This window comes from Pseudomonas sp. NY11955 (assembly GCF_048068035.1).
Taxonomy (GTDB): domain Bacteria; phylum Pseudomonadota; class Gammaproteobacteria; order Pseudomonadales; family Pseudomonadaceae; genus Aquipseudomonas.
This window is the reverse complement of record NZ_JBLUPS010000023.1, coordinates 1-57,671: the sequence shown is the minus strand read 5'-3', so window position 1 is coordinate 57,671 and position 57,671 is coordinate 1. Positions and strand designations below refer to the sequence as shown.

Sequence of the window (57,671 nt, the reverse complement as noted above, 5' to 3'; positions counted from 1 at the left end):
GCGCCAGAACCAGGAGGCGGTGGAGGAAGCATCCGGGATGGGGACGCCAGCGTGCTTCAGCCGCTCGTATTCTTCTTCGCTCAGCTTGGTGCGCTGCCAGGTGCTTTCGCCCTTGATCACCTGCAACACGTGGTTGACGTTCTCTTCCCAGCCGCGGCCAAACAGCTGGCCCGTCCAGTTGAAGTAGCCGCCGGGCTCGACGAACAGGTTGTCATCCTGCAGGTTGCCGCTGCCAGGGCCGTCTACGGCGATCCAGTGGGCAAACTCGCGGCCCTGATCGTTGCTGGCTAGGGTGGAGACCAGCTCGCCATTCCAGAAGTTGGGGTTTGCGTCGTCGAAGCGGTGGGAGCCGGTGCCGCAGAAGTAGGCGGTGAAGACACTCATTTGTTGATCTCTGTAGTGAGAAATGAGTGCTGAAGATAGGGAGGCAGATCGATGGAATGCAGGCGGAAAGCTCTCACCTGAACAAATGGGGCCGCAAAGCGGCCCGCTATTAACTACTTGCTGATCAGCCCATCAGCCCGGAACATCTGCCGGATCCCGCGAATCGCCTGGCGAATACGGTCCTGGTTCTCGATCAGGGCGAAGCGCACATGGTCATCGCCATAGTCACCGAAGCCGATCCCCGGCGAGACACAGACCTTGGCCTCGGCCAGCAGCTTCTTGGAAAACTCCAGCGAACCCAGATGCGCATATTGCTCCGGGATCTTCGCCCACACATACATCGACGCCTTGGGGTTCTCGACCATCCAGCCCAGTTCGTGCAGCCCTTTCACCAGCAGGTTGCGGCGCTGACGGTACTGTTCGGCAATGTCGCGCACGCACTGTTGGTCGCCTTCCAGCGCGGCGATAGCCGCGACCTGCAGCGGGGTGAAGGTGCCGTAGTCGTGGTAGCTCTTGATCCGCGCCAGGGCGCTGACCAGCTCGGGGTTGCCGACCATGAAGCCGATCCGCCAGCCCGCCATGTTGTAGCTCTTGGACAGGGTGAAGAACTCCACTGCAATGTCCTTGGCGCCAGGCACCTGCATGATCGACGGGGCCTTCCAACCGTCGTAGACGATGTCGGCGTAGGCCAGGTCGTGTACCACCAGCACGTTGTACTGCTTGGCCAGGGCCACCACGCGCTCGAAGAAGTCCAACTCCACGCACTGGGCGGTGGGGTTGGACGGGAAGCCGAGGATCATCATCTTCGGCTTGGGGATCGACTCGCGGATCGCCCGCTCCAATTCGTTGAAGAAGTCCACGCCTGGCACCAGTGGCACCGAACGCACCTGAGCACCGGCGATCACCGCACCGTAGATGTGGATCGGGTAGCTGGGGTTGGGCACGAGTACCGTGTCGCCCTGGTCGAGGGTAGCCAGCATCAGGTGGGCCAGGCCTTCTTTGGAACCGATAGTGACAATGGCCTCGCTTTCCGGGTCGATGTCGACCTCGTAGCGTTCCTTGTACCAGTTGGAAATGGCCCGGCGCAGGCGCGGGATGCCGCGAGAGGTGGAATAGCCGTGGGTGTCTTCACGCTGGGCAACCTGCACCAGCTTCTCGACGATGTGCGGCGGGGTGGCGCCATCGGGGTTGCCCATGCTCAGGTCGATGATGTCCTCGCCACGGCGGCGGGCAGCCATCTTGAGTTCGGCAGTGATGTTGAAGACGTAAGGGGGGAGACGATCGATGCGCGCAAAGCGGCGCGGCGAACCTGGGTTGGCCATGGCTTCCTCTGAGTACGTAAGCGCCCGGAACCGTCCGAGCGACGTTGGCCGATGTGGCGGCCTGGATCAGAAGATAGTGCCGAAACAGGATTCATGTAAAGGACAATTTCCTGTTTTGTTATATTTTTTCAGATGTATTTTTTGAAAAACTGAGATTTATGTTTTCATGGCCGGTCTCTTCGCGGGCAAGCCCGCTCCCACAGGCATATCACAACCCTCAAGCTTGTGATGAACCTGTGGGAGCGGGCTTGCCCGCGAAGAGACCAGCCCAGGAAAAACACCCAAAAAAAACCCCGGCACATGGCCGGGGTTTTCGTGTAACAGGCAGCAGTATCAGCGTGCGTAGGTCATCAGCACGTCCGCAGCGGTCTGGCTGTCCACACCCATCATCACGCTCAGGGCAGTGACGGTGAGGATGGAGAAGCCGAACACCTTGCGGGCCCACTTGCTGTCGTCCTCGGCCTTGTAACCACCCCAGGCCATGTACAGCCAGTACAGGCCCATGGCGGCTGCCACGGCCAGGTAGCCGAGGCCGGCGTAACCGCCGAGGGTAAGCATCAAGGTGGCGAGCACGAAGGCCAGCACGTACAGCACGATCTGCTTCTTCGCCGCGAGAACACCGCGCGCCACCGGCAGGACCGGAATGTTGGCAGCGCTGTAATCCTTGAAGCGGAAGATCGCGATGGCAAAGCTGTGCGGCATCTGCCACAGGCTGAACATCACCAGCAGGGTTACCGCAGCCAGGTCGAAGCTGTTGCTAACGGCGCAGTAGCCGATCACCGGAGGCATGGCACCCGACAGGCTGCCGACCAAGGTGCCGTGCACCGATTTACGCTTCAGCCACAGGCTGTAGAAACCGACGTAGACGATGAAGCCAATCAGCGCGCAGAACGCCGACAGCGGGTTGGCCTGAACATACAGCAGGCTGAAACCCGCCACCCCGAGCAGGGTGGCGTAGATCAGCGCGAGGGGCAGCGACATGCCGCCCTGAACCATGACGCGGTTCTTGGTGCGCTCCATCTTGTGGTCGATGTCACGGTCGATGCAGTTGTTGAACACGCATCCGGACGCCACCACCAACGAAGTACCGATCACCACCGCCAGGAACAGGGCGAAATCCACATGGCCCTTCGAGGCAAGGAAGAAACCGCCTGCCACGGAAAGCACGTTACCGAAAATGATCCCCGGTTTGGTGATTTGGATAAAGTGCTTAACGGACATGCAGTCTTACCTCACTTGGCCAACATTTCGAAGTGGATGCTGAACATGATCCACAGCGACAGGCCGACAAGCAGAGCGATCACCATAGTGGTGAACAGGAACGTCGATACGTTGTTGCGTTGCTCTTTCGAGCGGTCCATGTGCAGGAAGTAAACCAGGTGGACAACTACCTGGATCACGGCCATGGCAACAATGATCAGAACGGTCAGGTTCTTCGGCAGGCTGGCGGTCATGGCCAGGCCGAACGGGATCGCAGTCAGGATGATCGACAGTACGAAGCCGATCATGTACGACTTGACGCTGCCGTGGTTACCTTCGTGATGAGTGTCGTGTGCGTTAGCCATTACAGAACTCCCAGCAGGTAAACGACGGTGAATACGCAGATCCAGACCACGTCCAGGAAGTGCCAGAACAGGCTCAGGCAGCTCATGCGGGTCTTGGCGGTCGGCGTGATGCCGTGCTTGTTGATCTGGTACATCATGATTGCCATCCAGATCAGACCAGCAGTCACGTGCAGACCGTGGGTACCTACCAGGGCAAAGAAGCCCGACAGGAAGCCACTGCGCTGCGGGCCGAAGCCTTCGCTGATCAGGTGATGGAATTCATAGATTTCCATCGCGATGAAGCCTGCACCAAACAGGAAGGTCACGGCCAACCAGCCCAGTACACCCGCTTTCTTGCCATCGAACATCTTCAGCATAGCGAAGCCGAAGGTGATCGAGGACAGCAGCAGGAACAGCGTTTCAACAGCTACGAAATCGAGCTGGAAGATGTCATGACCCGACGGGCCGCCGGCAAAACTGCCGGACAGCACCGCGTAGGTGGCGAAGAGCGACGCAAACAGGATGCAGTCGGTCATCAGGTACAGCCAGAAGCCCAGTACGGTCATCTGGCCCGAGTCGTGGTGGTGGTCGTCATGCCCATGGTCGTGACCATGAGCAGCGCCGCCGTGCATTACTTGACTGGACATTGATTACACCCGCTCAAACGATTCGACACGTGCGCCGGCAGGCAGAGCACCTGCTTTGGCCAGCGCTTTCATACGCTCGCCTTCGATGCGCGCCACTTCTTCGGCCGGAACCATGTAGCCCTGGTCGTCACGTGCAGCGTGGCGAACGAAGACAGCGATGGTTGCAACCAGGCTTGCACCAACCAGCCACCAGATGTGCCAGATGAAGGCAAAGCCGAAGACGGTCAGGAACAGGCCCATGAACAGACCAGTCGAGGTGTTGCTTGGCATATGGATGGCGTCGAACTTGGTCGCCGGCTTGTAAGCCTTACCGGTTTCCTTGGTTTCGTGCCATGCATCCAGGCCAACCTGCTCAGGCATGTGGGCGAAGTTGTAGAACGGTGGTGGCGACGAAGTCGACCATTCCAGGGTACGGCCGCCCCATGGGTCGCCGGTCACGTCCAGGTTCTGGTTGCGGTCGCGAACCGATACGTACAGCTGGATCAGCTGGCAAGCGATACCGAACAGGATCAGCACGGCGCCGACAACGGCTACGTACAGGTAGGGTTCCCACAGTGGGTTGTCGGAGTGGTTCAGACGACGGGTCATGCCCATGAAGCCCAGGGCGTACAGCGGCATGAACGCAACGTAGAAGCCCGACAGCCAGAACCAGAAGGCAGCTTTGCCCCACTTCTCGTTCAGGGTGAAGCCGAAGGCTTTCGGGAACCAGAAGGCGAAACCGGCGATGTAGCCGAATACCGCGCCACCGATGATCACGTTGTGGAAGTGCGCAATAACGAACAGGCTGTTGTGCAGAACGAAGTCAGCACCCGGAACGGCCAGCAGTACGCCGGTCATGCCACCGATGGAGAAGGTGACCATGAAGCCCAGGGTCCAGAGCATCGGTGCGGTGAAGCGCACACGGCCTTGGTACATGGTGAACAGCCAGTTGAACAGCTTCACACCGGTCGGGATGGAGATCAGCATCGTCGCCAGGCCGAAGAAGGTGTTGACGCTGGCGCCGGCACCCATGGTGAAGAAGTGGTGCAGCCATACCGCAAAGCCCAGGATGGCGATCGCGCCCGATGCGTAGATCATCGAGTGGTGGCCGAACAGGCGTTTGCCAGAGAACGTCGAAGTCACTTCCGAGAACACGCCGAAGGCCGGCAGGATCAGGATGTAAACCTCAGGGTGACCCCACGCCCAGAACAGGTTGACGTACATCATCGGGTTCCCACCAAGCTCGTTGGTGAAAATGTGGAAGTCCAGATAACGGTCAACAGTCAGCAGTGCGAGTGCAGCGGTCAGAATCGGGAACGAAGCGACGATCAGTACGTTGGCCCAGGTGCAGGTCCAGGTGAAGATCGGCATGTCCATCAGCTTCATGCCAGGTGCGCGCATCTTCATCACGGTGACGAGGAAGTTCACGCCGGTAAGCGTCGTACCCAATCCGGATAGCTGTAGCGCCCAGATGTAGTAGTCGACACCCACCCCAGGGCTGTACTGAATGCCCGCGAGAGGCGGATAGGCAACCCAGCCGGTCTTGGCGAATTCACCAACGCCCAGCGAGATGTTGACCAGCAGCACGCCTGCCAGCAGCAGGTAGAAGCTCAGGGAGTTCAGGAACGGGAAGGCAACGTCACGTGCACCGATCTGCAGAGGAACCGCCAGGTTCATCAGGCCGGTGAAGAACGGCATCGCCATGAAGATGATCATGATCACACCGTGAGCGGTGAAGATCTGGTCATAGTGTTCAGGCGGCAGGTAGCCTTCGGAGCCACCAGTTGCGGCAGCCAGCTGGGTACGCATCATGATGGCGTCGGCAAAGCCGCGCAGCAGCATGATCATCGCGACGATGATGTACATCACGCCGATCTTTTTGTGGTCGACAGTAGTCAGCCACTCGCTCCACAAGTAGGTCCACTTGCGGAAATAGGTGATAAGACCGACGACAGCGATACCGCCGAGCGCGATCATGGCAAGCGTCACCATGACTATCGGCTCGTGATAGGGTATCGCCTCCAGGCTTAGTTTACCGAACATCTCTTACTCCTCTGCACCGGCAGCTGGTTGCATACTCGATTCCACACCCTTGGTTGTGGCCAGATCTTTGCTGCCTGCTTCTTCGTGGCTACGGCCGCGGTTCATGCCTTCGTACTTGTCGACGATCAGCTGGAACTGCTCAGGCGAAGCCTCGCTATACAGCGCGACTGGGTTGTTTTCGCTTGGTTTGGCCAAGGCGTCGTATTCGGCCTTGTCCAGCTTCTTCGGCGACTGCTTGACCTCGGCGACCCACTTGTCGAAGTCTTCCTGAGTGGTGGCAGTAGCCTTGAATTTCATGCCGGTGAAGCCAGCACCGCTGTAGTTGGCGCTGATACCGTCGAACTCGCCGTTTTCGTTGGCGATCAGGTGCAGCTTGGTGGTCATGCCGGCCATGGCGTAGATCTGGCCGCCCAGGCCCGGGATGAAGAACGAGTTCATCACGGCGTCGGAAGTGACGCGGAAGTTGACCGGGGTGTTAGCCGGGAAGACGATCTTGTTGACCGTGGCAATGCCCTGCTCCGGGTAGATGAACAGCCACTTCCAGTCCAGCGCGACCACGTCGATCTGCACCGGCTTCACATCGGAATCCAGTGGACGGTATGGGTCCAGCTTGTGGGTGGAGTGGTAGGTGACGTAACCCAGGGCGATGATGATCAGGATCGGGATGATCCACACCGCGGCCTCGATCTTGGTCGAGTGCGACCAGTCAGGGGTGTAGGTGGCTGCCTTGTTGGAAGCACGGTACTTCCAGGCGAACGCCAAGGTCATGATGATGACGGGGATTACCACCAGCAGCATCAGGCCGGTAGCGATCAGGATCAGGTTCTTTTGCTCAATGCCGACCTGGCCCTTCGGGTCGAGCAGGGTCCAGTTGCACCCACTGAGTAAAAGCATGCCTAAAAAGGGCAATATGCCAAACAGTCTGGGGTAACGCTTTTTACTCATCTCACGACCTCTAGATCAGCTTGCTTCAATGCAATTTGTGTTTTGGTAGCCAACACTTCGTCCTGCCAAGTGAGGCATTTCGCGCCCGTACTCGCTCCTGCCTGGGGTCCGACTGCAGGACCTTGGCTTCAAGCGGGTTAACGGTGCTTATGGTTTCGTAGGCAACAGGCCTGTACTTCAGACCAAGTCCATTTGGTGCGGGAAAACGCGGAGGGGTATCCGCCCGGTATCGCCGTTGGGCGAAACTTGACGAAGTCAGCAAAAAGGAGCGCTGGGGCTTCCTTCAATCCTGCGACTCGCAAGCAGTGCCGAACGGAAATTGGGGGCGATTGTAGATAGGTCGCCAACCCTTGACTATGACTTATTGAGCAACAGTCTTTTACAGAATACGTAACAATGCTGCTCAATAATTCAACTTCGCGACAGTTTGTCGCACCCCGCTTGCTAGGTCTCAAAGCCGCATTCTGCAAGGCCTAGAGGTTGATCTGGATCAAGCGGTGCGCAACTTTTCCCTCTTCTCACGGGGTGTAAAAGACCCCATGCAATTCGGGACTTTTGTCTAAGCCTGGCGTCGGTTGCGGTAGATCCCGAACGGAACCAGGACAGCGGTCAGCACAAACGCCACAAGTGCCCATTGCGCCAGCGACAGGCCGAGGATCGGCGGGTACGGCGTGCTGCAGAAGCCGTCGACCTGGAACGCCAGCGGCCACAGCTTGGCCAGCGGCAGGTCATCCACGATTGGCTGCAGGGTATCGATACCGCAACTGACCATGGGGTTGGCGAGTATATACACATGGTTGCCAGCCGCAACGATTCCGCCAATGGCACTGAGCACCACCAGCGCTTCGAAGAAGGTCAGGCTGCGACGCCCAGGCATCGCCGCTGCGATGAAGGCAAACAAGGCAATGAACAGCAGCGCATAGCGCTGCAGGATGCACAACGGGCAGGGTGCCTCGCCCAGCACCACTTGCATGTAGAGGGCGCCACCGATCAGCGCAAGGCAGATCAGGCCCAACAGCACCAGAAAGCGCCGTTCCCGATTCAGGCGCGATGTTTGTTCGTTCATTGCCGGTTCCTTCGATGGATAGTGGCAGCGTGGTCCGCCTGCCTGGGCGCAAGTCTACACGCTGGGCAGGGCCTGTGAGCATGCCGAGGAGGCGGTGTGATGACACTGCGCAGGGCTATCCGGTGAGGCTGAGACCGGCCGCAACGACGTCGGTTCAACGCCGGGCAGCAAAAAAGCGGCTGCCCGAGTGCCGCGCAGGGGCAAGCCCCTCGACACCCGGGAGTGAAGGATACCGTGATTAAAGGGGGATTAAGTCGGTATGGCTCAAGCCATGTGTCGCGCGTGAGATCGAGCGCCGCCCGCGCGGCGCTTCGCAGCACAAGGCTGCTCCTACAGTTTGTTTCGGGCCAATTATTCCTGGGGCACCAGCGCGCGCCCCCTTGGTGTCCACCGCGATACCGTGCCGGATGAACAAGGCGGTCGCGCGCGTTGGCGCAGGCGTTACTGGCCCGAAACAGATGTGGGAGCAGCCTTGTGCTGCGAAGCGCCGCGCGGGCGGCGCTCGATCTCACAGGCCCTTGAAAACTCAAGGCCTACACCTCCAAGCCCCACCACACTCCCCTTCCTTTATATATAGGCATCAAGAAAGTGCGGTACAGCCAGGCCATCACTCCAAGGCAGCCGCCGGCCCGAAGAACTCATAACGGCTCTGCTGCTCCGGCACACCCAAGCCCTTCAACTGGCGCTTGACCGCTGCCATGAACGCCTTGGGGCCAAGGAAGTAGGCATCCACATCACGCTCTGGCGGCAACCACTCGGCCAGCAGGTCTTCGCTCAGCAAGCCCACGGCATCAGCTGCAGCGCCACCTTGCGGCTCGGCATAGCAGTAGAAGCGCTTGAGTTGCGGATGACGCGCCGCCAGGCCATCGATCCAGTCCCGGAAGGCATGCACTGCGCCGTTACGCGCACAGTGAATGAAATGCACCTCGCGCTGGGTTTGCAACGCGGCTTGCAGCATTGCCAAGGTCGGGGTAATGCCTACACCACCGCTGATCAGCACCAGCGGCTTGTCGCTGGCTGCCAAGGTAAAGTCACCCGCCGGCGGGAACAGTTGCAGGGTATCGCCCACCACCAGTTCGTCGTGCAGGTAGTTGGAGACCTTGCCGCCGGCCTCGCGCTTGACGCTGATCCGGTATTGCTTGCCATCGCACAGCGCCGACAGGGAATAGTTGCGGCGCTGCTCGGCACCGTCGATGTCCAGCTTGAGGCCAATGTACTGGCCAGGCTCGGCCTTGAGCACCGGCTTGCCATCCACCGGGGCGAAATAGAACGAGACGATCTCGCTGCTTTCCTGTTCGCGGCGTGCCAGGCGGAATTCACGGGTACCGCGCCAGCCCCCTTCGGCCTCTTCCTTCTCTTTATAGAGGTTTTCTTCAGCACCAATCAAAATGTCGGCCAGCTGGCCATAGGCCGCGCCCCATGCGTCGATCACTGCAGGGGTGGCGATTTCCTTGCCCAACACTTCCTCGATGGCGCGCAGCAGGCAGCTACCGACGATCGGGTAGTGCTCCGGCAGAATCTGCAGGGCAACATGCTTGTTGATGATCTGCCCGACCAGGCCGCCCAGTTGCTCCAGTTGGTCGATGTGGCGGGCATACATCAGCACGCCATTGGCCAGGGCGCGCGGCTGGTCGCCGCTGGCCTGGTGCGCTTGGTTGAACAGCGGCCGCACTTCGGGGTACTCGCTGAGCATCATCTTGTAGAAGTGAGTGGTCAGCGCTTCGCCGCCGCTTTCCAGCAGGGGTACAGTGGCTTTGATGATTGCACGTTGTTCGGCATTGAGCATTGCAACAACTCCTGAGCCTGTGGCTTCGAATGACTGCCCCTGCTATTACAGCAATCGTGCCAACTTTTATCGCCAGCAAAATCAGGGGGTTGACCCAGGTCATGTCAAAACGACCTACCCCAGCGTATAGTCATATCGACCCATAGGAGTCCATATGACCACAAAGCCGCTGCTCACTACCCTGCTCCCCCTGGTCAGCGACCTGTCCCGCGATTTGCCCGACCAGGAACGCTATCGCCGCCTGCTGCAGGCCATGCGCGGCCTGCTGCCGTGCGATGCCGCCGCGCTGCTGCGCCTGGACGGTGAATGGCTGGTGCCACTGGCGGTGGACGGCCTGAGCCCGGACACCTTGGGCCGGCGCTTCCGGGTCAGCGAGCACCCGCGCTTCCAGATACTGCTCAGCCGCCCGGAACCCACCCGCTTCGCCAGCGACTCCGAGCTGCCCGACCCCTACGATGGCCTGGTCAACGCCCCCGATGCCGACCTTGAGGTGCATGACTGCATGGGCTGCCCGTTGATGGTCGATGAGCGCCCTTGGGGCCTGGTCACCCTCGACGCCCTCACCCCCGGGCAATTCCAGAGCCTGGAGCTGGATGCCCTGCAGGCGTTCGCCAGCCTGGCTGCCGCAACCGTTACCGTAGCCGAGCGCATCGAGCACCTGGCCCTGCGCGCCGAAGACGAACACCACCGCGCCGAGATCTACCGCCAGGCCAGCGGCCAGGATAAAGAGCTGATTGGCCAAAGCCCCGCGCACAAACGCCTGGTAGAAGAAATCCGCCTGGTCGGTGGCAGCGACCTGACCGTGCTGATCACGGGCGAAACCGGCGTCGGCAAGGAACTGGTGGCCCAGGCGCTGCACCAGGCCAGCAGCCGCGCCGACAAGCCGCTGATCAGCCTCAACTGTGCCGCTCTGCCCGATACCTTGGTGGAAAGCGAACTGTTCGGCCATGTGCGCGGTGCCTTCACTGGCGCGCATGGCGAACGCCGTGGCAAGTTCGAGTTGGCCAACGGCGGCACGCTGTTCCTCGACGAAGTGGGCGAACTGCCACTGACGGTGCAAGCCAAGCTGTTGCGCGTACTGCAGAGCGGCCAACTGCAGCGCCTGGGCTCGGACCGCGAGCACCGGGTGGACGTGCGCCTGATTGCCGCGACCAACCGCGACCTGGCGGCAGAAGTGCGTCACGGCAACTTCCGCGCCGACTTCTATCACCGCCTTAGCGTGTACCCGCTGCACGTGCCGCCGTTGCGCGAACGTGGGCGGGACGTGCTGCTATTGGCTGGCTACTTCCTCGAACAGAACCGTTCGCGGCTAGGCCTGAACAGCCTGCGTTTGAGCCCCGAAGCGCAAGCCGCGCTGATCGCCTACGACTGGCCGGGCAACGTGCGCGAACTGGAACACCTGATCGGCCGCTCGGCACTCAAGGCGCTGGGCCAGCACCCTGACCGGCCACGCATCCTCACCCTCGAAGCCATCGACCTGGACCTGCGCCTATCCTCGACCACGCCCGGCACGCTGCCCTCCCCCACCACCCCGTCCCCTGTGGCCACGCTGCCTGAAGGTGGCCTGCGCGAAGCCGTCGATATCTACCAGCGCCAGGTAATCGAAGCCTGCTTGCACAAGCACCAGGACAACTGGGCGGCAGCGGCCCGCGAACTTGGCTTGGACCGCGCAAACCTGAGCCGTCTGGCCCGCCGGCTGGGGCTTCGCTGAGGCCTCTCTACCAAAGGATTAACCCAGAAAGCCATCTGGTTGCTTCCACCCCGGCTGCTATATCTCCCTAACCACCCATTTCTCGACTGCCTGGTCGAGGCTGAGCGCAACAACCCGGAAAGGGCTCTGTTACGCCGGTTGTGGCCCACACCGTCGGGCCGGGGGACACGGATACCAGCAGGGAGCATCCATGGACAACATCGTCGTCGCCGATAAGCAATCCGAAGTCGCCACTCAGAGCGCCTGGGGCAATATCAATCTCAAAGCACCAGGCGTCGTGCAGATGCCGGTAGCCCCCGACAAGGTGGCCACGGTTACCCAACGCGGTCAGGACCTGATCATCACGCTGAAGTCGGGTGAAAAAGTCACCATCGGTAACTTCTTCGCCGTGGACCAGGCGGGGGTCGGTAGCGACATCGTCTTCGTTGGTGAAGACGGCACCCTGTGGCATGCCCAGTACGACGCGGCAGCGTTCACCGGCTTCACTTTCGAAGATGTGGCCTCGCTGGACGAACTGGTCGCGGGCATCGGCACCGCCGGCAGCGCCATGCCCACCTGGGCGATTGCCGGGCTCAGCCTGCTTGGCGTCGGCGGTGCGGCAGCAGCGGCAGACAACAGCGGTGGTGGCAGCAGCGGTGGTTCCGCCCCGGACACCACCGCACCGGCCACGCCAATCGACCTGCTGGTTTCGCCAGATGGCCTGCGCCTGACCGGCCGCGGCGAAGCAGGCGCCACGGTGAACATCCGCGACGCCGCCGGCAACCTGATCGGCAGCGGCACCGTGGCGGCCGACGGCAGCTTCAACGTGACGTTGAGCCCGCCACAGGTCAACAGCGAAAACCTCGAAGTCACCCTGACCGATGGCGCGGGCAATGTCTCGGCGCCCGGCACTGTCACCGCCCCGGATGTGACCGCGCCGCTGGCACCGACCGACCTGGTCATCGACGCACAGGGCACCACCCTTACAGGGCGTGCCGAACCGGGTTCGACGGTTTCGGTACGCGGCGCTGGCGGCGTGGTGCTGGGCACTGCGGTGGCCGGTGCGGACGGCCAGTTCAGCATCACCCTGCAACCACCACAGACCGACGGCCGAGCCCTTGAAGTCAGCGCGGCAGACGCTGCCGGCAATACGTCGCCTGCGGCCAGCGTTACCGCACCGGACGTCGACAACCCTGACACCACCGCCCCCGACCAGCCGACCGACCTGGCCCTGGCCAATGGCGTAACCCTCACCGGGCGTGGCGAGCCCGGCGCCACCGTGCAGGTGCGTGATGCTGCCGGCAACCTCATCGGCAGCGGCCTGGTGAACGCCGACGGTAGCTTCAGCCTTACGCTTTCGCCTGCCCAGGCCAACGGTGAAACCCTGGATATCCGCCAGGTCGATGCCGCCGGCAACAGCTCGATACCGCTGGAATTCTCCGCCCCCGATATCACTGCGCCTGCGGCCCCGGCCGAGCTGGCCGTCAGCGCTGACGGTACTGTGCTCACCGGCCGTGCCGAACCGGGCAGCACCGTACGTATCCTGGCGGCCGATGGCACTGAACTGGGCACTGCCGTGGTCGGCCCGACCGGCGTATTCAGCATCAACCTCGCGCCACCGCAAGTCGATGGCGAAGTGCTGCAAGCGACTGCCACCGATGCCGCTGGTAACACCTCTGTGACCAGTTCGGTCACTGCGCCGGATATCGACGACGGTGATGTAACCCCGCCAGAAGCCCCAACCAACCTGATCATCGGCCTTGCCGGCCACCAGTTGAGCGGCCGTGGCGAAGTGGGTAGCACCGTGCAGGTGCGAGACGCCGCAGGCAACATCATCGCGACGGGTATCGTGGGTGCTGATGGTACCTTCGCCATCGCTTTGGACCCCGCGGTCATCGACGGCAGCACATTACAGGTCACCCTGACCGATGCCGCCGGCAACGTTTCGCAGCCAGGTTCGGTCACCTCAGCCGACCTGCTGCCGCCTGCTCAACCGACTGACCTGGCCCTGGCCGACGGCGTGACCTTCACCGGTCGCGGCGAGCCGGGCGCTACCGTGCAAGTGCGCGATGCCGCCGGCACTGTCATTGGCACAGGTATCGTCGGTGCCGACGGCCTGTTCAGCATCACCCTCTCGCCTGCTCAAGCCAATGGCGAAGCCCTGGACGTCCGCCTGCTGGATGCTGCCGGCAACACCTCGGCGCCGCTGCAATTCGATGCCCCGGACATCACCCCGCCGGACGCGGTGAGCAACGTCGTGGTCGGCGCCGGTGGCCTGGCCTTGAGCGGCCGTGGCGAACCGGGTGCCACAGTCGAAGTGCGTGATGCCAACGGCAACGTGATAGGCACGGGTGTGGTGAGTGCCAACGGCACCTTCCTGATCGACCTCAACCCTGCCGCGCAGCCGGGTGAACACCTGATCCTGGTACAGACCGATCCGAGCGGCAACGCCTCGGTGGCCCTGGAGTACGACGTACCCCTGACCAACGCCCCAGCCAGCCCGAGCAACCTCGCCATCGATGCCGACGGCACTACCCTCACCGGTACTGCACCCGCCGGGACCCGCGTCGAAGTACACGATGCCAACGGCACCCTGATCGGCAGTGCCATCGCCAATGCTGATGGTTCTTTCAGCATCGAACTGAATCCTGCACAAGCCAACGGTGAACTGCTGGATGTAGTCGCCATCGATGGCAGTGGCCTTTCTTCGCTTCCGGCGCAGGTTACCGCACCGGATATTACCGCCCCTGGCGCACCAACCGAACTGGCGGTCAATGCCAACGGTACCGTGGTTACCGGCCGCGCCGAACCGGGCAGCACCGTGCGCATCCTTGCGCCAGACGGCAGCGAGCTGGGCAGCGCCGTGGTCGGCCCGACCGGCGCGTTCAGCATCAACCTGACCCCGCCGCAAGTCGACGGCGAGGTGCTGCAAGCCACCGCCACCGATGCGGCAGGCAATACCTCGCTTGCAAGCAATGTCACCGCGCCGGACATCGACGGCGGCGACATCACCCCGCCTGAAGCGCCAACCAATCTGGTCATTGGCCTGGCCGGCGGCCAACTGAGCGGTCGCGGCGAAGCCGGCACCACCGTGCAGGTGCGCGATGCCGCAGGTAACCTCCTGGCCACCGGCACTGTCGGCCCGGATGGCACGTTCGTGTTGACCCTGAGCCCCGTGGTGAACGACGGCAGTACCCTGCAAGTCACCTTGACCGATGCCGCCGGCAACGTGTCGCAGCCAGGTTCGGTCACCTCAGCCGACCTGCTGCCGCCTGCGCAACCGACTGACCTGGCCCTGGCCGATGGCGTGACCTTTACCGGTCGCGGCGAGCCGGGCGCCACGGTGCAAGTGCGCGATGCCGCAGGCACGGTTATCGGCACAGGTATCGTGGGTGCCGACGGCCTGTTCAGCATCACCCTGTCGCCTGCCCAGGCCAATGGCGAAGCGCTGGACGTGCGCCTGGTGGATGCTGCCGGCAACACCTCGGCACCACTACAGTTCGATGCACCGGACATCACCCCACCCGATGCCGTCAGCAATATCGTGGTCGGTGCCGGTGGTCTGGCCCTGAGCGGCCGTGGCGAGCCGGGGGCTACCGTCGAAGTGCGCGATGCCAACGGCACCGTGATCGGCACCGGCGTAGTCGGCACCAACGGCACCTTCCTGATCGACCTCAACCCAGCCGCGCAGCCAGGTGAACACCTGAGCCTGGTGCAGACCGACCCAAGCGGTAATGCCTCGCTGGCCCTGGAGTACGACGTACCGCTGACCACCGCCCCAGCCAGCCCAAGCAACCTGGCTATCGACGCCGACGGCACTACTCTGACGGGTACCGCACCCGCCGGCACCCGCGTCGAAGCACACGATGCCAACGGCACGCTGATCGGCAGTGCCATCGCCAATGCCGATGGCAGCTTCAGCATCGAACTGAACCCAGCCCAAGCCAACGGCGAACTGCTGGACGTGGTTGCCATCGATGGCAGTGGCGTTTCCTCGCTGCCGGCGCAGGTCACCGCACCGGATACCACGGCGCCAGCTGCACCGACCGAGCTGGCAGTCAGTGCCAACGGTACTGTAGTTACCGGCCGTGCCGAACCGGGCAGCACCGTGCGCATTCTGGCGGCCGATGGCACTGAACTGGGCACCGCCGTGGTCGGCCCGACCGGCGTATTCAGCATCAACCTCGCGCCACCGCAAGTCGATGGCGAAGTGCTGCAAGCGACTGCCACCGATGCCGCTGGTAACACCTCTGTCGCCAGCTCGGTCACAGCGCCGGACATCGACGGCGGTGATACCACGCCACCGGATGCCCCGACCAACCTGGTCATCGGCCTGGCCGGCAGCCAACTCAGTGGTCGCGGCGAAGCCGGCACCACCGTACAGGTGCGCGATGCCGCAGGTAATCTCCTGGTCACTGGCACTGTCGGCCCGGATGGCACGTTCGTGGTGACCCTGAACCCGGTGGTGAACGACGGCAGTACCCTGCAAGTCACCTTGACCGATGCCGCCGGCAATGTGTCGCAGCCAGGTTCGGTTACCTCAGCCGACCTGCTGCCGCCTGCGCAACCGACTGACCTGGCCCTGGCCGACGGCGTGACCTTCACCGGTCGTGGCGAGCCGGGCACTACCGTGCAAGTGCGCGATGCCGCCGGCACTGTCATTGGCACAGGTATCGTCGGTGCCGACGGCCTGTTCAGCATCACCCTCTCGCCTGTCCAAGCCAATGGCGAAGCCCTGGATGTGCGTCTGGTGGATGCCGCCGGCAACACCTCGGCGCCGCTGCAATTCGATGCCCCGGACATCACCCCGCCGGACGCAGTGAGCAACGTCGTGGTCGGCGCCGGTGGTCTGGCCCTGAGCGGCCGTGGCGAACCGGGGGCGACCGTCGAAGTACGCGATGCCAACGGCACCGTGATCGGCACTGGCGTGGTCGGTGCCAATGGCACCTTCCTGATCGACCTCAACCCTGCCGCACAGCCTGGCGAACACCTGAGCCTGGTGCAAACCGACCCAAGCGGCAATGCCTCCGTGGCCTTGGAGTACGACGTACCGCTGACCACCGCCCCGGACAGCCCGAGCAACCTGGCCATCGATGCCGACGGCACCACCCTCACTGGTACCGCGCCGGCCGGCAGCCGCGTGGAAGTGCACGATGCCAACGGCACGCTGATCGGCAGTGCCATCGCCAATGCCGATGGCACCTTCAGCATCGAGCTCACTCCCGCACAGGCCAACGGCGAACTGCTGGATGTGGTCGCCATCGATAGCAGCGACGTTTCCTCGCTGCCTGCGCAAGTTACCGCACCCGACATCACCGCCCCTGCCGCACCGAGTGAACTGGCGGTCAGTGCCAACGGTACCGTGGTCACCGGCCGCGCCGAACCGGGTAGCACCGTGCGTATCCAGGCAGCCGACGGCACCGAACTGGGCAGCGCCGTGGTCGGCCCGACCGGTGCGTTCAGCATCAACCTCAATCCACCCCAGGTAGATGGCGAAGTGCTGCAAGCCACCGCGACTGATGCCGCTGGCAACGCCTCGGTCGCCAGCTCGGTCACCGCACCGGATATCGACGGCGGCGATACCACCCCGCCTGACGAACCGACCAACCTGGTGATCGGCCTGGCCGGCAGCCAACTCAGTGGTCGCGGCGAAGCCGGCACCACCGTGCAGGTCCGCGATGCCGCAGGCAACATTGTCGCGACGAGTACCGTTGGCGCTGACGGGACCTTCGTCATCGCCTTGAACCCCGCTGTCATCGACGGCAGCACCTTGCAGGTGACCCTGACTGACACCGCCGGCAACGTGTCGCCACCCGGCTCGGTCACCTCACCGGACTTGCAGGCCCCAGCCCAGCCCACCGAGCTGGCCCTGGCCGACGGCGTGACCTTCACCGGTCGCGGCGAGCCGGGTGCCACCGTGCAAGTACGCGATGCTGCGGGCACGGTCATCGGCACAGGTGTCGTCGGTGCCGATGGTCTGTTCAGCATCACTCTGTCGCCTGCCCAGGCCAACGGCGAGGCGCTGGATGTGCGCCTGGCGGATGCGGCTGGCAACACCTCGGCACCACTGCAATTCGATGCGCCGGACATCACCCCGCCTGCCGCCGTAAGCAATATCGTGGTCGGCGCCGATGGCCTGGCCCTGAGCGGCCGTGGCGAAGCCGGCGCCACCGTCGAAGTGCGCGATGCCAATGGCACCGTGATCGGCACCGCCGTGGTCGCGGCCAATGGCACCTTCCTCGTCGACCTTTCGCCGGCCGTGCAGCCTGGCGAGCAACTGAGCCTGGTGCAGACCGACCCAAGCGGCAATGCCTCTACGCCACTGCAGTTCGAAGTCCCGGTCACCACCGCGCCCGCCAGCCCAAGCGACCTGGTATTCGCCGAGGACGGCAGCAGCATCAGCGGGACCGCACCTGCCGGCAGCCGTGTGCAAGTGCATGATGCCAACGGCACGCTGATTGGCAGTGTGATAGCTGGCCCCGATGGCAGCTTCACCGTCACCCTCGACCCGGCCCAGGCCAATGGCGAACTGCTGGATGTGGTGGCCATCGATGGCAGCGGCGCTGCGTCCCTGCCGGTGCAAGTCACCGCGCCGGACATTACCCCTCCGGTCACCCCGAGTGAGCTGGTGGTCAATGCCGACGGCAGCCTGGTCACTGGCCGCGCCGAGCCGGGCAGCACCGTGCGTGTGCTGGCCGCCGACGGCACCACCGTGCTGGGTAGCGTGGTAGTAGGCGCCACCGGCAGCTTCAGCATCACCCTCGACCCGCCCCAGGTAAACGGCGAGGTGCTGCAAGTTACCGCCACCGATGCGGCAGGCAATGCCTCCACCGCTGGCAGCGTGACGGCGCCGGACATCGACGGCGTTGACACCACGCCGCCGGATGCCCCGACCAACCTGGTGATCAACGCTACTGGCAGCCAGCTGAGTGGTCGTGGCGAAGCCGGTGCCAGCGTTCAGGTACGCGATAGCGCAGGCAGCGTGGTGGCCACTGGCACGGTCAACCCGGATGGCACCTTCACCCTCACCTTGAGCCCGGCGATCACCGATGGCAGCACCCTGCAAGTCACCCTGACCGACGCTGCCGGCAACGCCTCACAACCCGGTTCGGTCGCCACGCCAGACCTGCAGGCCCCGGCCCAGCCCAGCGAGCTGGCCCTGGCCGATGGCGTCACCTTCACAGGCCGTGGCGAACCCGGCGCCACCGTGCAAGTGCGCAACGCCGCCGGCAGCCTGATCGGCACGGGCCTGGTCAACGAGGATGGCACCTTCAGCGTCACCCTGTTCCCCGCACAGGCCAATGGTGAAGCACTGGACATCCGCGTGGTGGATGCCGCCGGCAACAGCTCTGCGCCGCTGCAGTTCGACGCACCGGACATTACCCCGCCAGCCGCCGTCAGCAACATCGTGGTCGGCGCCGATGGCCTGCAGCTCAGTGGCCGTGGCGAGGCCGGTGCCACCGTGCAAGTACGTGACGCCAACGGCACTGTCATCGGCACCGCCACCGTCGGCGCCAACGGCACCTTCCTGGTCGACCTCGACCCTGCCGCGCAACCGGGCGCTCAGTTGAGCCTGGTGCAGACCGATGCCAGCGGCAACGCCTCCGAAGCCCTGCAATATGAAGTCCCGGCAACCACCGCGCCCGCCAGCCCAGGTGACCTGGTAGTGGCGGCGAACGGCGCCAGCATCACCGGCACCGCACCGGTGGGCAGCCGTGTGGAAGTACACGATGCCAACGGCACGCTAGTCGGCAGCGTGCTGGTGGGTGCCGGTGGCACCTTCACCGTCATCCTCAACCCGGCACAGGCCAATGGCGAACTGCTGGATGTGGTGGCCATCGACGGCAGCGGCGCTGCGTCCCTGCCGGTGCAAGTCACCGCGCCAGACATCACCCCACCGGTCACCCCGAGCGAACTGGTGATCAGTGCCAACGGCGGCGTGGTCACCGGCCGCGCCGAAGTGGGCAGCACCGTGCGCGTGCTGGCCGCCGATGGCACCACCGTGCTGGGTAGCGTGGTAGTGGGCGCCACCGGCAGTTTCAGCATCACCCTCGACCCGCCCCAGGTGAATGGTGAGGTGTTGCAAGTCACCGCCACCGACGCCGCTGGCAATGCCTCCACGGCCGGCAACATCACCGCGCCAGACATCGACGGTGGCGACACCACGCCACCGGATGCCGCCACCAACCTGGTGATCGGCCTGGCCGGCGCCCAGCTGAACGGCCGCGGCGAAGCCGGTGCCAGCGTGCAGGTGCGCGATGCCCAGGGCACTGTACTGGCCAGCGGCACGGTCAACCCGGATGGTACCTTCCAGATCACCCTCAACCCACCGGTGAAAGATGGCAGCACGCTGCAAGTGGTGCTGAGCGACGCCGCCGGCAATGCCTCCATACCCGCTTCGGTGGTTACCCCAGACCTGCAGGCCCCGGCACAGCCGACCGGCCTGGCCTTGGCCGACGGCGTGACCCTGAGCGGCAACGGCGAGCCGGGCGCGACCGTGCAGGTACGCGACGCTTCGGGCAACCTGCTCGGCACCGGCCTGGTCAGCGCAAACGGCAGCTTCAGCGTCACCTTGTCGCCGGCTCAGGCCAATGGCGAAGTGCTCGACGTCCGCTTGGTCGATGCCGCCGGCAACGTCTCTTCCCCACTGCAGTTCGATGCCCCGGACACCACCGCGCCTAACCTGGTCAGCAACATCGTGGTCGGTGCCGACGGCCTGACCCTGAGCGGTCGCGGCGAAGCCGGCGCCTCCGTCGAAGTACGCGATATCAATGGCTCGCTGGTCGGTAGCGGCACAGTGACTGCCAACGGCACCTTCCTGATCGATCTCGACCCGGCTGCGCTGCCGGGCGAACGCCTGAGCCTGGTGCAGACCGACCCGAGCGGCAATGCCTCCCAAGCCCTGACTTTCGATGTGCCACTGGTGGTCACGCCAACCAGCCCGAGCGAACTGGTGGTGGCCGCCGACGGCAGCAGCATCAGCGGTTCCGCCCCGGCTGGCAGCCGCGTGGAGGTGCATGATGCCAACGGCACACTGGTCGGTAGCATCGTGGTCGGTGCCGAGGGCACCTTCACCGTGGTGCTCACGCCGGCCCAGGCCAATGGCCAATTGCTGGACGTCGTGGCCATCGATAACAACGGCACCTCGTCCCTTCCGATACAGGTCAGTGCACCGGACATCACCCCTCCGGTAGCGCCAAGCGAACTGGCGATCAATGGCGACGGCACCGTCGTCAGCGGCCGCGCCGAAGCCGGCAGCACCGTCCGTGTACTGGCCGCCGATGGCACCACGGTGCTGGGCAGCGTCGTGGTGGGCGCCAGCGGCGCCTTCAGCATCGGCCTCACCCCGCCACAAGTGGCGGGCGAGCAGTTGCAGGTGACCGCCACCGATGCCGCCGGCAACGCCTCCACGGCCGGCACCATCACCGCGCCGATCGTGGACAACGGCGGCGACACCACGCCGCCGGCGCCAGCCACTGACCTGGCCATCAGCAACGATGGCCGCACGGTCTCCGGCCGCGGCGAGGTGGGCGCCACCGTGGAAGTGCGCAACGACCAGGGCCAAGTGCTGGTGAGCGGCACCGTTCAGCCCGACGGCAGCTTCAACGTGCAACTGCCAACCCCGGTGGTGGATGGCTCGTCCCTGCAAGTGACCCTGACCGACGCCGCTGGCAATATCTCCACGCCTAGCCCGCTGACCGCGCCAGACCAAGTCGCGCCGCTGCAACCGACCGGCCTGGTGCTGAGCAATGGCGATAACCTGACCGGCACTGCCGAAGGCGGCGCCCGGGTAGAGGTAAAAGACGCCTCGGGCAACCTGATCGGCAGCGCCATCGCCGCGCCGGACGGCAGCTTCAGCCTGACCCTCACCCCGCCACAGGCCAATGGCGAAACCCTGTCCATCACGGTGACCGACGCGGCGGGCAACACCTCGGTGCCGCTGAGCTACGTGGCCCCGGACATTACCGCACCGACGATCGTCACCGACGTGGTGGCAGGTGATGGCAGCCTGACCGTGTCTGGAAGTGGCGAACCCGGTGCCACGGTGGAAGTGCGTGGTAGCGGGGGCACTGTCCTCGGCAGCGGGATCGTCGGGCCAAGCGGTACCTTCTTGGTCGATCTGGATGTACCGCTGACCGCAGGCGAAACCATCGTCCTGGTACAAACCGATGCCGCCGGCAATACCTCGGTGGGTGTCAGTGTGACCGTTACCGAAACACCGCTGCCCGACAGCCCGAGCGACCTGGTGGTGGCCAGTGATGGCTCCAGCGTCTCCGGTACCGCACCGGCAGGCACGCAGGTGCAAGTGCGTGACGCGCAGGGCAATGTGCTGGGCAGTGTCCAGGCCGCAGCGGATGGCAGTTTCACCATCGGCCTCAGCCCGGTCCAGGCCAACGGCGAAGCACTGGCTGTCGTGGCGATCGATGGCACAGGCAACAGCTCGCTGCCTACCCCGATTACCGCCCCCGATATCACCCCGCCCAACGAGGCCAGCGACCTGCAACTGAGTGCCGATGGCGGCCTGCTTACCGGTCGCGGCGAACCAGGCACCACCGTGCAGGTCATCCGCGCCGACGGTACCGTGCTGGGGAATGCCCAGGTGGGAGCTGATGGCGTGATCAGCGTAGTCCTGAACCCGCCGCAGACCGACGGTCAGGTACTGGACGTGGTGCTGCGAGACGCTGCCGGCAATACCTCGACCGCCACCGTCGTGGCGCCCGACACCGATGGCCCGCTGCAACCTTCGGGGCTGGCCATCGATACCGCAGGTATTCACCTCACCGGCCAAGGTCAAAGCGGCTCTATCGTCACCGTGCGTGACACCAACGGCAACGTGCTGGGCACCACCATCGTGGGCGGCGACGGCCGCTTCGACGTCACTCTCAACACAGCGCAGCGCAACGGCGAAAGCCTGACCGTCGAAGCCACCGACACCCTGGGCAATAGTGCTGGGCCGGTGAGCTTCACCGCTCCAGACTCAACCCCACCGCAAGTGGTCAGCAGCCCGGTCATCGACGGCACCGGCACCACGGTCACCGGCAACGGCGAACCAGGCGCCACCGTCACCGTGCGAGGCCCGGATGGCAGAGTGCTGGGCAGCGCGGTGGTCGGTGCTGACGGCGCGTTCGAAATCATCCTGGGCACGCCGCAGACCAACGGCCAGGCACTGACCGTGGAGCAACGCGACCCGGCTGGCAACCTGTCGGCGGCAGTCGATCTGTCGGCACCGGATACCCAGGCACCCGCTGCACCCACCGGCTTGATCCTGGCTGGCGATGGCAGCAGCCTGAGCGGCAGCGGCGAGCCAGGTGCGCAGGTGACCGTCACCGGCACTGGCGGCGCAGTACTGGGCACCGCAACGGTCCAACCCGATGGCACCTTCCAGGTGACCATCGACCCGCCTCAGCTCAATGGCCAGACGCTGTCTGTCAAGCAGGCGGACAGTACCGGCAACGGCTCGCTTGCCGGCACCGTGACCGCACCTGACATCGAGGCACCACTGCCGGCACAAGGCCTGGGCCTTGACCCTACCGGCACACTGCTCACAGGCCAGGGCGAGGCAGGCAGCACCGTAGAAGTTCGCAACGCTGCCGGCGACCTGCTAGGCACCATCCTGGTGGGTGCGGACGGCACGTTCGTAGTACCGCTCGCCCCCGCCCAGACCAACGGCCAAGTACTGTCGGTGGTGCTGATCGATGGCGGCGGCAACGCTTCACCGTCGGCCAGCTTCACTGCCGACGACAATACTGCACCCACCGCACCGGCCGGCCTCACCATCACCCCAGGCGGCAACGCCATCCAGGGTACCGGTGAAGCAGGCGCCACGGTCGAAGTGCGGCTTACCGATGGCACGCTGGTAGGCACCGTCGTGGTCCCTGCAGGCGGAAGCTTCACGGTGCCACTGTCGCCCGCTCAACTGGACGGCCAGGCCCTCAATGTGACGCTGACCGATGCCGCGGGCAATGTATCGCAGCCCGGCCAGATCACCGCACCGGACATCACGCCACCGGCACTGCCCACCGGCGTGGACGTCAGCGACGACGGCACGACGGTCACCGGCAACGCGCCTGGCGCCACTTCGGTGACCGTGAGCGATGGGGCCGGCAATGTGGTCACCGTTGCGGTCAATCCGGACGGCAGTTTCAGCGTGCCGCTGGATACCCCGCAGAACAACGGCCAGACCTTGACCGTGGTAGTGACCGACGCTGCCGGTAACGCCTCGGCACCGGTCTCTGTCACCGCCCCAGACACCACCAACCCGGAGCCGGCGACAGGCCTCACCGTAAGCCCGGATGGCAGCACGATCGGCGGCAGTGCCGAGCCTGGCAGCACAGTGGTAATCCGCAACCCGGAGGATGGCACGGTGCTCGGCACTGCGCCCGTCGGGCCTGACGGCACCTTTGTGGTGGGCGTCAACCCGCCACTGACCAGCAGCGATACCGCCGATGTGGTCGTGATCGACCCTGCCGGCAACGCGTCGCCCGCAGTCTCGCTGCCAGGCCCGACCGGTACCGAAGTGGCCACGCCGTCGGCCCTTTCCATCAGTGCCGACGGCTTCTTGCTGACCGGCCAGGGGACAATTGGCTCGCTGATCACCGTGACCTCCGGGGGCACCACCCTGGGCACCGCCACGGTCGGCAGCGACGGCACCTTCCGCGTGTTCTTCCAGAGCGCCCAGCTCAATGCCCAGACCTTGCAGGTCAGTGCCAAGGCAACCGTCGATGGCCTGCCTTCAGTGCCAGCCATCATCGTGGCCAATGACACCACGGCACCGAACGCGCCGACTCAGGTAAACCTCAACGCCACCGGCAGCACGCTGACCGGCCAGGGCGAAGTGGGCGCAACGGTGCGCGTGACGGATGCGCAAGGCACCTTGCTGGGGACTGCCACTGTCGCCAGCAATGGCCTGTTCAGCATCAGCTTCTCGCCAGCGGTGGCCAATGGGCAGAACCTGATCGTCACCCAGGCCGACGCCGCCGGCAACGTTTCGCTCGCGGCCACCCTGCAAGCCCCCGACCTGCAGGCCCCGCTGGCCGCCAGCAACCTCAGCCTGAACAGCGCGGCCACCGTGATCAGCGGCCAGGGCGAAGCCGGTGCCAGCGTTACCGTACGCGATGCCAGTGGCGCCATCCTGGCCACCGGCACGGTCAACCAGAGCGGCCAGTTCCAGATCACCCTGCCCAGCGCCCAGGTCACCGGCAGCCCGCTGCAAGTCACCCTCAGCGATGCGGCGGGCAACGTGTCCGGCCCGGCCAGCCTGGCCACGCCAGACCGCACGCCACCCGCTGCCATCAGCAACCCGCTGTTGAGCCAGGACGGCCGGCAGCTGTCGGGCAGCGGCGAAGTGGGCGCTACCGTGCAGGTACGCAACGCCGCCGGCACCGTGCTCGGCACGGCCACGGTGGGCGCCGACGGCCGCTTCACGGTGACCTTCGACACCCCGCAAACCAGCGGCCAGCCCATCGGCGTTACGCAAGTGGATGCCGCCGGCAACACATCGCCAGCGATCAACGTGCCAACCCCGGACCTGACCCCGCCAGCGCCCCTGACCAACGTAGCGCTGAACAACAACGGCCTGACCCTGACGGGCCTGGGCGAAGCCGGCGCCACGGTCACCGTGCGCGGCCCGGACGGCACCATCATCGGCACCGGCCTAGTGGCAGCCAACGGCAGCTTCACCCTCACCCTGAACAGTGCCCAGCTCAACGCCCAGCACCTGAGCGTCACCCAGACCGACGCGGGCAACAACACCTCCACCGCCGTAGCCGTCACCGCGCCGGACTTCACCCCACCTGCGGCACCGATAGCCCTGGCCCTGTCCGGCACCGGGCTGCAACTGACCGGTAATGCCGAGGCCGGCAGCACCGTGACCGTGCGCGATGCCAGCGGCAACGTGCTGGGCACTGCGCTAGCCGGCAGCAACGGCACCTTCCAGGTCACCCTGAACAGTGCCCAGACCAATGGCCAGACCCTGCAAGTGACCGCCACCGACGCAGCCGGCAACGTGTCGACGGCTGCGCCTTACACCGCAGCCGATACCACACCGCCAGCTGCGGTGACCAACCTGGCGGTCTCCGCCAACGGCGCCACCCTGACCGGCAACGGCGAGGCAGGCGCAACCGTCACCGTACGGGCACCGGACGGTACCGTGCTGGGCAACGCCACGGTCGCAGCCGACGGTCACTTCAGCGTGACCCTGTCGCCGGCCGCGGTCACCGGTGAAAGCCTCAGCGTGGTTCAAGCGGATGCCGCACAGAACGTCTCCCCCGCGCAAAGCGTCACCGCGCCAGGCGTGCTGGCGCCGGCCACACCGGACAACCTGGTACTGGCAGCTGACGGCCTGTCGGTGACCGGCACCGCCACAGCGGGCAGCACGGTCAAGGTATACGGCCCCAATGGCGTGTTGCTGGGCAGCAGCCCGGTCGCCAACGACGGCACCTTCACCGTCAACCTGGGCAGTGCCCAGGCCAACGGCGAAGTGCTGCAGGTCAGCGCCACCGGCAGCGACGGCACGGTTTCGCTGCCGGCTACCCTGCAGGCACCAGACACCACCGCACCGCAACCGCTGACCAACCTGGTGCTGTCCAACGACGGCATGGTGCTCACTGGGCGCGGCGAAGCAGGTGCCACGGTTACCGTGATTGGCGAAGGCGGTATCGACCTGGGTACTGCCCTGGTCGACGCAAACGGTAACTTCAGCGTCAACCTGAGCGCTGCGCAGATCAACGGCGAACAGCTCAGCGCCAGCCAGGCCGATGTGGCCGGCAACGAGTCCAATAGCGTCAGCCTGACCGCCCCTGACCGCGTCGCGCCGGATGCAGCCGGCAACCTGGCCTTTGCCGGGGGTGGCAGCCTGCTCAATGGTAGCGGCGAAGCGGGTGCGGCTGTGCGTGTCATCGCCGCCGATGGCACGGTGCTAGGCACTGCCACTGTACGCGCCGATGGCACCTTCCAGGTCAACCTTACCTCGCCTCAGGCCAACGGCCAGCAGGTGCAAGTGGTGCTGACCGATGCCGCCGGCAACCAGTCTGCCGCCAGTGCCATTACCGCCCCCGACACCACAGCCCCAACAGCACCCGGCGAACTGGCCGTTTCCGGTGATGGCGTCACCCTCACCGGGCGCGGCGAAGTGGGCGCGCTGGTGACCGTGACCAACCCGGCAGGCGAGGTAATCGGCAACGCCACCGTCGATGCCAGCGGCCACTTCACCATCACCCTGAACCCGGCGCTGGGTAACGCCGAACTGCTCAGCTTCACCCAGGCCGATGCGGCCGGCAACGTGTCGGCAGTCGCCACCCTGCAGACCCCGGACTTCACCCCACCGGCGCCGCTCACCCAAGTGGTGATCAATGCCGACGGCAGCGTGGTCAGCGGCCTGGGCGAAGCCGGTGCGACGGTGATCGTCAGCAACGCCGCCGGGGTCGTACTGGGCACGGGTACCGTGCTTGCCGACGGCAGCTTCCGCGTCGAACTGTCACCCGCACAAATCGACAACCAGATACTGTCGGTGCTGCAGGCCGACCCACCCGGCAACGTCAGCCTGCCGGTCAACGTGCAGGCACCGGACCTTACACCGCCTGCTGCGGCAACCGAGCTGCAGCTCAATGCGGCGGGCGACGAGCTGGGCGGCGTCGGCGAAGTGGGCGCCACGGTGCGCGTGTACGTTGGCACTACGCAGATCGGTACCGCCGTGGTGGCAGCCAATGGCACCTTCGTGGTCGAGCTGACGACAGCGCAGCTCAATGGCCAGGTCCTGCAAGTGACCCTGACCGATGCCACCGGCAACGTCTCGCCAATCAGTTCGGTCACGGCGGTGGACACCACGCCACCGGCCACCGTGATTGCGTCCATCAACGACGGCGGCACGCAAGTGGTCGGTACGGCTGAAGCCGGCACCCGCGTGACGGTGATCAACAACAATGGCGACCTGCTCGGCCAGGTGACGGTCGAGCCGGACGGCACCTTCGTCCTTGACCTGAACCGCCCGCAAATCAACGGCGAGACGCTGACCATCATCGCTCAGGACGCCACCGGCAACCCGTCGGCCCCCCTGACAGTGACTGCGCCAGACCTGACGCCACCCGTACAGCCAACCAACCTGCTGCTCAACCCAGCAGGTACGTCGATGACGGGTACGGCCGAAGCCGGCACCACCATCACGGTACGTGGCCCGAACAACAACATCGTGGGCACGGTGGAAGTCGGTGAGGACGGCCAGTTCACGGTGCCGATCAGCCCGGCGCAGAACAACGGCCAACTGCTGACGGTGGTCTCCACGGACGATGCCGGCAATGCCTCGGTGGCTGCTTCCTACCAGACCAACGACACTTCGCCACCCGACCTGGTAACCAACCTGGCGATCAACAACACCTACAACGTGCTGACGGGCAAAGGCGAAGCCAATGCCACAGTCACCGTCAGTTTCGGTGGCGTAGTGATTGGGACGGGCGTGGTGGATGCCGCTGGCAACTTCCAAGTCGCGCTTTCGCCAACACCGGGCTCAGCCGCAACCCTGACGGTGACACAGTCCGACGGTATCAACACGTCTGCGGTCGCGTCGTATGTCACCCCGCTGATCCCGCCACCGGAACCACCCACCAACGTGATACTGGGCGGCAACGGCCTGACCTTGACGGGCAATGCGACAACCGGCGCAAGCATTCGCGTCTACGATGCCGAGGGCAACCTGATCGGCTCAGGTGTGGCCAACCTTGGCGGCACCTTCACCTTGACGCTGAACACGGCACAGCTCAACGGCCAGCACATCTCGGTGACGGCTGTGTCGCTGCTGGGCGGCGAATCGCAGCCGGTCTTCCTGCAAGCGGCTGACATTACGCCACCGGCCAATCCGCTGGTGACCAGCTTGTCCATCAATGGCCTGGTGCTGACCGGCACGGGTGAGGCCGGTGCCACGGTGACAGTGCGCGATGCCAGCAACAACGTGCTCGGCACGGCGGTGGTCAATGGCGGTGGCGTGTTCACCGTCAACCTGAACGCCGCGCAGCTCAATGGCCAGGTACTGGGCGTGAGCCAGACCGACGCGGCAGGCAATGCGTCCGGCAGTACCAGTTACACCGCCGCCGACCTGCAGCCACCGGCCGCACCGACCAACGTCACCATCAACGGCGCGGGTACCGTGTTCACCGGTAACGGTGAAGCGGGCGCGACCGTTACGGTCCAAGGCCCGGGTGGTCAGATCGGTACTGGCGTGGTGCTCGCCAATGGCACCTTCAGCATCACGCTGACGTCGCCGCAGAACGACGGGCAACTGCTGGTAGTACGCCAGTCGGACGCTGCGGGCAATGTGTCCGCCAGCACCAGCCTGACCGCACCGGACACCACCCCGCCTGCCGCCCCGCTGGCCGCCATCAACGCCAACGGCACCTCGGTCAGTGGCTCTGGCCAGATCGGCAGCACGGTCACCGTGCGCAACAGCGCCGGCACCGTGTTGGGTACCGCGACGGTGGGCAGCAACGGCCTGTTCGTGGTCAGCCTGACGGCGGCGCAGATCGATAACCAGGCGCTCAGCGTCACGCTCACCGACAGCGCCGGCAACGTGTCCACTGGTACCGCGCTGACCGCGCCCGACCTGACCCCTCCCGCAGTTGCCGGCAACCTGCAGATCAGTGCCGACGGTGCAACCCTCACCGGCACCGGTGAAGTGGGTGCCACCGTGACCGTGCGCAGCGCCAGCGGCACCGTACTGCAAACGGCGACGGTACAACCGAACGGCAGCTTCAGCGTGACCCTGAGCCCGCCGCAGGACAACGGCCAGGTCCTCTCGATAACCCTCAGCGACCCGCGCGGCAACGTGTCGGGCAGCGTCAACGTCACCGCGCCGGATGTGGACGCCAACGCCCCGGTCATCGCCAGCGACAACCTGGCCACGGCCACGGTCAACCTGGCACCGGTCACCGCCACCAAGACCTACACCGACAGCTTCACCACGCTGCTGTCTGGCTTCACCAAGACCTATACCTGGACGGTGGCGGCTGGCACAACGGCCGATCCGACGCTGACGCTGACCACCAACAGCGTGCTGGCGCTGCTCAACAACTCCAGCTTCACCCTGCAGGTGAAAGACGCCAGCGGCGCCTGGGTGACCATCGCCACCGGCAACACCCAGGGGTTGCTCGACCTGATCGTGCTGCCACTTGGCCTGCAGGTGGATATTGGCGTGCTGCAAGCCGGTGACTATCGCCTGACCGTGGGCAGTGGTGGCATTGGCCTGGTCACCAATGTGACCACCTCGCTGGACATCACCTCCACCAGCCTGACCCAGTTCACCGGCACCGGCACTGCCACCTCGGGCAACGTCATCACCGATGTAGGCACCGATGGTGCCGTGGACGCCCGTGGCCCAGACAGCGCCGCCGTGCTGCAAGTGCTGAAGAACGGCAGCTACGTCTCGGCCGGTACGTCCACCACGGTGCAGGGCCTGTACGGCACCCTGGTGATCAGTGCCGACGGCAGCTACACCTACACGCCGAACGGCAGCCCGAACAGTGTCGGCAAGGTCGACGTGTTCAGCTACCAGCTGGTGCACCCGAACGGCCTGTCCGATACCGCCAACCTGTACGTGCGTATCGACAGCCCGCAGGCCAACGAGGTGTGGAGCAACATCAACTACGCAGCGCCCGCCACGGTGGTCGACGCGGTCAACGATGTCGGTTTCAGCCACCTCACCCTGGCCAACCGGGTGGACACCAGCAGCAGTACGCTGGGTTCGCTGAGCCTGCCCTTGGTCGGTTCGCGCCAGGCGACCTACACCACCACGGTGGCCGCCGATACCACCGCCAACCTGCAGGTGGTGGTCAACTCCACCAACCTGTTGAGCTTGCTCAACGGCACCACCATCGAACTGCTCAAGCTCAACCCGGCCACCGGCCTGTACGTGCTGGTGCAGTCGGTGCCGGGTGGTTCGCTGGTCAGCCTGCTGGGTGGCGGCGCCGGCTATACCTTCCAGAACCAGGGGGCCGGCACCTACCACGTACGCGTTACCGCTGGCGGCATCGGCCTGCTCAGCTCCATCACCACCAGCCTGAACGCCACCACCACGCACCTGACCGAGTTCGTGGTCAGTGGTGCGACGGCCGCTACCGGCAACTTGCTGACTGACGACAACGTAGGTTCGGCACTGACCGTGCTGAGCGTGCTGACAGCGGCCAACACCTACACCATCCCGGGCTACAACGGGGTGAGCGTGGCCGGCACCTACGGCACCTTGCTGGTGCATGCCGACGGCAGTTACACCTACACCCTCAACGCGGGGCTCACCTCGGCGGCGGTCGGCCAGCACGACACCTTCACCTACGAGCTGACCCACCCCAACGGCACCACCGACACCGCAACGCTGACCATCAACCTGGACAACGCCGCCGGCCTGGTCACGACCACATCGCTGCTGGCCGACAGCGGTGACGAAGCGATGGCGCTGGCCAGCCTGGCAGCCACCACCGATGTGATCGCCGGCACCGACGGCAACGACCACCTCGATGGTAGCCAGGGTGGCCACATCACCCTGCAGGGTGGCGCGGGTGACGACACGCTGGTGGTGGTCGACCAGAACTTCGCCAGCGTCGACGGCGGCACGGGGACCGATACCCTGCTGTGGGGCGGCGGTGATGCCAGCATCGACCTGGGCAACCTGGCCGGGCGCGTGCACGACATCGAAATCATCGACCTCAACGACACCAGTTCGGTGGCGCTGACCCTCAACCTGGCGGACGTGGTGGCAATCACCGAAACCGGCACCAACACGTTGGTCATCAAAGGGGACGACAAAGACTCGGTTCACATGACGGACAACTGGACGCTGGTCGGGAACCAAACCGTCGACGGCATCGACTATAACCAATACACGGCCCAGGAGGATCCAAGCCATCACCTGTGGGTACAGAACGGTATCCATGTGGTCTGAAGCCGCGGCAAACCCGCCGGGCACCTGCCCGGCGGCATGGACGACCAGCAGTAAGGGAACTATGTGAAGCGAAGCAGTCCGCTGTCACCGCTGTTGCTGGGCGCCTTCGGGCTCCTGGCCGTTAACTTCCACCCGGTTGCCCAGGCAGCCGATGACATAGACCCCCACCTGCGCCAGATCGGGCCATCGCTGTTACGCGATGCGCCCGAAGCGGTGCCCGCCCGCCCCCCCATCGGCATGGCCCCGGTCGCCAGTGGCGAGCGGCTGGGGCTGACCGACGCGGTGCTGCAGGCCGCGCAATGGCACCCAAGCATCGCCGAGGCCATCGGCAACCTGTACAAGCAGGGCGAAGGCATCAACGTCGCCCGCGCAGGGTACTACCCGCAGATTTCCGGCGGTATCCGCACCGGTTACGACACCGGCTATGGCGGTGACCGCAACAGCCAGGCCGTGAACCTGTCGCTCAAACAGATGCTCTACGACTTCGGCAAGGTCGACAGTGCCGTCAACGCCGCCCAGGCCGCCGCCGCCCGCGCCCAGGCCAATATCTTGCTGGTGGTCGACGAGCTGGCCCGTGACACGGCCTATGCCTGGATCGAAACCCGCCGCTACGAGCAACTGATGACCATCGCCCGCGACCAGGTTCGCGGGGTCGGCGACATTGCCGGCATGGCCCGCCAGCGCAGCGACATGGGCGCCAGCACGCGTTCCGACGTGGTACAGGCCGAGTCCCGTGTGGAAAGCGCCCGCGCCACGCTGGAGGAATACCAGGCGCAATACGAGCGCTGGCGCTCGACCCTGGCGGCGTTGATGGGGCGTGTGACCCCGCCGGCACTGACCGAGGCTTCACCCGCCGAACTGAACCAGGCCTGCAAGCGCCCTGCACAGGGCGATGACCGCCTCCCCGCCGTGCTGATGGCCCTGGCTCAACGCGCCCAGGGTCAGGCCGAACTGGCCCAGGCCAAGGCCGAGGCCTACCCCACCCTGTCGTTGCAACCGCAGGTCAACCACTACCTGGACGACGACTACAACCGCGACAACTCACGCTTGGACCGCACCCAGGCGGGCATCTACCTGAACGTCGAAGTGCCCATCTACCAGGGCGGCGCCATCAGCGCCCGCACCCGCGCCGCCGGCCATGCCCTGACCGCCGCTGACTCCGCCGAAGACGCTGCACGCCTGCAAGCGCGCCGAGGCCTGGCCGAGGCCATGGCGCAAACCTCCGGGCTGGGCCGCCGGCTGACGTCGCTGGAAGCGCGCCAGGTCAGCATTCAGGAAGCGCGCATGCTTTACGGCCGCCAGTACCTGGACCTGGGCACCCGGCCACTGCTCGACCTGCTCAACGCCGAGCAGGAGATCTACCAGTCACGCTTCGAACTGGCCGGCACCCGCTCCGATCTGCTGCGCCTGGATGTCGACTGCCTGTACAACACCGGCGCCCTGCGCACGGCCTTTGGCCTTGAGGGGCGCAACCTGCAAGGTGTGGAGATCCAGCCATGAGCGATTCGATCAATGTGACCCTGCCCAACCAGGCGCCTGCCCCAGCGGCCGAAGAAGCGCATCGGCCAGACCTGGGGCCATGGCTGGAAGTGATGCTCCAGGTCGCGCACCACTACCGCCTGGACGTGTCGCCCCAGCGTATTCGCCTGGCCGCCGTAGAGGATGCCCGCCCACTGGACGAAATCCTCCGGCACATGGCCCGCCAGGCCGGGCTGGCCCTGCGTTTCGTGCGCTTCGATGCCAAGGGCCTGCGGCAATGGCGCACGCCGCTGGTGCTGGAACTGGACGATGGCCAGTTGGCGGTGGTCGAGTCGGTGACCGAAGCGGATGACCTGGCGGTGGTGTTCGCCGGTGACCAGGGCCTGACCTCGCGCCTGCCCCGCGACACCCTCAAGGGCCGCATCAACCGCGTTGCCCTGCTGCGCCCGGCACGGCCGCTGCGCGACGTGCGCACCGACGACTACACCGCGCCCTACGACCGCCACTGGTTCGCCCGCATCGTGCTGCGCGACCTGCGCCCCTATGGCCAGGTGATGGTCGCTTCGCTGGTGGCCAACGTGCTGGCGCTGGCCGGGGTGCTGTTCTCGATGCAGGTGTACGACCGGGTGATCCCGGCCGAGTCCCTGCCAACCCTTTACGTGCTGTTTGGTGGCGTGGTGCTGGCGCTGGTGTTCGATTTCAGCATGCGCCTGTTGCGCCTGAAGGTGACCGACCTGCTCGGCAAGCGCGCCGACCTGCGGGTAAGCGACCTGGTCTACGGCCATGCCCTGCGCCTGCGAAATTCGGTGCGGCCAAAGTCCACAGGGTCGTTCATCTCGCAACTGCGCGAGCTGGAGTCGATCCGCGACCTGATTACCTCCAGCACCGCCACGGCACTGGCCGACCTGCCATTCTTCCTGCTGTTCCTGTTGGTGTTCTGGCTGATCGGCGGCGTGCTGGTGTTCATCCCGCTGGTCGCGCTGCTGGCCATGGTCCTGCCCGGGTTGCTCGCGCAACGGCGCCTGGCGCGGCTGGCCAACGCCTCAATGCGCGAGTCGGCGCTGCGCAACGCCATGCTGGTGGAAAGCATCCAGGGCCTGGACGAGATCAAGGCGCTGCAGGCCGAGGCACGCTTCGAGCGGCAGTGGAACCAGTACAACGCAGCTTGCGCGCACACCAACCTGCGCCTGCGCACCCTCACCAACGGCCTGGTGACCTGGACGCAGAACGTGCAGGGCGCGGTGTTTGCCGTGGTCATCGTGATCGGTGCGCCCATGGTCATCGCCGGCGACCTCACTACCGGTAGCCTGGTGGCGGCATCGATGCTGTCGTCGCGGATGATGGCGCCACTGGCCCAACTGACCCATGTACTGACCCGCTGGCAGCAAGCCAAGGTGGCCCTGCAGGGCCTGGACAAGCTGATGCAGTCGCCGGTCGACCACCCCGAAGGCGAAGCCCGCGTGCACCTGCCGGCCATCCGTGGCGAGTACCGCTTGCGCCAGGCCAACTTCCGCTACAGCGAAGAGTCCCCACCGGTACTGAACATCGGCCAGCTGGATATCCAGCCGGGCGAGCGCATTGCCGTGCTCGGGCGCAACGGCGCCGGCAAATCGACCTTGCTGCAAGCCTTGGGCGGAGCCATGGACCTGGTGCAAGGCGAAGTCAGCCTGGACGGCATCGCCATGGCCCACCTCGACCCTGCCGACCTGCGCCGTGATGTGGGCCTGCTGCCGCAATACGCGCGGCTGTTCCACGGCACCCTGCGGGAAAACCTCACCCTCGGCGCCGGCCAGGCCAGCGACCAGGAGCTGGTAGCCGCACTGGCCGCCACTGGGGCGCTGGATTTCGTCCGCCGCCTGCCCAAAGGCATGGACCACCTGATCCTCGAAGGTGGCCTGGGCCTGTCCGGCGGCCAGCGTCAGGCCCTGGTGCTGTCGCGCCTACTGGTGCGCCAGCCGCAAGTACTGCTGCTGGACGAGCCAACTGCCTCGCTGGACGACATGACCGAGCGCAAGCTGCTGGATAACCTGGAGCGCTTCTGCCAGGGCCGCACCCTGGTGATCGCCACCCACCGCCTGAGCGTGCTGCAACGGGTCGACCGCATCCTAGTGCTGGATGCCGGGCGTATCGTCATCGACGACGCGCGCGATGCCGCGCTGGCCAAACTGCAAGGAGCCCAGGCATGAGCAACCATGAACTCCCGGCCTCCTACCTGGACGGGCAGGACGACCAGGCGGTGTTCCGCGCCGGCCGTATCATCACCCTGTGCGCGCTGATGCTGGCGGCGTTCCTGGCCTGGGCGGCCTGGTTCGAGGTGACCGAGGTGTCCACCGGTACGGGCAAGGTCATCCCCAGTTCGCGCGAGCAGGTGATCCAGTCATTCGAAGGCGGCATCGTCGCGCAGATGAGCGTGGCCGAAGGCGACCTGGTCGAACGCGGCCAGGTGCTGGCCCAGCTCGACCCGACCAAGACCGCTTCCAGCGTTGGCGAAAGCGAAGCCAAGTACCGTGCCGCCAAGGCCAGCCAGGCTCGCCTGCAGGCAGAGGTGACCGGCAAGCCACTGGTCTTCCCGGACAGCCTGCGCGACTCGCCCGAGCTGATCGACGCCGAAACCGCCCTGTACCAGACCCGCCGCCGCGGCCTGGAGCAAACCCTGGCGGGCATCCAGGACTCATTGCAGCTGGTGCGCAGCGAGCTGAAGATCACCGAGAACCTGGCAAAAATGGGCGCCTCCAGCCGGGTCGAGGTGATCCGCCTGAACCGCCAGCGTTCGGAGCTGGAGCTCAAGGCCAACGAAGCCCGCTCCGACTACCTGGTACGCGCTCGGGAAGAACTGGCCAAAGCCAGCGCCGAAGCGGACAGCCTGTCGGAAGTGATCCGCGGGCGCAGCGACTCGCTCACCCGCCTGACCCTGCGCTCGCCGGTACGCGGCATCGTCAAGGACATCGAGGTCAACACCCTGGGCGGCGTGGTGCAGCCGGGTGGCCAGGTGATGAAGATCGTGCCGATGGACGAGCGCTTGCTGATCGAAACCCGCATCGCCCCGCGTGATATCGCCTTCATCCACCCGGACCAGGCGGCCAAGGTCAAGATCAGCGCCTATGACTACTCGGTGTATGGCGGGCTGGATGGCAAGGTGGTGGGAATTTCGCCGGATACCCTGCAGGACGAGGTGAAGCCGGAGATCTACTACTACCGCGTGTTCATCCGCACCGAGCAGGACAGCTTGCAGAACAAGGCCGGCAAGCATTTCGCGATCGTGCCGGGGATGATTGCCACGGTGGATATCCGCACCGGCGAGAAGACCATCCTCGATTACCTGATCAAGCCGCTGAACCGAGCCAAAGAGGCGCTGCGCGAACGGTAGTGCATGCCTTGAGTTTTGTGTTGTTGGTGCGACCGAGCGCCGCCCGCGCGGCGCATCGCGAGCGAAGCTCGCTCCTACATTTTTTCAGGCCAGTAACGCCTGTGCCGGCGCACGCGACCGCCTTTGTGTGTTCCAAGCGATATCGAGGTGGGCGCCAAAAGGCGCGCGCGCCTGTGCCTCAGGAATAATTGGCCCGAAACAAATGTAGGAGCGAGCTTCGCTCGCGATGCGCCGCGCGGGCGGCGCTCGGTCGCCCCAACACCACAAAACTCAAGACAATCCCACCAACCCTAAAGCCCAACCCAAACAGGCCGATAACCGGTTATTCCCCGTTCCCCACCGAAGGTCACCATGGCCACGCAAAATGCCCGCGCGGACTCGCTGTCCCTGCTGCTGTTCACCCTGCGCAGCGGCAAGCTGATGGCAATCAACCTGCTCAAGGTCAGCGAGATCATCCCCTGCCCGCCCCTGACCAAGCTGCCCGAGTCGCATCCCCATGTGAAAGGTGTGGCAACCCTGCGCGGCCATTCGCTGTCGGTCATCGACCTGTCCCGCGCCATCGGCGAACAACCACTGGCCGACCCGCAGGGCGGCTGCCTGATCGTCACCGAGATCAGCCGCTCGCGCCAAGGCCTGCACGTGCAGGCGGTCAGCCGCATCGTGCATTGCCTGAGCACCGACATCAAACCGCCACCCTACGCCTCGGGCAACCGCTCGTTCATCACCGGCGTGACCCGCGTCGACAACACCTTGGTGCAGGTGCTGGACATCGAAAAGGTCATTCACGCCATCGCCCCGCCCGTGGCGGAGCCTACACACGGTACGTTGAGCGACGAGGACGCCAGCCTGCTGGCCGCCGCCAATATCCTGGTAGTGGACGACAGCCAGGTGGCCCTGCAACAGTCGGTGCACACCCTGCGCAACCTCGGCATCGAGTGCCACACCGCACGCAGCGCCAAGGACGCCATCAACGTGCTGCTGGAACTGCAAGGCACCGCTCAGGAAATCAACATCATTGTCTCTGACATCGAAATGAGCGAAATGGACGGCTACGCCTTCACCCGCTCACTGCGTGAAACCCCTGATTTCCAGCACCTGTACGTGCTGCTGCACACCTCGCTGGACAGCGCCATGAGCAGCGAGAAGGCGACCCAGGCCGGGGCCAATGCCATCCTGACCAAGTTCTCTTCGCCTGAATTGACCGATTGTCTGGTGGTGGCCGCACGTACCGTGGTATTCGCCGAGCACTGATATATTCAGAGACAATCTCCCCGGCTTGCCGTCGGGGGTGAGTCGGGCATAATTCGCGCCCCTCGCAAGAAAATTGCCGGAATCGCGTATGAAGTTCTTCAGCTCTATCCTGATCGGCTGCACCCTCTTCAGCGGTATCGCCCAGGCCTCCAGCAGCCAGGCCTGGAACGAGCAGCGCCAGCAGATGCTCAAGGCCTGCCTGGCCGCCAGCCAGTTCAAGGACGCCCACGCCCGCGGCAAGCCCGCCGAGTTCGATGACCAGGTGGGCATGAGTGCCCTGCTGATCGAAGGTGTGTACCCACAGAAGCACATGCAGCAGCGCACCGGCACCGAACTGTGCCTGTACGACCGTCAGCACCAGCGTGCCTTCGTCAGTGAATGGAGCCCGGAAGCCAAGTGACCGACAGCTTGCGTTTCGGCTGTACCGGCTGCGGCAAATGCTGCACCGGGCACCATGTGCCGTTGACCCTGGCCGAAGCGCGCCGCTGGGCGCAGGATGCCGGCCAGGTGATCGTGCTGCTCGAAGCTTTCGTCAGCGATGGCCCCGGCATGCCGCTGGAGCAGCGTGACCATGTGCTGCGTCGCTCCCATCCGGTGCCGTGCGGCACCGGCGAGGCGCGCGTCTCGGTGACCTTTGCCGCCTTCAACCCCGGACGCTGCCGCAACCTCGACGAAAACGACCTGTGCACCATCTATGACCAGCGCCCGCTGGTCTGTCGTATCTACCCGGTGGAAATCAACCCGCATATTCCGCTGCGACCGGACAGCAAGGACTGCCCGCCGCAAGCCTGGCAACAGGGGCCGGAGCTGATTCACGGCACACAGTTGGTCGATGCCGAGCTAGCGGCGTTGGTACAGGCTTCGCGCCAGGCCGACCGCGATGACATCGCCAGCAAGGTGGCGGTGTGCCAAGCGCTGGGGATGACCACCAGTGCGCTCAAGGGCAACGGGTTTACCGCTTACCTGCCAAACATGGAGGCGTTTGCCACAACGCTGGCGCAAGCCTCCTTGCCTGACGCTGCGCAGTGGACCCTGCATGTGCAGGATGAAGCGCTGACGACTACCTTGCAGGGGCTTGGTTTGCACACGACCAAGGAAACCCCGCTGTACTACGCCTTCATCGGCTTCTAGCCAGGCCAACTGTATAAAACCTTGCCCGGGAACTTGTGGGAGCGGGCATGCCCGCGAAGAATCCAACGCGGTGGATGGCACCGGCTCTGCCGGTGTTCGCGGGCTCGCCCGCTCCCACAGAGATCGCGGGTGCGTTCACAGCGCTGGTGAAACTGACAGCGCTGTCAGCCAGCGGTCACGCTGCCGACCCGGTTGGGGGGCTATAAGATTGAATACCGACAACCGTTCCCTCCTACCTGGTCAAGGTGCCCGCACCGATGCGACGTCCGTCCCGCTCAGTCATCCTCGCTGCCCTGACGCTTCTGGCCCTGGTGGTAGCTGGCACCTGGTTCAGCCAGCGCCAATCCGAACCGGTCGCCCGCGCGCAAAACGCCGTCCCGGTGCGCGTGGTCAGCGTCGCCCAGCAGGACGTGCCGCGCTATGCCAGCGCCATCGGCACGGTGCTGTCGCTGCACAGTGTCGAGGTGCGGCCACAAGTCGAGGGGATACTCACGCAAGTGCTGGTCAAGGAGGGCCAGTGGGTCAAGGAAGGCGACCTGCTCGCCACCCTCGATGACCGCAGCATCCGCGCCAGCCTCGACCAAGCCCGCGCCCAGCTCGGCCAGAGCCAGGCACAGATCCAGGTGGCTGGCGTCGACCTCAAGCGCTACCGCCTGCTCAGCAGCGATGACGGCGTGTCCAAGCAGACCCTTGACCAGCAACAGGCGCTGGTCAACCAGTTGCAGGCCACCGTCAAGGGCAACCAGGCCGCCATCGCCAACGCCGAAGTGCAGCTCTCCTACACGCAAATCCGCTCGCCAGTCACCGGCCGCGTCGGCATCCGCAACGTCGACCCTGGCAACCTGGTACGCACCAGCGACACCCAGGGCCTGTTCAGCGTCACCCAGATCGACCCGATCGCCGTCGAGTTCGCCCTGCCGCAGCAGATGCTGCCCACGCTGCAGAACCTGCTGAAAGCCCCCACCCCGGCGCTGGTGCAGGCCTATATGGACGCCGATGGCGAACGCAACCTGCTCGGCGAAGGCCACCTGGCGCTGATCGACAACCAGATTTCCGCCACCACCGGCACCGTGCGGGTAAAAGCCGAGTTCGACAACAAGGACGGCCACCTGTGGCCGGGCCAGTTGGTCACCATTCGCCTGCGCACCGCCGTGGAAGAAAACGCCTTGGTGGTGCCGCCGCCCGTGGTGCAACGCGGCGTCGACGGGCATTTCGTCTACCGCCTGGACGGCGACAAGGTCACCAGCGTGCCGGTCAAGGTGCTGTACCAGGACAGCGGGTTGAACATCATTGCCGGGGTCAAGCCGGGCGAGCGCCTGGTGCTCGACGGCCAGTCACGCCTCAAGCCGGGTTCACGGGTCGAGATCACCCCCGACGCCCCCGCGCCATCGGAAATGGCGGATCGCCGGAGCCAGCCATGAACACGCGCAACGGTGTTTCGGCCTGGTGCATCGACCACCCCATCGCCACCTTGCTGCTGACCTTCGCCCTGGTGCTGCTGGGGGCCATCGCCTTTCCGCGCCTGCCGGTGGCGCCGCTGCCGGAGGCAGACTTCCCAACCATCCAGGTCACTGCCCAACTGCCCGGCGCCAGCCCGGAAACCATGGCCTCGTCGGTCGCCACGCCCCTGGAAGTGCAGTTCAGTGCCATCCCCGGCATGACCCAGATGACCAGCAGCAGTGCGCTGGGCTCGACCACCCTGATCTTGCAGTTCACCCTGGACAAGAACATCGACACCGCCGCCCAGGAAGTACAGGCGGCGATCAACACCGCCACTGCGCGCCTGCCTCAGGACCTGCCCAACCCGCCCACCTGGCGCAAGGTCAACCCGGCCGACAGCCCGGTGCTGGTAATGACGGTCAGCTCCGACCAGATGCCCGGCAATGACCTCAGCGACTACGCCGAAACCTTGCTGGCCCGCCAGCTTAGCCAGATCGAAGGGGTTGGCCTGATCAATATCACCGGCCAGTTGCGCCCGGCTATCCGCGTGCAGGCCCAGCCCGAGAAACTGGCCGCCATCGGCCTGACCCTGGCCGACTTGCGCCAGGCCATCCAGCAAACCAGCCTGAACCTGGCCAAGGGCGCGCTGTACGGCGAGCACAGCGTGTCGACCATCGCCGCCAACGACCAGCTGTTCCACCCCGAGGACTACGCGCAACTGATCGTCTCGTACCGCGACGGCGCCCCCGTGCACCTGAAGGACGTGGCCAAGGTGATCAACGGCGCCGAAAACGCCTATGTCAAAGCCTGGTCCGGCGACCAGCCGGGGCTGAACCTGGTGATCTTCCGCCAGCCTGGGGCCAATATCGTCGATACCGTGGACCGGGTGCTGGCCGCCCTGCCCAAGCTGCAAGAGATGCTGCCAGCCTCGGTCGAGGTGTCGGTGCTGCAGGACCGCACCCAGACCATCCGCGCTTCGCTGCACGAAGTGGAGCTGACCCTGATGATCGCCGTGGCCCTGGTGATCGGGGTCATGGCGCTGTTCCTGCGCCAGTGGTCGGCAACCATGGTGGTGTCCAGCGTGCTCGGCGTATCGCTGATCGCCAGTTGCGCGCTGATGTACGTGCTGGGTTTCAGCCTGAACAACCTCACCCTGGTGGCCATCGTCATCTCGGTGGGCTTCGTGGTGGATGATGCCATTGTGGTGGTGGAGAACATCCATCGCCACCTGGAGGCCGGCGACGACAGCCGCACGGCGGCGCTCAAGGGCGCCGGGGAAATCGGCTTTACCGTGGTGTCGATCAGTTTCTCGCTGATAGCTGCGTTCATCCCGCTGCTGTTCATGGGCGGTGTGGTCGGCCGGCTGTTCAAGGAGTTCGCCCTTACCGCCACCGCCACCATCCTGATTTCGGTGGTGGTCTCGCTGACCCTGGCGCCAACCCTGTGCGCGCTGTTCATGCGCCGCCCGCCGGGCGAGCACAAGGGCGGCTTTGGTGAGCGCCTGATCAAGTGGTACGAAAAGGGCCTGAACCGGGCCCTCGCCCACCAGCGCCTGACCCTGGGCGTGTTCGGCGTGACCCTGGCGCTGGCGGTGGCGGGTTACGTGGCCATCCCCAAGGGCTTCTTCCCCCTGCAGGACACCGGTTTCATCCTGGGTACCAGCGAGGCGGCGGCGGATGTGTCCTACCCGTCGATGATCGAGAAACACCAGGCGCTGGCCAAGATCATCGGCGCAGACCCTGCGGTACGTGCGTTCTCCCATTCGGTTGGGGTCACCGGCAGCAACCAGACCATCGCCAACGGCCGCTTCTGGATCGCCCTCAAGCCACGCGGCGAGCGCGACGTATCGGCCAGCGAACTGATCGACCGGCTACGGCCCAAGCTGGCCCAGGTACCGGGCATCGTGCTGTACATGCGCGCCGGCCAGGACATCAACCTCAGCTCCGGGCCTTCGCGCACGCAGTACCAGTACGTGCTCAAGAGCAATGACGGCGATGCGCTGAACCTGTGGACCCAGCGCCTGACCGACCGCCTGCGGGAAAACCCGGCGTTTCGCGACCTGTCCAACGACCTGCAACTGGGTGCCAGCGTCACCCGCATCGACATCGACCGCCAGGCCGCGGCACGTTTCGGGCTGACCACCACCGACGTCGACCAGGCGCTGTACGACGCCTTCGGCCAACGGCAGATCAGCGAGTTCCAGACCGAGACCAACCAGTACAAGGTGATCCTCGAGCTGGATGCGCGCCAGCGTGGCAAGGCCGAAAGCCTCAACTACTTCTACCTGCGCTCGCCGCTGACCAACCAAATGGTGCCGTTGTCGGCCGTGGCCCACGTGGCGCCGCCCAGCACCGGGCCGCTGTCGATCAGCCACGATGGCCTGTTCCCAGCCGCCAACCTGTCGTTCAACCTGGCGCCCGGCGTGGCCTTGGGCGATGCGGTGAGCATCCTTGATCGCACCCAGCGCGAGCTGGGCATGCCCGACTCGATCAGCGGCAACTTCCAGGGCGCGGCGCAGGCCTTCCAGAGTTCGCTGTCGAGCCAGCCGTGGCTGATTCTGGCGGCGTTGGTGGCGGTGTACATCATTCTCGGTGTGCTGTACGAAAGCTTCGTCCACCCGCTGACGATCATTTCCACCCTGCCCTCGGCCGGCCTCGGTGCCCTGATATTGCTGTGGGCCATGGGCCAGGACTTCAGCATCATGGGGCTGATCGGTGTGGTGCTGCTGATCGGCATCGTCAAGAAGAACGGCATCCTGCTGATCGACTTCGCCCTTGAAGCCCAGCGCCACCACGGCCTGACACCCGAGCAGGCGATTCACCAGGCCTGCCTGACGCGCTTCCGGCCGATCATCATGACCACCCTGGCGGCCTTGCTTGGCGCCGTGCCGCTGATGTTCGGCTTTGGCACCGGTGCCGAACTGCGTCAGCCGCTGGGCATCGCGGTGGTCGGCGGCCTGCTGGTGAGCCAGGCGCTGACGCTGTTCACCACCCCGGTCATATACTTGGCCCTGGAGCGCCTGTTCCACCGCCGTCAGGCTGCCGGTGCGGCAGCGCCAAGTGCCAGTTAGGACAAGACCATGCGTGTGCTGATCATCGAAGACGAAGAAAAAACCGCAGACTACCTGCATCGCGGCCTGAGCGAACAGGGCTTTACCGTGGACCTGGCAAGGGACGGTATCGATGGTTTGCACCTGGCCCTGGAGGGTGACTACGCGGTGATCGTGCTGGATGTGATGCTGCCAGGCCTGGACGGTTACGGCGTGCTGCGTGCCTTGCGCGCTCGCAAGCAAACGCCGGTGATCATGCTGACCGCCCGCGAACGGGTCGAAGACCGCATCCACGGCCTGCGTGAGGGCGCCGACGATTACCTGGGCAAGCCGTTCTCGTTCCTCGAACTGGTCGCCCGCCTGCAGGCCCTGACCCGGCGCAGCAGCAGCCACGAACCGCTGCAGGTGCAGGTGGCCGACCTGTGGATCGACCTGATGGCGCGCAAGGCCACACGCGCCGGCCAACGCCTGGACCTGACGGCCAAGGAGTTCTCGTTATTGAGCGTGCTGGCCCGGCGGCAGGGTGAAATCCTGTCGAAAACAGCGATTGCCGAGCTGGTCTGGGACATCAACTTCGACAGCGATGCCAACGTGGTGGAAGTGGCGATCAAGCGCCTGCGCGCCAAACTCGACGGGCCTTTCGACAACAAGTTGCTGCACACCATCCGAGGCATGGGCTATGTCCTGGAAAACCGTGCGGGGTAACTCCATCGCACTGCGCCTGTCGGCGCTGTTCATCCTGGTGGCACTTGGGGTGTTCGTGCTGATCGGCTCGGCGCTGTACCGCCAGGTCGATCGCAGCCTCGACTTGCTGCCGCAGGCGGAGCTGGATGCGCGCTTCAGCGTGCTCGAATCCACCCTCAACCGCTTTGGCACGCCGGAGCACTGGGCCAAGATCAACAACAAGCTCAACCTGCTCAGCGAAGAGGACAAGCGTATCCGCTTCTGGGTGGTCAGCAGCGACCCCGCCTACGAGTACGGCCACCCCAGCGAGTTGGTGCGCGCCTTCGCAGAGGGGCCACAAGGCATGCGCGACCTGCGCCTGCCCGACCGGCCCTACCCCTACAAAGTGCTGGTCAGCGAACTGCCGGCACTGAGTGAGCGCCCGGCGCTACGCTTTCTGATTGGCATTGACACCGAAACCTTCTGGCAGGCCCAGCACAGCCTGCTGGTGGCGATTGTCGGGCTGGCCGTGCTTGGCGTGCTGCTGGCTTCCGTGCTGGGCTACTGGGTGGCGCGCATTGGCCTGCGGCCGCTGCTGGCGTTGTCCAACGAGGCCCAGGCCCTGGCCCCTCCTCGCCTGGACGGGCGTTTGCAAACCCAGGCGCTGGCCCCGGAGTTGGCGCAATTTGCCGGCGCCTTCAACGCTGCGCTCGACCGCGTCAGCCAGGCCTACTCGCGGCTGGAAGCGTTCAACGCCGACGTTGCCCACGAACTGCGCTCGCCGCTGACCAACCTGATCGGCCAGACCCAGGTGGCGCTGACCCGCGGCCGCAGCGCCGAGCACTACTTCGAAGTGCTGCAATCGAACCTGGAAGAGCTGGAGCGCCTGCGCAGCATCATCAACGACATGCTGTTTCTGGCCAGCGCCGATCAAGGCAGCAAGGCCACCGCCCTGACCCAGGCTTCGCTGGCCGAAGAAGTGGCGACCACCCTCGACTACCTGGATTACATCCTCGAAGACGCGCAGGTCAGCGTCAGCGTGACCGGCGACGCCCAGGCTCCGATTGAAAAGGCGCAATTGCGCCGGGCGCTGATCAACCTGCTGAACAACGCCGTGCAGCATACCGCGCCGCATCAGGTGATCCAGGTGCAGATCGATGGCGGGCCGGAGCAGGTCAGCATCGCCGTGAGCAACCCGGGGCCTGCGATTGACGAAGCGCACTTGCCGCTGCTGTTCGAGCGCTTCTACCGGGTGGATGCCGCGCGCAGCAACAGCGGTGGGGGTAACCATGGGCTGGGGTTGGCGATCGTCAAGGCGATTGCGTTGATGCATGGCGGGGAGGTGTTCGTGCGCAGTGGAGCTGGGGCGAATACCTTCGGCATCCTGTTACCCACCATCAGGCCTGCGCGGTCCTTGTAGGAGCAGCCTTGTGCTGCGAAAGGGCCAGTGAAACCCATACAGCTTTTGGGACGTACCGGCCTCTTCGCAGCACAAGGCTGCTCCTACAAAAACCGCGCAGATGCTCTAGGCCGCTGGTTTGCGGCCAAAGTACTATTGCTTTTTCATGGATCGTTACCTTTTGCGCAACAGTGCTTATCGCACATCGCTCTGTTTCAAGTGCATTGAAAAGACTAACTTTACCCCCGTCCTCATTAGCACTTGCACCGCAAGAAGGTAGTTTCAAATGTCCAACAGTATGGGTATTGCCAGCGTCTTCGTCCTGTCTTCCCTGTTGTTGTCGCCCCTGGCCATGGCCGAAGAATCCTCGGCTTTCGTCGCCCGTAATGCTGAGTTCGCCGCGGTCCATCAAGACGCCCGCGAAGCCGTAGCCGCACAGAAGGCCGATGCCGCAAAAGACGCAAACCAGACAGCTTCCAAGGTCTCTGTCGATGCCAATGCCGACAGCTGATCACGCGCTGTCGCTGCTCCCGTTTTCCCTTGGCTACGCCATGGGCACCACCGGTGCCGATATGTTAGCCTTTTAAAGCCGCTGCCAATCAGCGGCTTTTTTTATGTGCTTTAACTCTCAGCCTGGCTGTAACGTCACCCTATAAAAAAGACGCACATTCAAAAATAAAAACTGCCCCACCGTCAGACCAAAGGAGCTAGTACCGGTGCCTTCCGCGTTTCGTTTTACCCCGCTGTTCATTGCGTTGACTGCAACGATCCCTTTCGCCGCCCAGGCAGATGAAGACAAGGCTGATGGCTTCATCGAAGGGTCGTCCTTCAACCTGCATTTTCGTAATGCCTACTTCAACCGCGACAACCACAACGCTGGCGTGCGCGACACCCGCGAATGGGGCCAGGGCGCGGTAGCGCGCTTCGAGTCGGGCTACACCCCCGGTGTCATCGGCTTTGGCCTGGACGCCCATGCCATGCTGGGCCTGAAGCTCGACGGCGGTGGCGGCCATGCCGGCACCAGCATCCTGCCTGAGCACATCAAGGACGACGGCGAACTGGGCGCAGCCCCGCATTCGTTCTCCACAGCGGGCGCCGCAGTCAAGCTCAAGGCCTTCGACACCGAGCTCAAAGCCGGTGACCTGTTCCTCACCAACCCGGTAATCGCCGGCGGCGAAACGCGCATGCTGCCGCAAACCTTCCGGGGTGTGAGCCTGACCAACACCAGCATCGACGGCCTGTTGCTCGAAGGCGGCCAGGTGAGCTTCACCCACCCGTACAACCAGAGCGGCCACCGCCGCATCGACACCTACTACGGGTCGCTGGACGAGCACGACAAAAGCAAGCACCTGAACTGGGCTGGCGCGTCGTGGAGCGGTACCGAGAACATCACCGCCAACCTGTACGCCGCCGAGCTGAAGGACATCTGGAACCAGTACTACGCTGACTTCGACTACACCTACGTGGTCAACGACCTGGTCAGCCTGAACCCAGGCGTGCACTTCTACCACACCCAGGACACCGGCCAGGCCCTGCTGGGCAAGATCGACAACAACACCTACAGCGTGCACTTCACCGTCAACGCCGGGTTCCACAGCATCACCGCCGCCTACCAGCGCGTGAACGGCAACACGCCGTTCGACTACATCAACCTGGGCGACAGCGTGTACCTGGACAACTCGCGCATGTACTCGGACTTCAACGCGCCGAACGAGCGCTCGTGGAAGCTGCAGTACGACTATGACTTCGCCGGTGTCGGCGTGCCCGGCCTGACCACTTCGCTGTCGTACTCGCGTGGTGAAGCCGACCTGACCAAGGCCACCCAGGACACCAGCCACTACGACTACTACCGTGAAGATGGCAAGAACGCCATGCACTGGGAACGCGACCTGGACGTGAAGTACGTGTTCCAGGAGGGTGACCTCAAGGACCTGTCGGTGCTGGTGCGCTATGCCACCCACCGTGGCAGCCAGGGTTATGCGTCGATCGACAGCAACAGCGACAACGATGAAGTGCGGGTGATCGTCGACTACCCGCTGAACGTGTTCTGATCCCGAAACGCAAGCTAGGTATCTAACCTGTAGGAGCGGGCTTGCCCGCGAACACCGGCGAAGCCGGTGCCATGCACCGCATCGTTTTCTTCGCGGGCAAGCCCGCTCCCACAGGTTCCGTGCCGGGTCTAACCACAGGACTCCGTGATTCCGTCGGACAAATCTTGTCCGACAATCCCCGCTTCCCTAGAATGTCGCCGCCGCGAATGGCCCTGCCCACGCAGTAGCGAGCATGCCCACCCAATCCCCGCGTTTGTCAGTCTACAGGTCGCACCCCGAGCTGATCCTCAACCTGGGCAGTTGCCTTGCCGTGCTCGCCATCGTGGCGATCGTCAGCTACCTGCTGGCCCGCGAGCGCGACAGTGTCGAGCTGTCGGCGGTGCGCGCGTCGAACAACATCGTCCAGCTGATCGAAAGCGACATCCTGCGCAATGCCGAACTCTACGACCAGTCATTGCAAGGGCTGATCTGGGCCGTCGGGCGCAAGGAACTGCCGGAGATCCCAGGCCCGCTGCGTCAGCGCCTGCTGTTCAATGAAGCGTTCGTCGACCGCAAGCGCGGTGACGTGCTGTGGCTGGACAAGCAAGGCAATGTCGTCGGCGATTCCACCAGCAGTGTGCCGCGCAAGGCCAACTTCGGCGACACCGGCGTGTTCAAGGCACACCAGCACAATGCCAACCTTGGCCTGCTGGTAGGCCCGCCGTTCAAAGCCAGGCTTGGCGACCTGGACTGGTGCATCAGTTTCAGCCGGCGTATCTCTGGCCCCAATGGCGAGTTCGTCGGGCTGGCGGCCGGTGCGCTGCGCCTGTCGTACTTCAGTGAACTGTTCCAACGCCTGGACATCGGCGACGACAGCAGCATCAACCTGTTCAATACCGACGGGCAGTTGCTCGCCCGCCAGCCCTCCCGCGCGCACGACCCGCTGATCGGTAGCAACTACGCCGAAAGGCCCAATTTCAAGCGCATCCTCAGCGAACAGAGCGGCAACTTCACCGCCCGCTCCGGTAGCAGCGGCAAGCCGCGCATGTATACCTTCGCCCGTGTCGCACAGCTGCCCCTGATCGTGCTGGTGGTGCACTCGGCCGACGAGGTGTTCCAGTCCTGGCGCCGCACCGCCATTCTGGTCAGCGTCGCCACCGGGGTGCTGTGCGTGGGTATCCTCTGGCTGACGTTGCTGCTGGGCCGCGAATTGCGCCGCCGCCATGAAGCCGAAGAAGGCCTGGCCACCCTGGCAGCCACCGACAGCCTGACGGGCCTGGCCAACCGCCGCAGGCTGGACCAGGTGCTGCGCCAGGAATGGGCCCGCGCACAACGCAACCGCAAGCCGCTGGCGGTACTGATGGTGGATGTGGACCATTTCAAGGCATTCAACCAGCGCCATGGCCACGCCGGTGGCGACCATGCCTTGCGCGAAGTGGCCAAGGCCATCGAGGCCTGCATCCGTCGCCCGGCGGACTTGGCTGCACGTTATGGTGGGGAGGAGTTTCAGGTGGTGTTGCCAGAAACCGACCTGGCTGGTGCGCAACTGCTGGCTGAACGCATCCGTGCCAGCGTCGAGGCGCTGGCACCGTTCGCCGATGATGCGCATGCGGTTACGGTGAGCATTGGCATCGGCTTGTCCGACACCCAGCACGACCTGAGCGGGGTGCTGGGTGCAGCGGACGAGGCGCTCTACCGGGCCAAGGCCAAAGGCCGCAACCGGGTAGAGGGACCGGCCGACTAGGAGCGGGCGCGGGCGGCGTTGCGCAGGGCCTTGACCTGGTCATGGTTGCGCTGCACGCCTTGCAGCTGTTTCTCAACCAGGCTGTAGGTGGTGTCGGTGGCCGTGCGGCCCAGTTTCACCAGCTTCTCGCGGGCTTCCTTGTACGCCTTGAGCGCGTGGTCCTCGCCGCGCTCCACTTCGTTGAGTACCGCCTCTTCATCCTTGCCGGTGACCATCGACTTGAGGTTGACCCAGCCACGGTGCAGGTCGCCGCTGATGCTGGTGGAGGTTTCCGGGTCGCCGCCCAGGCGGCGCACTTCGCTCTGCAGCTCACCGGCAGCGTTGGCGCACTCGCCGGCACGCTGGACGAAGAACGCTTTCAGCTCGGGGTTCTTCACGTCATCGGCCGAGGTCTTGAAACCTTTCTCGCCATCCTTGCTGTACTCGATCAGGTCGTTGAGTACGTCGATCACGTCTTTGTTGGGGTTGCTCATGGTCGAACTCCTTGGCAGGTGATAGTCATCTACACAGGTGCAGCGTTCGTGCCATGCTTTAATTAAGTAAAAAATCTTTATTATTCAATTATTTACAAAAACAGTAACGATGACTTGTGGCGGCGTTCTGCATGATTGCCGCTTGGGCCTTCGTGCAGATTGCAGTATGGTCGGCGCTTTTCCACAGCCAGGTACGCCGAAGATGAAGCCGGAAACCCTCGAACTGCTGGTGACCCGCAGCATGCCGTTCGGCAAATACCAAGGGCGAATCATTGCTGACCTGCCGGGGGATTACCTGGCGTGGTTTACCCGCAAGGGTTTCCCGGCGGGAGAACTGGGCGGGTTGCTGGCGTTGATGCATGAGATCGACCACAACGGCCTGGATGATCTGCTGGTGCCGTTGCGCAAGAAACATGGGCGCTGACAGGTCAAATCGGGCTTAGTGGAAGCGGCCTGTGTCGATTTCAAGGCAACTGTAGGAGCAGCCTTGTGCTGCGAAGAGGCCATTGCAGCCAAAGACAGTCTTTAGCCTTACCGGCCTCTTCGCAGCACAAGGCTGCTCCTACAACAGTACGGGGGGCAGCTCAGGCACTTTTAACCGGCGCCACCGCCAGCTCCACCCGCTCGCTCTTCTTGATCACTGCATACACCACCGCCGTCAGCAAGCTGCCCGCCACGATCGCCAGCAAATACAGCAACGCATGGTTGATCGCATTGGGGATCAACAACACGAACAAGCCGCCATGGGGCGCCATCAGCTTGCAGCCGAAGTACATCGACAATGCCCCGGTCAACGCCCCCCCGACGACACTGGCCGGGATCACCCGCAGCGGGTCCTTGGCGGCAAACGGGATAGCCCCCTCGGAAATGAAGCACAGCCCAAGCGCCAAGGCCGCCTTGCCCGCCTCGCGCTCGCTTTGGGCAAACTTGCGCCGGGCCAGGAAGGTGGCGATACCCAGCCCGATTGGCGGCACCATGCCGGCGGCCATGGTCGCTGCCATCGGCGCGTAGCTCGACGAAGCCAACAGCCCAACCGAGAAGGCATAAGCGGCCTTGTTGATCGGCCCGCCAAGGTCGACGCACATCATGCCGCCCAGCAACAGCCCCAGCAGAATGGCGTTGGTGGTGCCCATGCTGTCGAGGAAATGCGTCAAGCCTTCGAGCATCGCCGCAACCGGCTGGCCAACCACGTAGATCATCACCAGGCCGGTGAACAGGCTGGCCAGCAGCGGTATGATCAAAATCGGTTTGAGCGCTTCCAGGCTGCTGGGCAAACGTGCCCAACGGGCAATGGCCTTGGCGCTGTAACCGGCAAGAAAGCCAGCGACAATGCCACCGATGAAGCCCGCCCCCAGGGTGCTGGCCAGCAAGCCGCCAATCATGCCGGGGGCCAGCCCCGGGCGGTCGGCGATGGACCAGGCGATGTAGCCGGCCAGCAAGGGCACCATCAGCTTGAACGCCGCCTCGCCGCCGATCTGCATCAGTGCCGCCGGCAAGGTGCCTGGCACTTTGTAGGCTTCGATGCCGAACACGAACGACAGGGCAATCAGCAGGCCGCCGGCCACTACCATCGGCAGCATGAACGACACGCCAGTCAGCAGGTGTTTGTACACGCCGGTCTTCTCAGCCTTGGTCGGCGTGGTCGCCGTCGTGGCTTCAGCGCTGTTTTCCACCTGGGCTTGCGCCAGGGCTTTGTCCAGGGTCGCGCGGGCCTGCTTGAGGGCGATGCCAGTACCGCAGCGGTAGATGCGCTTGCCGGCGAAACGCGCGGTGGGGACTTCGATATCGGCGGCCAACAGCACCACGTCTGCCGCAGCAATGGCTTCGGCGGGCAACGGGTTGCGCGCACCGACCGAGCCCTGAGTCTCGACGGTGAGCTGGTAACCCAGTTGTTGCGCGGCTTGCTGCAAGGCCTCTGCTGCCATGAAGGTGTGCGCAACGCCGGTCGGGCAGGCCGTTACGGCGACGATGCGAACAGCGGCGGCCGGGCTGTCTGGCACTGCGGCCAGTGGCTCGGCGTTGGCCGCCGCCTCGTCGAGGAAGCCCTCGCGATCAGCCAAGGCCTGGGACGGCGTGCTTCGATACACGCGCTTGCCGACGAAACGAGCCAGGTCCACCGGGCCGGTGCTGACCACCAGCACCCAGTCGGCCTCGGCAATCTGCGCGGCGCTCAGTTGCCGCTCCGGGTGTTCGGCATCCTGCACTTCGACACTGGTGCTCCAGCCGCGTCGCTGGGCCGCGGCGGCCAGCAAGCGTGCGCTCAGCACACTCGATACCTGGCCGTTGGGGCAGGCGGTGACAATGGCAATGTTCATCGGCAACCCTCTTGTTGTTCTGTCAGTTGCACGGCCGCTTCCAACTGCGCCAGGTGCTCGCGGTCACGAATGCCGAAGCCAACCTGGCTAACCGCCTGGGCAGCAATGGCGGTGGCACGGGCCAAGGTCTGCGCAGGGGGCTCGCCCAGCAACAGGCCGTGGACCATGCCGGCCACCAGCGAATCCCCCGCCCCCACCGTGCTGGCGACCCGCACCTTGGGCGGACGGGCATGCACGGCCAGATCGCGACTGAACCAGCTGACACCCTGCTCGCCGGCAGACACCACCACGTGTTCAACGCCTTTGGCCAGCAGGCGCTTGGCGGCAGCGTATTGCTGCGCCGGGTTATCCACCGCCAGGCCGAGCACCTCGCCCAACTCCTCGGTATTGGGCTTGACCAGCCAGGGCGCGCTCTGCAGGCCGGCACGCAGCGCTTCGCCACTGCTGTCCAACGCCACCTTCAGGCCTTGGGCCTTGAGCTGTTCGAGCAACTGGCGGAACCAGTCGGCGCTGATCCCGCGCGGCAGGCTTCCGGCCACCACCACCGCGTCATGCCCTGGGGCAACCTGATCCAGCCTGCGCAACAAGGCACTGCGTGCCGCCTCGTCGACCTCCGGGCCCTGGCCGTTGATATCGGTGACGCGGCCATCGGCCTCGACCAGCTTGATGTTGCTACGGGTTTCGCCCGGCACGCGGACAAAGCAGTCGGCAAAGCCGCGCCAGTCGATCAGCGCCTCGAAAGGCTGCAGGTTGTCGCGCCCGAGGAAACCGCCCACGGTCACACTGTGCCCCAGGTCGGCCAGGACCTGGGCAACGTTCAGCCCCTTGCCCGCCGCGTGACTTTGCTGCGCCTGGCTACGGTTGACCTGCCCAGGGCGCAGGGTGCCCAGGCCGATGGTGATATCCAGCGCCGGGTTCAGGGTAAGGGTGAGGATCTTGGCCATTCAGTAACGCTCCACCAGCGCGCGAACCGCCGCGGCGCTGTCCTGTTGCAGGGCCTCGCGCGCCAGGGCGCGGGCCGTCTGGTGATCGGCCTGGCGAATCAGTGCCTTGACTTCGGCGACGCTGCGCGCGGATACGCTGAGTTCGTCCACATCCAGCCCCAGCAGCACGGCGACCGCCTGCGGGTCGGCCGCCAGCTCGCCACACACGCCCACCCACTTGCCGTGGGCATGAGCGGCGCGCACGGTCATGTCGATCAAACTCAATACCGCCGGGTGCAGGCCGTCGGCCTGGGCCGAGAGGCTAGGGTGGCCACGGTCGATGGCCAGGGTGTATTGGGTCAGGTCGTTGGTGCCGATGCTGAAGAAATCCACTTCGCGCGCCAACTGTGGCGCCAGCAAGGCCGCCGAGGGCACTTCGACCATGATGCCCAATTGCAGGTCGGCGACCGGGATTTCCGCACGCAGGCGCTCGACCATGGCCCGTGCCTCGCGCCACTCGTGCACTTGGCCGACCATCGGGAACATGATGCGCAGCGGGCGCTGGTCGGCGGCCCGCAGCAAGGCGCGCAACTGGTCTTCCATTACGTGCGGGCGTTGCAGCGTCAGGCGTATACCGCGTACCCCGAGGAACGGGTTCTCTTCGGCGGCGATGGGCCAGTACGGCAGCGGCTTGTCGCCGCCGACGTCGAGTGTGCGCACCACCAGCGGCCGCCCACCCAGGCCATCGAGCACACGGCGATACTCGGCCTCCTGGGTGGCCACATCCGGCGCTTGCGGGTGGGCCATGAAAATCAGTTCGGTGCGCAGCAGGCCCACGCCTTCGGCGCCCTGCTCCACCACCTTGGCGATGCCGTTGCTGTCGCCAATGTTGGCGAACACCTCGACGGCATGGCCATCACCGGTGACGGCCGGCTCGAAGCGGTTGGCCCAGGCGGCCTGCAAGCGCTGCTCGCGCAGGTCGCGCTCGGCCAGCGCACGGTGCAGTTCATCCGCAGGCGGCGCCACGCTGACCACACCGCGCTGGCCATCGAGCAGCAGCGGCGTGCCACTCGCCAGCAGCAGTATCGACGCACCCGCGCCGACCACCGCCGGGATGCCCAACGCACGGGCGACAATGGCACTGTGGGCCGTGGCCCCGCCCTGGGCGGTGACGATACCGGCCACCCGGTTTGGGTCCAGGCGGGCGACATCGGACGGGCCGACTTCAGTCATCACCAACACGTAAGGTTGCTCGGGTTCGACCTGCGTCGGCGCGCCGCACAGTTGTGCCAGCACGCGGCGGCCAATGTCGCGCAGGTCGGCGGCGCGCTCGGCGAGCAGCGCATCGTGCAATGCCTCCTGCTGACGGGCCGCAGCTTCGATCACAGCCATCCATGCGGCCGCAGCGCTTTCGCCTTGGGCCAGGCGCTGTTCGACATCGTCGGTCAATGCCGGGTCGGCAAGCATTTCCTGGTGGGTGACGAAAATTTCGCCAATGGCCTTGTCGCTACGCAACACCAATGCCTGCAGTTCGCCGTTCACGGTGGCGATGGCTGCGCGCAACTTCTGCCGCTCCTGGGCGCAGGATTCGCCACGCAAGGGATAGTCGAACTCACGCTCGACACAGACATGCGCCGGGCCGCTGGCAATACCGGGGGCGGCGCCCACACCCTGGATGCGGCTGCCGGCCGCTGGGGCTTGCAGTACTTCGGCTGCGCTATCGGCGATGGGCATGCTGCTTTGCGCCAGCGGCTCCACCTCTTCGCCCAGGCCTTGTTCGATTGCGGCCAGCAACACCGGCAAGGCATCGGCAGCGATACCTGGCTCGGCGACCAGCTCCAGCACCTGACCACGGCGGGCGCCGAGGCTGAGCAGCTTGCTCAAGCTCTTCACCGACACCGCAGGCTGCGTGCTGTCGACCAGGCGCACACGGATTTCCCCTTCGAAGCCTTTGGCCAGTTGCGCCAGCACCTTGGCCGGGCGGGCATGCAGGCCGTGCGGGTTGGCCAGCACGATACGCGCGCCAGGCCAATCCGCCGGCGCTTCGCCGCCCAGCACTTCCAGTACCGCACGGCTGCTGGTGGCCTGGTAGAGCATCTGCCCGCGGCCTTCGATCAGCACTTCACACAGGCGTTCGAGCAAGGCCTGGTGAGCGGCGCCAAGGCTGGCCAGGCAGAACAGGCCGTTGAGCGGCTGGTCGCGGTAGCGCAGCGGCTGCTGCGGGGTGACGAAGGCCAGGCCCGGCTGGCGCACCTGACGTTCGCTATGCAGCCACCACAGGCCCTCGCCCAGCGGCAGCGGCTCGGCCTGCTGCAGCACGGCGGCAAAGTTGCTGTCGACACAGTCGGCACGTTGCAACAGCCGGGCGCCGCGCCAGGCCAGTTCATCGAAATCTTCAGCCGGCAGGTTCAGGCCGACCAGCTGCGCATCCAGCGCCAGCGCCTGTGGCGCGCCCTGCAGCAACTTGAGCAGCGCTTCGGCGGAGCTGGCCCGGCGCAGCGCTTCGGCCAGGTCGGTTTCGCCCAGGGCGCGGGTCAGCAGTTGCAGCAGGCGCAGGTGTTCGTCGGAGCGAGCGGCGATTCCGATGGCCAGGTAGACCGTTTGTCCGTCACCCCAGTCCACGCCCTCGGGGAACTGCAGCAAGCGCACACCGGTGGCATGCACCAGGTCGCGGGTTTGCGGCGTACCGTGGGGGATGGCGATGCCCTGGCCAAGGAAGGTGGAGCCTTGCGCCTCCCTGGCCTGCAGGCCTTGCAGGTAACCTTCGGCAACCAGGCCGTCCGCGACCAGCCGATCCGCCAGCAGGCACAATGCCTCGGCCTTGTCGGTGGCCTTCTGGCCCATGGCTATCTGCTCCTTGGCGAGCTCGAGCATGACCTTCTCCTTTTGCAGTTCCCGGTCGGGTACTGGAGTATTGTTGTGAAATTCACATAAAGGGCCAGTTCAACAGCCTTGCACGGATGGCAGCCGAGGCAGAAAATTCGGCAGCTGAAACGTTTAACCTGACCAGACGGCCACGTTACTCGATAATCTGCCCGGTAAAAAGCCCCATCCTGTCGGACAATTGCGACAATGGTCGTCTGCGCGTGATGCCTGCGCCGGGTCAAACTACCCGGTCCGGCCTTACAGCCAGCCCCGGTAATAACAAGGAAAATTCGGTGAAACTCAGCGATATCGCCCGCCTGGCCGGTGTGTCCGTGACCACTGCCAGCTACGTCATCAATGGCAAGGCTGAACAGCAGCGCATCAGCAACAGTACTGTCGAGCGGGTACGCGCGGTGGTCGAAGCCCACGGCTTCACCCCCAACCCGCAGGCTGCTGGCCTGCGCAGCCGGCATACCCGCACCCTGGGCTTTATTCTCCCGGATCTGGAGAACCCCAGCTACGCCCGCATTGCCAAGCAACTGGAGCAAGGCGCCCGTGCCCGCGGCTACCAGCTGCTGATCGCCAGCAGCGACGACCAGCCCGACAGCGAGCGCCAACTGCAGCAACTGTTCCGCGCGCGCCGATGCGATGCGCTGTTCGTTGCCAGCTGCCTGCCGCCAGAGGACGACAGCTACCGCGAGCTGCAGGACAAGGGCCTGCCGGTGATCGCCATCGACCGCCGCCTGGACCCTGCACACTTCTGCTCGGTGATCAGCGACGACCGCGATGCCAGCCGCCAACTGGCCGCCAGCCTGCTTGGCGCGGCCCCACGCAGCATTGCCCTGATTGGCGCGCGCCCCGAGCTGTCGGTCAGCCAGGCGCGTGCCGGCGGTTTCGACGAAGCCCTGCAGGGTTATGCCGGCGAAGTGCGCCGCTACCAGGGCGAAGCGTTCAGCCGTGAGTGCGGCCAACGCCTGATGCAGCAGTTGATCGACGACCTGGGTGGCCTGCCGGATGCCCTGGTGACCACCTCGTATGTGCTGCTGCAAGGGGTGTTCGACACCCTGCAGACGCGGCCTGCGGACTCGCGTCAGCTGCAACTGGGTACCTTTGGCGACAACCAGCTGCTCGACTTCCTGCCGCTGCCGGTCAATGCCATGGCCCAGCAGCACGGCTTGATTGCCGCCACCGCGCTGGAACTGGCGCTGGCCGCTATCGAGGAAAAACGCTACGAGCCTGGCGTGCACGCCGTTGGCCGCACCTTCAAGCAACGCATCACAGCGGCCTGAACATGCGCCTGATCGACACCCACACCCACCTGGACTTCCCCGACTTCGACGCCGACCGCTCACGCCTGCTGGCCAACGCGGCGGCACGCGGGGTGGAGCGGATGGTGGTGCTGGGGGTTTATCAGGCGAATTTCCAACGGGTGTGGGAGCTGGCCTGCGCCGATCAGCGCCTGTTCGCGGCGCTCGGCCTGCACCCGGTGTACCTCGACCAGCATCGCCCGGAGCACCTGACGCAATTGCGCGAATGGCTGGAGCGCCTGCACGGCAACCCACGGCTCTGTGCCGTGGGTGAGTTTGGCCTGGACTATTACCTCGAAGACCTGGACAAAACGCGCCAGCAGGACCTGTTCGAAGCGCAACTGCAGATGGCCTGCGACTTCGACTTGCCCGCACTGCTACATGTTCGCCGCAGCCATGCCCAGGTGATTGCCACCCTCAAGCGCTACAAACCGGCGCGAGCAGGCGTGGTTCATGCTTTTGCCGGCAGTTACGAAGAGGCCCGCGAGTACATCAAGCTGGGCTTCCGGCTTGGGCTGGGTGGCGCAGCAACCTGGCCGCAGGCATTGCGGTTGCGCAAAACCCTGGCGCGGCTGCCGCTGGACAGTGTGGTGCTGGAAACCGATTCGCCGGACATGGCGCCAGTGATGTACCCAGGGATACGCAACAGTCCGGAACATTTGCCGGAAATTGCCGAGGCGCTGGCGCAAGTGATGGGGCTAGAGGTTGCTGAACTGGCTGAGGCCAGCAGCCGCAATGCTTGCGAGCTGTTCGGCTGGTAGCCAAGAGACTGCGCAAATCTTGAGACCTGCGCAGTACCTGTGGGAGCAACTGTCTTGTGCTGCTTGTGCCGGCCTCTTCGCGGGCATGCCCGCTCCCACAGGGATTGCGCATGCCTTGAGGTAAGCACTGAACCTGTGGGAGCGGGC

Annotated in this window: 31 protein-coding genes (1 of these 31 running past the window's edge); 18 read left to right on the top strand and 13 right to left on the bottom strand. The window is 64.9% G+C overall.

Features of this window, described 5'->3' with window-relative positions; translation table 11 throughout:
- The 9 genes from ACNFBR_RS27580 to hmpA form a co-directional block, all read right to left on the bottom strand.
- Positions 1 to 384, bottom strand: the 5' portion of a protein-coding gene (locus ACNFBR_RS27580) for a hypothetical protein (RefSeq protein WP_416737671.1). Its footprint begins 744 nt before the window's first position; 384 of the gene's 1,128 nt are visible here — the first part of the coding sequence; the start codon lies at positions 382 to 384; its stop codon lies off the left edge, out of view.
- Positions 385 to 497: 113 nt separating this feature from the next.
- Complete coding sequence (gene alaC, locus ACNFBR_RS27575) at positions 498 to 1,706, bottom strand: alanine transaminase (RefSeq protein WP_416737670.1); 1,209 nt, start codon at positions 1,704 to 1,706, stop codon at positions 498 to 500.
- Positions 1,707 to 2,039: 333 nt separating this feature from the next.
- Positions 2,040 to 2,927 (bottom strand): heme o synthase, encoded by an 888-nt coding sequence (gene cyoE, locus ACNFBR_RS27570; protein WP_012270561.1) that lies wholly within the window; start codon positions 2,925 to 2,927, stop codon positions 2,040 to 2,042.
- A gap of 11 nt (positions 2,928 to 2,938) precedes the next feature.
- Entirely contained in the window at positions 2,939 to 3,271 is a 333-nt protein-coding gene (gene cyoD, locus ACNFBR_RS27565) for a cytochrome o ubiquinol oxidase subunit IV (RefSeq protein ID WP_012270560.1), read from the bottom strand.
- Positions 3,271 to 3,897, bottom strand: coding sequence for a cytochrome o ubiquinol oxidase subunit III (cyoC, locus tag ACNFBR_RS27560; RefSeq protein ID WP_012051225.1), 627 nt, complete (start codon positions 3,895 to 3,897; stop codon positions 3,271 to 3,273). Before cyoC ends, cyoD begins: the two co-directional genes overlap by 1 nt.
- 3 nt (positions 3,898 to 3,900) lie before the next feature.
- A complete protein-coding gene (cyoB, locus tag ACNFBR_RS27555; RefSeq protein ID WP_012270559.1) occupies positions 3,901 to 5,919 on the bottom strand; it encodes a cytochrome o ubiquinol oxidase subunit I in 2,019 nt (672 codons plus the stop codon).
- 3 nt (positions 5,920 to 5,922) lie between these two features.
- On the bottom strand, positions 5,923 to 6,864 hold the full coding sequence (gene cyoA, locus ACNFBR_RS27550; RefSeq protein WP_416737669.1) for a ubiquinol oxidase subunit II: 942 nt from the start codon (positions 6,862 to 6,864) through the stop codon (positions 5,923 to 5,925).
- A gap of 559 nt (positions 6,865 to 7,423) precedes the next feature.
- A complete protein-coding gene (locus ACNFBR_RS27545) occupies positions 7,424 to 7,930 on the bottom strand; it encodes a disulfide bond formation protein B (RefSeq protein WP_416737668.1) in 507 nt (168 codons plus the stop codon).
- Between the two features lie 607 nt (positions 7,931 to 8,537).
- Positions 8,538 to 9,716: an NO-inducible flavohemoprotein gene (gene hmpA, locus ACNFBR_RS27540; RefSeq protein WP_416737667.1), complete on the bottom strand. Its 1,179-nt coding sequence runs from the start codon at positions 9,714 to 9,716 to the stop codon at positions 8,538 to 8,540.
- A 154-nt stretch (positions 9,717 to 9,870) separates the two neighbouring features.
- Between hmpA and norR the strand changes: the two genes are divergently transcribed.
- The 15 genes from norR to ACNFBR_RS27465 all read left to right on the top strand — a co-directional run bounded on the left by norR (position 9,871) and on the right by ACNFBR_RS27465 (position 48,880).
- The gene (gene norR, locus ACNFBR_RS27535; protein ID WP_416737666.1) at positions 9,871 to 11,427 is read left to right on the top strand and encodes a nitric oxide reductase transcriptional regulator NorR; all 1,557 of its coding nucleotides are present in this window, start codon (positions 9,871 to 9,873) and stop codon (positions 11,425 to 11,427) included.
- Positions 11,428 to 11,617: 190 nt separating this feature from the next.
- Positions 11,618 to 31,327, top strand: a complete 19,710-nt coding sequence (locus ACNFBR_RS27530; RefSeq protein WP_416737665.1) for a BapA/Bap/LapF family large adhesin — start codon at positions 11,618 to 11,620, stop codon at positions 31,325 to 31,327.
- A 63-nt stretch (positions 31,328 to 31,390) separates the two neighbouring features.
- A complete protein-coding gene (locus ACNFBR_RS27525) occupies positions 31,391 to 32,827 on the top strand; it encodes a TolC family outer membrane protein (RefSeq protein WP_416737664.1) in 1,437 nt (478 codons plus the stop codon).
- Positions 32,824 to 34,992 (top strand): type I secretion system permease/ATPase, encoded by a 2,169-nt coding sequence (locus ACNFBR_RS27520; RefSeq protein WP_416737663.1) that lies wholly within the window; start codon positions 32,824 to 32,826, stop codon positions 34,990 to 34,992. Before ACNFBR_RS27525 ends, ACNFBR_RS27520 begins: the two co-directional genes overlap by 4 nt.
- Positions 34,989 to 36,173: an HlyD family type I secretion periplasmic adaptor subunit gene (locus tag ACNFBR_RS27515; RefSeq protein ID WP_416737662.1), complete on the top strand. Its 1,185-nt coding sequence runs from the start codon at positions 34,989 to 34,991 to the stop codon at positions 36,171 to 36,173. Before ACNFBR_RS27520 ends, ACNFBR_RS27515 begins: the two co-directional genes overlap by 4 nt.
- Before the next feature lie 351 nt (positions 36,174 to 36,524).
- Positions 36,525 to 37,424 (top strand): chemotaxis protein, encoded by a 900-nt coding sequence (locus tag ACNFBR_RS27510; RefSeq protein ID WP_416737661.1) that lies wholly within the window; start codon positions 36,525 to 36,527, stop codon positions 37,422 to 37,424.
- An 88-nt stretch (positions 37,425 to 37,512) separates the two neighbouring features.
- A complete protein-coding gene (locus ACNFBR_RS27505) occupies positions 37,513 to 37,824 on the top strand; it encodes a hypothetical protein (protein WP_416737660.1) in 312 nt (103 codons plus the stop codon).
- Positions 37,821 to 38,555: a YkgJ family cysteine cluster protein gene (locus ACNFBR_RS27500; RefSeq protein ID WP_416737659.1), complete on the top strand. Its 735-nt coding sequence runs from the start codon at positions 37,821 to 37,823 to the stop codon at positions 38,553 to 38,555. Before ACNFBR_RS27505 ends, ACNFBR_RS27500 begins: the two co-directional genes overlap by 4 nt.
- Positions 38,556 to 38,812: 257 nt before the next feature.
- A complete protein-coding gene (locus ACNFBR_RS27495) occupies positions 38,813 to 39,976 on the top strand; it encodes an efflux RND transporter periplasmic adaptor subunit (RefSeq protein WP_416737658.1) in 1,164 nt (387 codons plus the stop codon).
- Positions 39,973 to 43,065, top strand: a complete 3,093-nt coding sequence (locus tag ACNFBR_RS27490) for a multidrug efflux RND transporter permease subunit (RefSeq protein WP_416737657.1) — start codon at positions 39,973 to 39,975, stop codon at positions 43,063 to 43,065. Before ACNFBR_RS27495 ends, ACNFBR_RS27490 begins: the two co-directional genes overlap by 4 nt.
- Before the next feature lie 9 nt (positions 43,066 to 43,074).
- Positions 43,075 to 43,749 carry a heavy metal response regulator transcription factor gene (locus tag ACNFBR_RS27485; protein ID WP_012270545.1) on the top strand — a complete coding sequence of 225 codons (675 nt, stop codon included), beginning with the start codon at positions 43,075 to 43,077 and terminating at the stop codon, positions 43,747 to 43,749.
- Complete coding sequence (locus ACNFBR_RS27480) at positions 43,724 to 45,127, top strand: heavy metal sensor histidine kinase (protein ID WP_416737656.1); 1,404 nt, start codon at positions 43,724 to 43,726, stop codon at positions 45,125 to 45,127. The genes ACNFBR_RS27485 and ACNFBR_RS27480 overlap by 26 nt, the downstream gene beginning before the upstream one ends.
- A gap of 265 nt (positions 45,128 to 45,392) precedes the next feature.
- Positions 45,393 to 45,617, top strand: coding sequence for a hypothetical protein (locus ACNFBR_RS27475; RefSeq protein WP_416737655.1), 225 nt, complete (start codon positions 45,393 to 45,395; stop codon positions 45,615 to 45,617).
- Between the two features lie 205 nt (positions 45,618 to 45,822).
- Positions 45,823 to 47,157, top strand: a complete 1,335-nt coding sequence (locus ACNFBR_RS27470; RefSeq protein ID WP_416737654.1) for an OprD family porin — start codon at positions 45,823 to 45,825, stop codon at positions 47,155 to 47,157.
- 232 nt (positions 47,158 to 47,389) lie between these two features.
- A complete protein-coding gene (locus ACNFBR_RS27465) occupies positions 47,390 to 48,880 on the top strand; it encodes a sensor domain-containing diguanylate cyclase (RefSeq protein ID WP_416737653.1) in 1,491 nt (496 codons plus the stop codon).
- Here ACNFBR_RS27465 and ACNFBR_RS27460 read toward each other — a convergent pair.
- A complete protein-coding gene (locus ACNFBR_RS27460) occupies positions 48,877 to 49,353 on the bottom strand; it encodes a ferritin-like domain-containing protein (protein WP_416737652.1) in 477 nt (158 codons plus the stop codon). The two genes, ACNFBR_RS27465 and ACNFBR_RS27460, sit on opposite strands and share 4 nt — an antisense overlap.
- Before the next feature lie 202 nt (positions 49,354 to 49,555).
- On the opposite strand from ACNFBR_RS27460, the gene ACNFBR_RS27455 reads away from it, so the two are divergent.
- Positions 49,556 to 49,777 (top strand): DUF3820 family protein, encoded by a 222-nt coding sequence (locus ACNFBR_RS27455; protein WP_416737651.1) that lies wholly within the window; start codon positions 49,556 to 49,558, stop codon positions 49,775 to 49,777.
- 160 nt (positions 49,778 to 49,937) lie between these two features.
- Here ACNFBR_RS27455 and ACNFBR_RS27450 read toward each other — a convergent pair whose 3' ends face one another.
- The 3 genes from ACNFBR_RS27450 to ptsP are packed head-to-tail and all read right to left on the bottom strand — an operon-like array spanning position 49,938 to position 55,465.
- Entirely contained in the window at positions 49,938 to 51,668 is a 1,731-nt protein-coding gene (locus tag ACNFBR_RS27450) for a PTS fructose-like transporter subunit IIB (RefSeq protein WP_416737650.1), read from the bottom strand.
- On the bottom strand, positions 51,665 to 52,612 hold the full coding sequence (gene pfkB, locus ACNFBR_RS27445; protein ID WP_416737649.1) for a 1-phosphofructokinase: 948 nt from the start codon (positions 52,610 to 52,612) through the stop codon (positions 51,665 to 51,667). The genes ACNFBR_RS27450 and pfkB overlap by 4 nt, the downstream gene beginning before the upstream one ends.
- On the bottom strand, positions 52,613 to 55,465 hold the full coding sequence (ptsP, locus tag ACNFBR_RS27440; RefSeq protein WP_416737648.1) for a phosphoenolpyruvate--protein phosphotransferase: 2,853 nt from the start codon (positions 55,463 to 55,465) through the stop codon (positions 52,613 to 52,615). It lies immediately after the preceding gene.
- 284 nt (positions 55,466 to 55,749) lie between these two features.
- Here ptsP and cra point away from each other — a divergent pair, with 284 nt between their 5' ends.
- A complete protein-coding gene (gene cra, locus ACNFBR_RS27435) occupies positions 55,750 to 56,745 on the top strand; it encodes a catabolite repressor/activator (RefSeq protein ID WP_416737647.1) in 996 nt (331 codons plus the stop codon).
- A gap of 2 nt (positions 56,746 to 56,747) precedes the next feature.
- Complete coding sequence (locus ACNFBR_RS27430) at positions 56,748 to 57,524, top strand: TatD family hydrolase (RefSeq protein ID WP_416737646.1); 777 nt, start codon at positions 56,748 to 56,750, stop codon at positions 57,522 to 57,524.
- The last annotated feature ends 147 nt before the right edge of the window (positions 57,525 to 57,671 follow it).

Coding starts and splice junctions, on each gene's coding strand:
- alaC (WP_416737670.1), bottom strand. CDS start 1,706: ATGGCCAACCCAGGTTCGCCGCGCCGCTTTGCGCGCATCGATCGTCTC.
- cyoE (WP_012270561.1), bottom strand. CDS start 2,927: ATGTCCGTTAAGCACTTTATCCAAATCACCAAACCGGGGATCATTTTC.
- cyoD (WP_012270560.1), bottom strand. CDS start 3,271: ATGGCTAACGCACACGACACTCATCACGAAGGTAACCACGGCAGCGTC.
- cyoC (WP_012051225.1), bottom strand. CDS start 3,897: ATGTCCAGTCAAGTAATGCACGGCGGCGCTGCTCATGGTCACGACCAT.
- cyoB (WP_012270559.1), bottom strand. CDS start 5,919: ATGTTCGGTAAACTAAGCCTGGAGGCGATACCCTATCACGAGCCGATA.
- cyoA (WP_416737669.1), bottom strand. CDS start 6,864: ATGAGTAAAAAGCGTTACCCCAGACTGTTTGGCATATTGCCCTTTTTA.
- ACNFBR_RS27545 (WP_416737668.1), bottom strand. CDS start 7,930: ATGAACGAACAAACATCGCGCCTGAATCGGGAACGGCGCTTTCTGGTG.
- hmpA (WP_416737667.1), bottom strand. CDS start 9,716: ATGCTCAATGCCGAACAACGTGCAATCATCAAAGCCACTGTACCCCTG.
- norR (WP_416737666.1), top strand. CDS start 9,871: ATGACCACAAAGCCGCTGCTCACTACCCTGCTCCCCCTGGTCAGCGAC.
- ACNFBR_RS27530 (WP_416737665.1), top strand. CDS start 11,618: ATGGACAACATCGTCGTCGCCGATAAGCAATCCGAAGTCGCCACTCAG.
- ACNFBR_RS27520 (WP_416737663.1), top strand. CDS start 32,824: ATGAGCGATTCGATCAATGTGACCCTGCCCAACCAGGCGCCTGCCCCA.
- ACNFBR_RS27515 (WP_416737662.1), top strand. CDS start 34,989: ATGAGCAACCATGAACTCCCGGCCTCCTACCTGGACGGGCAGGACGAC.
- ACNFBR_RS27510 (WP_416737661.1), top strand. CDS start 36,525: ATGGCCACGCAAAATGCCCGCGCGGACTCGCTGTCCCTGCTGCTGTTC.
- ACNFBR_RS27505 (WP_416737660.1), top strand. CDS start 37,513: ATGAAGTTCTTCAGCTCTATCCTGATCGGCTGCACCCTCTTCAGCGGT.
- ACNFBR_RS27495 (WP_416737658.1), top strand. CDS start 38,813: ATGCGACGTCCGTCCCGCTCAGTCATCCTCGCTGCCCTGACGCTTCTG.
- ACNFBR_RS27490 (WP_416737657.1), top strand. CDS start 39,973: ATGAACACGCGCAACGGTGTTTCGGCCTGGTGCATCGACCACCCCATC.
- ACNFBR_RS27485 (WP_012270545.1), top strand. CDS start 43,075: ATGCGTGTGCTGATCATCGAAGACGAAGAAAAAACCGCAGACTACCTG.
- ACNFBR_RS27480 (WP_416737656.1), top strand. CDS start 43,724: ATGTCCTGGAAAACCGTGCGGGGTAACTCCATCGCACTGCGCCTGTCG.
- ACNFBR_RS27475 (WP_416737655.1), top strand. CDS start 45,393: ATGTCCAACAGTATGGGTATTGCCAGCGTCTTCGTCCTGTCTTCCCTG.
- ACNFBR_RS27465 (WP_416737653.1), top strand. CDS start 47,390: ATGCCCACCCAATCCCCGCGTTTGTCAGTCTACAGGTCGCACCCCGAG.
- ACNFBR_RS27460 (WP_416737652.1), bottom strand. CDS start 49,353: ATGAGCAACCCCAACAAAGACGTGATCGACGTACTCAACGACCTGATC.
- ACNFBR_RS27455 (WP_416737651.1), top strand. CDS start 49,556: ATGAAGCCGGAAACCCTCGAACTGCTGGTGACCCGCAGCATGCCGTTC.
- ACNFBR_RS27450 (WP_416737650.1), bottom strand. CDS start 51,668: ATGAACATTGCCATTGTCACCGCCTGCCCCAACGGCCAGGTATCGAGT.
- pfkB (WP_416737649.1), bottom strand. CDS start 52,612: ATGGCCAAGATCCTCACCCTTACCCTGAACCCGGCGCTGGATATCACC.
- ptsP (WP_416737648.1), bottom strand. CDS start 55,465: ATGCTCGAGCTCGCCAAGGAGCAGATAGCCATGGGCCAGAAGGCCACC.
- ACNFBR_RS27430 (WP_416737646.1), top strand. CDS start 56,748: ATGCGCCTGATCGACACCCACACCCACCTGGACTTCCCCGACTTCGAC.